Annotated in this window: 56 protein-coding genes, 1 tRNA gene and 1 pseudogene (2 of these 58 cut by a window edge); 23 read left to right on the top strand and 35 right to left on the bottom strand. The window is 36.2% G+C overall.

Annotated elements, in window-relative coordinates; translation table 11 throughout:
* Positions 1-161, bottom strand: the 5' portion of a protein-coding gene (locus SFA27_RS04495) for an LTA synthase family protein (protein ID WP_407296625.1). The gene continues 1,768 nt to the left of window position 1, outside the view; the window shows 161 of its 1,929 coding nt (coding positions 1-161); its start codon is at positions 159-161; the stop codon falls past the left edge of the window.
* Positions 162-250: 89 nt separating this feature from the next.
* On the opposite strand from SFA27_RS04495, the gene SFA27_RS04490 reads away from it, so the two are divergent.
* Genes SFA27_RS04490 through SFA27_RS04465 form a run of 6 tightly spaced genes read left to right on the top strand, consistent with a single transcriptional unit; the run spans position 251 to position 3,846 of the window.
* Positions 251-964, top strand: coding sequence for a phosphatidylcholine/phosphatidylserine synthase (locus SFA27_RS04490; RefSeq protein ID WP_047378882.1), 714 nt, complete (start codon positions 251-253; stop codon positions 962-964).
* A 41-nt stretch (positions 965-1,005) separates the two neighbouring features.
* Positions 1,006-1,770 carry a 3'-5' exonuclease gene (locus SFA27_RS04485; protein WP_047378883.1) on the top strand — a complete coding sequence of 255 codons (765 nt, stop codon included), beginning with the start codon at positions 1,006-1,008 and terminating at the stop codon, positions 1,768-1,770.
* 2 nt (positions 1,771-1,772) lie between these two features.
* Entirely contained in the window at positions 1,773-2,171 is a 399-nt protein-coding gene (locus SFA27_RS04480) for a DUF2007 domain-containing protein (RefSeq protein WP_407296622.1), read from the top strand.
* 4 nt (positions 2,172-2,175) lie between these two features.
* Positions 2,176-2,736, top strand: coding sequence for a hypothetical protein (locus tag SFA27_RS04475; RefSeq protein WP_185097862.1), 561 nt, complete (start codon positions 2,176-2,178; stop codon positions 2,734-2,736).
* Between the two features lie 7 nt (positions 2,737-2,743).
* Positions 2,744-3,349: a fumarylacetoacetate hydrolase family protein gene (locus SFA27_RS04470; RefSeq protein WP_047378888.1), complete on the top strand. Its 606-nt coding sequence runs from the start codon at positions 2,744-2,746 to the stop codon at positions 3,347-3,349.
* Between the two features lie 59 nt (positions 3,350-3,408).
* Positions 3,409-3,846 carry a universal stress protein gene (locus SFA27_RS04465; protein WP_149386936.1) on the top strand — a complete coding sequence of 146 codons (438 nt, stop codon included), beginning with the start codon at positions 3,409-3,411 and terminating at the stop codon, positions 3,844-3,846.
* Positions 3,847-3,929: 83 nt separating this feature from the next.
* On the opposite strand, the gene SFA27_RS04460 is transcribed toward SFA27_RS04465, so the two are convergent.
* The gene (locus SFA27_RS04460) at positions 3,930-4,163 is read right to left on the bottom strand and encodes a DUF6341 family protein (protein ID WP_047378891.1); all 234 of its coding nucleotides are present in this window, start codon (positions 4,161-4,163) and stop codon (positions 3,930-3,932) included.
* Between the two features lie 42 nt (positions 4,164-4,205).
* Between SFA27_RS04460 and SFA27_RS04455 the strand changes: the two genes are divergently transcribed.
* Positions 4,206-5,111 (top strand): DUF6427 family protein, encoded by a 906-nt coding sequence (locus tag SFA27_RS04455; protein WP_047386638.1) that lies wholly within the window; start codon positions 4,206-4,208, stop codon positions 5,109-5,111.
* 6 nt (positions 5,112-5,117) lie between these two features.
* On the top strand, positions 5,118-5,702 hold the full coding sequence (locus tag SFA27_RS04450; protein WP_047378893.1) for a DUF3109 family protein: 585 nt from the start codon (positions 5,118-5,120) through the stop codon (positions 5,700-5,702).
* A gap of 74 nt (positions 5,703-5,776) precedes the next feature.
* Here the strand turns inward: SFA27_RS04450 and SFA27_RS04445 are convergent, their stop codons facing one another.
* The 15 genes from SFA27_RS04445 to SFA27_RS04375 all read right to left on the bottom strand — a co-directional run bounded on the left by SFA27_RS04445 (position 5,777) and on the right by SFA27_RS04375 (position 23,312).
* A complete protein-coding gene (locus SFA27_RS04445; RefSeq protein ID WP_407296616.1) occupies positions 5,777-8,641 on the bottom strand; it encodes a M16 family metallopeptidase in 2,865 nt (954 codons plus the stop codon).
* Positions 8,642-8,794: 153 nt separating this feature from the next.
* Entirely contained in the window at positions 8,795-9,481 is a 687-nt protein-coding gene (locus SFA27_RS04440; protein WP_047378894.1) for a hypothetical protein, read from the bottom strand.
* A gap of 197 nt (positions 9,482-9,678) precedes the next feature.
* Positions 9,679-11,013, bottom strand: coding sequence for a trigger factor (locus SFA27_RS04435; protein WP_407296614.1), 1,335 nt, complete (start codon positions 11,011-11,013; stop codon positions 9,679-9,681).
* A gap of 138 nt (positions 11,014-11,151) precedes the next feature.
* On the bottom strand, positions 11,152-11,736 hold the full coding sequence (locus tag SFA27_RS04430) for a hypothetical protein (protein ID WP_047378896.1): 585 nt from the start codon (positions 11,734-11,736) through the stop codon (positions 11,152-11,154).
* A gap of 18 nt (positions 11,737-11,754) precedes the next feature.
* A complete protein-coding gene (locus SFA27_RS04425) occupies positions 11,755-14,148 on the bottom strand; it encodes a TonB-dependent receptor (RefSeq protein ID WP_407296611.1) in 2,394 nt (797 codons plus the stop codon).
* Positions 14,149-14,426: 278 nt separating this feature from the next.
* A complete protein-coding gene (locus tag SFA27_RS04420) occupies positions 14,427-14,783 on the bottom strand; it encodes a hypothetical protein (protein WP_047378898.1) in 357 nt (118 codons plus the stop codon).
* Between the two features lie 146 nt (positions 14,784-14,929).
* The gene (locus SFA27_RS04415) at positions 14,930-16,858 is read right to left on the bottom strand and encodes an ABC-F family ATP-binding cassette domain-containing protein (RefSeq protein WP_407296609.1); all 1,929 of its coding nucleotides are present in this window, start codon (positions 16,856-16,858) and stop codon (positions 14,930-14,932) included.
* A gap of 163 nt (positions 16,859-17,021) precedes the next feature.
* A complete protein-coding gene (locus SFA27_RS04410) occupies positions 17,022-17,243 on the bottom strand; it encodes a hypothetical protein (protein WP_407296607.1) in 222 nt (73 codons plus the stop codon).
* A gap of 42 nt (positions 17,244-17,285) precedes the next feature.
* Complete coding sequence (locus tag SFA27_RS04405; RefSeq protein ID WP_407296604.1) at positions 17,286-18,023, bottom strand: hypothetical protein; 738 nt, start codon at positions 18,021-18,023, stop codon at positions 17,286-17,288.
* A 253-nt stretch (positions 18,024-18,276) separates the two neighbouring features.
* Entirely contained in the window at positions 18,277-19,629 is a 1,353-nt protein-coding gene (locus SFA27_RS04400) for a T6SS phospholipase effector Tle1-like catalytic domain-containing protein (RefSeq protein ID WP_407296603.1), read from the bottom strand.
* A 150-nt stretch (positions 19,630-19,779) separates the two neighbouring features.
* The gene (locus tag SFA27_RS04395; protein ID WP_047378903.1) at positions 19,780-20,457 is read right to left on the bottom strand and encodes a response regulator; all 678 of its coding nucleotides are present in this window, start codon (positions 20,455-20,457) and stop codon (positions 19,780-19,782) included.
* Positions 20,426-21,097 (bottom strand): sensor histidine kinase, encoded by a 672-nt coding sequence (locus SFA27_RS04390; RefSeq protein WP_264517066.1) that lies wholly within the window; start codon positions 21,095-21,097, stop codon positions 20,426-20,428. Before SFA27_RS04390 ends, SFA27_RS04395 begins: the two co-directional genes overlap by 32 nt.
* Positions 21,098-21,207: 110 nt before the next feature.
* Positions 21,208-21,831 carry a hypothetical protein gene (locus tag SFA27_RS04385; protein ID WP_407296599.1) on the bottom strand — a complete coding sequence of 208 codons (624 nt, stop codon included), beginning with the start codon at positions 21,829-21,831 and terminating at the stop codon, positions 21,208-21,210.
* 17 nt (positions 21,832-21,848) lie between these two features.
* Positions 21,849-22,628, bottom strand: coding sequence for a hypothetical protein (locus tag SFA27_RS04380; protein WP_407296597.1), 780 nt, complete (start codon positions 22,626-22,628; stop codon positions 21,849-21,851).
* Between the two features lie 63 nt (positions 22,629-22,691).
* Positions 22,692-23,312 (bottom strand): DUF5715 family protein, encoded by a 621-nt coding sequence (locus tag SFA27_RS04375; RefSeq protein ID WP_047378906.1) that lies wholly within the window; start codon positions 23,310-23,312, stop codon positions 22,692-22,694.
* A 218-nt stretch (positions 23,313-23,530) separates the two neighbouring features.
* On the opposite strand from SFA27_RS04375, the gene aqpZ reads away from it, so the two are divergent.
* Positions 23,531-24,247 carry an aquaporin Z gene (gene aqpZ, locus SFA27_RS04370; protein ID WP_047379563.1) on the top strand — a complete coding sequence of 239 codons (717 nt, stop codon included), beginning with the start codon at positions 23,531-23,533 and terminating at the stop codon, positions 24,245-24,247.
* 292 nt (positions 24,248-24,539) lie between these two features.
* Here aqpZ and SFA27_RS04365 read toward each other — a convergent pair whose 3' ends face one another.
* The 11 genes from SFA27_RS04365 to aceB all read right to left on the bottom strand — a co-directional run bounded on the left by SFA27_RS04365 (position 24,540) and on the right by aceB (position 35,226).
* Complete coding sequence (locus SFA27_RS04365; RefSeq protein ID WP_407296594.1) at positions 24,540-25,085, bottom strand: hypothetical protein; 546 nt, start codon at positions 25,083-25,085, stop codon at positions 24,540-24,542.
* A 227-nt stretch (positions 25,086-25,312) separates the two neighbouring features.
* Positions 25,313-26,305, bottom strand: coding sequence for an acyl transferase (locus SFA27_RS04360; protein WP_407296591.1), 993 nt, complete (start codon positions 26,303-26,305; stop codon positions 25,313-25,315).
* 194 nt (positions 26,306-26,499) lie between these two features.
* Positions 26,500-27,270 carry a UDP-2,3-diacylglucosamine diphosphatase gene (locus SFA27_RS04355; protein WP_185097863.1) on the bottom strand — a complete coding sequence of 257 codons (771 nt, stop codon included), beginning with the start codon at positions 27,268-27,270 and terminating at the stop codon, positions 26,500-26,502.
* Between the two features lie 20 nt (positions 27,271-27,290).
* Entirely contained in the window at positions 27,291-27,737 is a 447-nt protein-coding gene (locus SFA27_RS04350; RefSeq protein WP_047378909.1) for a 6-carboxytetrahydropterin synthase, read from the bottom strand.
* 72 nt (positions 27,738-27,809) lie between these two features.
* Positions 27,810-29,252 (bottom strand): serine hydrolase, encoded by a 1,443-nt coding sequence (locus SFA27_RS04345; protein WP_407296587.1) that lies wholly within the window; start codon positions 29,250-29,252, stop codon positions 27,810-27,812.
* 74 nt (positions 29,253-29,326) lie between these two features.
* Positions 29,327-29,713 carry a hypothetical protein gene (locus SFA27_RS04340; RefSeq protein WP_407296584.1) on the bottom strand — a complete coding sequence of 129 codons (387 nt, stop codon included), beginning with the start codon at positions 29,711-29,713 and terminating at the stop codon, positions 29,327-29,329.
* Positions 29,714-29,737: 24 nt separating this feature from the next.
* Positions 29,738-30,910: a hypothetical protein gene (locus tag SFA27_RS04335; RefSeq protein WP_407296582.1), complete on the bottom strand. Its 1,173-nt coding sequence runs from the start codon at positions 30,908-30,910 to the stop codon at positions 29,738-29,740.
* Positions 30,911-30,997: 87 nt separating this feature from the next.
* Entirely contained in the window at positions 30,998-31,384 is a 387-nt protein-coding gene (locus tag SFA27_RS04330) for an acyl-ACP thioesterase domain-containing protein (protein ID WP_047378912.1), read from the bottom strand.
* A 115-nt stretch (positions 31,385-31,499) separates the two neighbouring features.
* Positions 31,500-32,072 carry an OmpH family outer membrane protein gene (locus tag SFA27_RS04325; protein ID WP_047378913.1) on the bottom strand — a complete coding sequence of 191 codons (573 nt, stop codon included), beginning with the start codon at positions 32,070-32,072 and terminating at the stop codon, positions 31,500-31,502.
* A 179-nt stretch (positions 32,073-32,251) separates the two neighbouring features.
* Positions 32,252-33,532 carry an isocitrate lyase gene (gene aceA / locus SFA27_RS04320; protein ID WP_255816595.1) on the bottom strand — a complete coding sequence of 427 codons (1,281 nt, stop codon included), beginning with the start codon at positions 33,530-33,532 and terminating at the stop codon, positions 32,252-32,254.
* A gap of 119 nt (positions 33,533-33,651) precedes the next feature.
* Positions 33,652-35,226: a malate synthase A gene (gene aceB / locus SFA27_RS04315; RefSeq protein WP_264517053.1), complete on the bottom strand. Its 1,575-nt coding sequence runs from the start codon at positions 35,224-35,226 to the stop codon at positions 33,652-33,654.
* A gap of 126 nt (positions 35,227-35,352) precedes the next feature.
* On the opposite strand from aceB, the gene SFA27_RS04310 reads away from it, so the two are divergent.
* The 3 genes from SFA27_RS04310 (at position 35,353) to SFA27_RS04300 (ending at position 38,532) form a co-directional block, all read left to right on the top strand.
* Positions 35,353-36,831: a helix-turn-helix domain-containing protein gene (locus tag SFA27_RS04310; RefSeq protein WP_264517052.1), complete on the top strand. Its 1,479-nt coding sequence runs from the start codon at positions 35,353-35,355 to the stop codon at positions 36,829-36,831.
* Positions 36,832-36,991: 160 nt separating this feature from the next.
* On the top strand, positions 36,992-37,645 hold the full coding sequence (locus SFA27_RS04305) for a ComF family protein (protein ID WP_407296577.1): 654 nt from the start codon (positions 36,992-36,994) through the stop codon (positions 37,643-37,645).
* Positions 37,646-37,845: 200 nt separating this feature from the next.
* Positions 37,846-38,532, top strand: a complete 687-nt coding sequence (locus SFA27_RS04300; protein ID WP_407296575.1) for an alpha/beta fold hydrolase — start codon at positions 37,846-37,848, stop codon at positions 38,530-38,532.
* 1 nt (position 38,533) lies between these two features.
* On the opposite strand, the gene upp is transcribed toward SFA27_RS04300, so the two are convergent.
* Together upp and der are read right to left on the bottom strand one after the other, a co-directional pair.
* Positions 38,534-39,184, bottom strand: a complete 651-nt coding sequence (gene upp, locus SFA27_RS04295) for a uracil phosphoribosyltransferase (protein ID WP_047378923.1) — start codon at positions 39,182-39,184, stop codon at positions 38,534-38,536.
* Between the two features lie 244 nt (positions 39,185-39,428).
* Entirely contained in the window at positions 39,429-40,739 is a 1,311-nt protein-coding gene (gene der / locus SFA27_RS04290) for a ribosome biogenesis GTPase Der (RefSeq protein WP_047378925.1), read from the bottom strand.
* A gap of 373 nt (positions 40,740-41,112) precedes the next feature.
* Here der and SFA27_RS04285 point away from each other — a divergent pair.
* Positions 41,113-41,183: transfer RNA gene (locus tag SFA27_RS04285), tRNA-Gln, on the top strand.
* Positions 41,184-41,335: 152 nt separating this feature from the next.
* Positions 41,336-41,587, top strand: coding sequence for a hypothetical protein (locus SFA27_RS04280; protein WP_047378927.1), 252 nt, complete (start codon positions 41,336-41,338; stop codon positions 41,585-41,587).
* 101 nt (positions 41,588-41,688) lie between these two features.
* Here the strand turns inward: SFA27_RS04280 and katG are convergent, their stop codons facing one another.
* Positions 41,689-43,968 (bottom strand): catalase/peroxidase HPI, encoded by a 2,280-nt coding sequence (gene katG / locus SFA27_RS04275; protein WP_407296572.1) that lies wholly within the window; start codon positions 43,966-43,968, stop codon positions 41,689-41,691.
* A gap of 453 nt (positions 43,969-44,421) precedes the next feature.
* Here katG and SFA27_RS04270 point away from each other — a divergent pair, with 453 nt between their 5' ends.
* Both SFA27_RS04270 and SFA27_RS04265 read left to right on the top strand, forming a co-directional pair.
* Positions 44,422-44,889: a heme-binding domain-containing protein gene (locus SFA27_RS04270; protein ID WP_407296570.1), complete on the top strand. Its 468-nt coding sequence runs from the start codon at positions 44,422-44,424 to the stop codon at positions 44,887-44,889.
* A 4-nt stretch (positions 44,890-44,893) separates the two neighbouring features.
* On the top strand, positions 44,894-45,304 hold the full coding sequence (locus SFA27_RS04265) for a thiol-disulfide oxidoreductase DCC family protein (RefSeq protein ID WP_047378933.1): 411 nt from the start codon (positions 44,894-44,896) through the stop codon (positions 45,302-45,304).
* Between the two features lie 338 nt (positions 45,305-45,642).
* Here the strand turns inward: SFA27_RS04265 and SFA27_RS04260 are convergent, their stop codons facing one another.
* Positions 45,643-47,082 (bottom strand): alpha-amylase, encoded by a 1,440-nt coding sequence (locus SFA27_RS04260; RefSeq protein WP_407296568.1) that lies wholly within the window; start codon positions 47,080-47,082, stop codon positions 45,643-45,645.
* 187 nt (positions 47,083-47,269) lie between these two features.
* Here SFA27_RS04260 and SFA27_RS04255 point away from each other — a divergent pair, with 187 nt between their 5' ends.
* The gene (locus tag SFA27_RS04255; RefSeq protein ID WP_407296566.1) at positions 47,270-47,941 is read left to right on the top strand and encodes a DUF4290 domain-containing protein; all 672 of its coding nucleotides are present in this window, start codon (positions 47,270-47,272) and stop codon (positions 47,939-47,941) included.
* Positions 47,941-49,248 (top strand): UDP-N-acetylglucosamine 1-carboxyvinyltransferase, encoded by a 1,308-nt coding sequence (gene murA, locus SFA27_RS04250; RefSeq protein WP_047378939.1) that lies wholly within the window; start codon positions 47,941-47,943, stop codon positions 49,246-49,248. Before SFA27_RS04255 ends, murA begins: the two co-directional genes overlap by 1 nt.
* A 222-nt stretch (positions 49,249-49,470) precedes the next feature.
* On the opposite strand, the gene SFA27_RS04245 is transcribed toward murA, so the two are convergent.
* Both SFA27_RS04245 and SFA27_RS04240 read right to left on the bottom strand, forming a co-directional pair.
* A complete protein-coding gene (locus tag SFA27_RS04245) occupies positions 49,471-49,782 on the bottom strand; it encodes an NIL domain-containing protein (protein ID WP_407296564.1) in 312 nt (103 codons plus the stop codon).
* Positions 49,783-49,940: 158 nt separating this feature from the next.
* Positions 49,941-50,615: a YiiX/YebB-like N1pC/P60 family cysteine hydrolase gene (locus SFA27_RS04240; RefSeq protein WP_407296562.1), complete on the bottom strand. Its 675-nt coding sequence runs from the start codon at positions 50,613-50,615 to the stop codon at positions 49,941-49,943.
* A 101-nt stretch (positions 50,616-50,716) separates the two neighbouring features.
* Here SFA27_RS04240 and SFA27_RS04235 point away from each other — a divergent pair, with 101 nt between their 5' ends.
* Together SFA27_RS04235 and SFA27_RS04230 are read left to right on the top strand one after the other, a co-directional pair.
* The gene (locus SFA27_RS04235) at positions 50,717-51,421 is read left to right on the top strand and encodes a response regulator transcription factor (RefSeq protein ID WP_407296559.1); all 705 of its coding nucleotides are present in this window, start codon (positions 50,717-50,719) and stop codon (positions 51,419-51,421) included.
* Positions 51,422-51,449: 28 nt separating this feature from the next.
* A complete protein-coding gene (locus SFA27_RS04230; protein ID WP_264517036.1) occupies positions 51,450-52,811 on the top strand; it encodes an ATP-binding protein in 1,362 nt (453 codons plus the stop codon).
* Positions 52,812-52,822: 11 nt separating this feature from the next.
* Here SFA27_RS04230 and SFA27_RS04225 read toward each other — a convergent pair whose 3' ends face one another.
* Positions 52,823-53,674 (bottom strand): EamA family transporter, encoded by an 852-nt coding sequence (locus tag SFA27_RS04225; protein ID WP_407296555.1) that lies wholly within the window; start codon positions 53,672-53,674, stop codon positions 52,823-52,825.
* A 409-nt stretch (positions 53,675-54,083) separates the two neighbouring features.
* Here SFA27_RS04225 and SFA27_RS04220 point away from each other — a divergent pair.
* From SFA27_RS04220 to SFA27_RS04210, 3 genes and pseudogenes are all read left to right on the top strand, one after another.
* Positions 54,084-54,464 (top strand): annotated as a pseudogene (locus SFA27_RS04220) (MgtC/SapB family protein); the annotation flags it as partial.
* Positions 54,465-54,570: 106 nt separating this feature from the next.
* Positions 54,571-55,671 (top strand): efflux RND transporter periplasmic adaptor subunit, encoded by a 1,101-nt coding sequence (locus SFA27_RS04215; protein ID WP_407296552.1) that lies wholly within the window; start codon positions 54,571-54,573, stop codon positions 55,669-55,671.
* Between the two features lie 98 nt (positions 55,672-55,769).
* On the top strand, positions 55,770-57,671 hold the 5' portion of the coding sequence (locus SFA27_RS04210; RefSeq protein WP_047378947.1) for a CusA/CzcA family heavy metal efflux RND transporter. It continues 1,194 nt past the right edge of the window; 1,902 of the gene's 3,096 nt are visible here — the first part of the coding sequence; it begins with the start codon at positions 55,770-55,772; the stop codon falls past the right edge of the window.

The raw sequence follows: 57,671 nt of genomic DNA, 5'->3' as shown, positions 1-57,671 counted from the left end.
AAGGCCAGCTTTATATATTCTGAGACAGAGTCAACTTTAATCAGGCCTTTATTAAAATACCAGAATAAAAGTCTGGCAATCTGATAAAAAACATAGGCTAAAAAAATCCTGTACACCAATGCCAGAACTTCCTGTTTTCTAAATCCTTTTAAAAATTTCATGGGGCAAATTTACATCAAAATCACTTTAATGCATTTTTTAGTGCAGATTATTTTGAGTTAGAATTTTTAAAAACTGTAATTTTGTGGTTATGAATTTTATAAAGAATAATCTGGCCAATGCCTTAACCCTGGCTAACTTATTTGCAGGCTGTATAGGAGCAATACATCTAATTTTAGGAGATTATCAGACTACAGCAGTCTGCCTTATTCTCTCTTCAATTTTCGATTTTTTCGATGGTTTTGTAGCCCGAGCTCTAAAATCAAATTCAAATCTGGGACTTCAGCTGGATTCTCTTGCGGATATGGTAAGCTTTGGGGTAATACCTGGCCTTACCATGTATAAAGCTCTTGAACCATTTGGTACAGAACTTCTTGGAATTCACTTTCCGTTTGAAATCAAGTATCTCGGACTGATCGTTACGGTATTTTCCTGCCTGAGGCTTGCCATCTTCAATCTTGATGAAGAGCAGCGTTATTATTTCAAAGGATTGAACACACCCACTAATACTGTTTTATTGTTTGGTCTCTATTATGCGTTTAAAGAAACCGGAACTTTTAGCTTTTTATTCGATAATGAACTATTGCTGATTCTTCTGACTCTTCTTACATCATGGCTTCTGATCAGCCCGATTAAGATGATGGCAATGAAATTCAAATCAAAACAGTTAAAAGACAACTATCCTAAAGTAGTATTGCTTGTAGGAGGAATTGCTATTCTTGCCCTATTTCAGGTAGTAGGAATCCCGATGCTTGTTATTTATTATATATTGGTGTCCCTCATTTTTCAGGGACAATTAAAATAATTTATTTAAATAAAACACATTTCAAATTATTAATCATCAACATGAATTTAAAACTCCATAAACCACTTTGTATTTTTGACCTGGAAACCACAGGAACCAACATAGGAAAAGACAGAATTGTTGAAATCTGTATTTTAAAAGTAAATCCTGATGCCTCCAGAGAAAGCAAAACATGGCGCGTCAACCCGGAAATGCTTATTCCTAAAGAAAGCAGTGAGATCCACGGGATTTATGATGAAGACGTTAAGGATGCTCCAACCTTCAGAGATATTGCTTCTAAAATTATGGAAATGATTACCGGAAGTGATTTGGGAGGATTTAATTCCAACAGATTTGATGTTCCGCTTTTGGCTGAAGAACTTTTAAGAGTAGGAATGGATTTTGATCTGAGTAAATTCAGACTGGTAGATGCACAGACTATCTTCCATAAGAAAGAACCAAGAAACTTAGGCGCTGCTTACCAGTTCTACTGTGGAAAAACATTGGAAAATGCCCATTCTGCAGAAGCTGATGTAATGGCAACATTTGAGGTTCTGGACGCTCAGGTTGGAAAATATGATGATATTCCGAATGAAATAGCCCCGCTAAGCGAGTTTACATTCCATAATAAGAATGCAGATCTTGCCGGATTTATCGGATACAATGAAAAAATGGAAGAGGTTTTCAACTTTGGAAAATATAAAGGCCAGGGTGTGAAAGCAGTTTTTCAAAAAGATTTAGGATATTTCGGATGGCTTCAGAATGCTGACTTCCCGTTATATACAAAGAAGGTTTTTACAAAAATTCAACTCTCAAGCAGATTTTAAAAATGTCAGAACTTGTTCGTTTTAAATTTTATGAAACTGCCCTTGAAGCTAACAGGGCCAAACAGATACTGGCTGAAAACGGGATCAACAGCTTCATTGCGAATGAGCAGCTCATCCAGTCGGATTGGCTTCTGTCGCAGGCTGTAGGCGGGATACAGCTTCAGGTATTTGAAGAAGATCTTGAGAAAGCCAAACAGATATTGCAGGATTATAAGGATAATGAACAATATTCGTTGGAAGTAGAACATACCATTGAAGATCCTGAGTTTGATTTTGTATGTCCAAAATGTGGTTCCAATCATATTTACAGGGATGACAGTGCTACCAGCTTCTTTGGAATTTCATTTCTGACGAGTCATAAATTTAAATGTTACTATTGCGGGAATGAATTCACGCATTAAAGCTATGATCAAAAAGATTGGAAAAATTTTACTCATCATTATTCTTGGTTTTCTTGTTTTCATAACCGGAAAATTCTTATTAGTATGGAAAAGTGTTGAAGTGGATCACAGTTTGAGTCAAAAACCTATTTTTAAAGCATTTAACAAACAAAAACAGGCAACTATCTGGAGCCAGGAGGGTGAAGATGCTAAAACCAATGATTTCAAAATAACATCAGATAGCACAAGCTTTGAGTTTTATAGTTGTTATATTAACAGAAATCCAACACTGAACATTACATTTTCTGTTGGAGATGGTTTTAGCGGTGGTGGTTATCAAATTGATATTTTACAGAACCGATATAAAGTTTCACCCTATTCATACACAGATAATATCAAGCCTTTTGATTTTCAGAATACGGGAGAATATTATAAAGTTTTGGACAGTAAACTTATTCTGAATCAAGAATCTTATCAAAAAGGAGACAGTATGTTCGGATATACCGAACTTAAAATTCAAGAAGGATACGGTCTTGGAAAACACATAGTAGAAGCAAAAGGATATTTTAAAGGTAAAGTAAATTAATTAAGTTATGAAAATAATCTGCATAGGAAGAAACTACAGTGAGCATGCAAAAGAATTAGGAAATGAAATTCCTGAGAATCCTGTTATTTTTATGAAACCGGATACAGCAGTTCTGAAAGGAAATGATTTTTATATCCCTGAATTTTCAAATGATATTCACTACGAACTTGAAGTCGTATTAAAAATTTCCAAGGGAGGGAAATATATCCAGAAAGAAACGGCAAACAAACATTATGAAGAAATAGGGCTGGGAATAGATTTTACAGCCAGAGACCTTCAGAGCGAGCTAAAATCAAAAGGCCTTCCATGGGAGCTTGCCAAAGGTTTCGATGGTTCTGCTGTGGTAAGCAACTTCTTTAAAAAAGAGAAATTCAGTCTTGAGAACCTTCAGTTTTCATTATTAAAGAACAAACAGAAGGTACAGGATGGCAATACAAAAGATATGATGTTCAATTTTGATGATATCATTGCTTTTGCTTCTCAGTATTTTACGTTAAGAGTGGGTGACCTTATCTTCACAGGAACTCCAAAAGGGGTTGGAAAGGTAGACGAGAATGATATTCTGGAAGCTTATCTTGAAGAGGAAAAAATCCTTGATATCCGAATATTATAAGTATTTAACATCAAAGTCTGACAAATTTTTCCTATCTTTAGGTAACAAAATTAGAGGTTATGATAAATATTGTATTACCCGTAGATTTTGGGGACAAGACAGACCAATTGGTAGACGGTGCCATAAAATTTGCAAAACAGCTTAACGGCAGAATTTACCTGATCCACGTAGCGCCATCAGATATCGGCTTTGCCATTGGCGATATGGGATTTCAATATTTTCCGGAAGTGGAAGCCAATGAAATCAGAGAAGAGCTGGTGCAGCTTAATAAAATTGAGCAGAGAATCATTGCTCATGATATCGATTGCGAGCACCTTTTAAAACAAGGACTTGCCAAAGATATCATTCTGGAACATGCAAAGGAAAAAAATGCAGATTATATTGTGATGGGATCACATGGCAGAAGCGGAATCTATGATGTATTCGTGGGAAGCTTAACTAAAGGGATTACTAAAAGTTCAAGTATTCCTGTTCTGGTACTTCCGATCCACGACTAAGCAAAAGAAATTTTAATCGTTAGTAATAAAAAAACCGATCAAAGCGTAATGTTTGATCGGTTTTTTACTATATAACCAATTAATTAACCTTCTTTTTTGTAGATATTCGGATCGTAGTAAGGGTGCTTACCTTCCGTTGGAGAATAATAGTCTTTGTCTTTGTCTCCACCTAATGTTACTACAAGAACATAGCACCAATAAGTAAATAATACACAGCAAACTGCAAATAGAATCCAGTTTAAAACATTACCGAAATTATCAAAGAAACCAAAACTCCATTTGAAAACTTTACTTAAGAATAGAAAGAAAGACGTCATTATTTTCCTTTTTTAAATTAACTTTGTACAAATTTATAAAAAATGTTTAAATTACTTTCAAAAGAAAGCAATATTTTTTCAATTCCTGTTTATATTGGTTTTCTTCTTTTAGTAGTCATAATATTTAACATACTGAATTTCAACACTTATGAAGCCATTGTTGCCGGAATAACTTTTCTGGGAATTGCTTTGGGATATTTTTGTTTTCACAGTATTGCCCTTAATTATCAGACACATCTTCCATTATTTCTATATACTTTTTTCATTTTCGGGCTGTATCCCGGAAATCTGGATATAGGAATTGCCGTTTCGCTGCTTACAAACTCCTTTCTTATTCTTCTTCTGACAAGTGCGGATGAAGACATCAGAAAGAAATCTTATGTATTGGTAGGATCTATTGTGGCATTGAACTTTATTTTCCTTCCTACCACGTGGCCGATGGCTGTTTTTGTGATCATCCACGTGATTGCGACCTCTGCTAAAATTACCTTGAACCTTTTCAGATTCCTGCTGGGAATTGTTCTGATTACCTTCAGTTATTTTTCTGTGATGTATTTTGTTCAGTTTACTTCCTGGAATATAGATTATTTCCCGTTTGGAAAGATGAAGCCTGTAACGGATTATACGGAGCTTCTGCCACTGATTCCCGTGGTTCTGATGCTTATTTATGCGGTATATGACCATTTTAAAAATTATAACAAGAAAAGCCCGATAAGCAGGTATAAATATACTTTCCTGCTGGTCTTTTCGATGGCACAGCTTGTTTCCATCATCCTGTACATGAATAAGAGCTATGAATATCTGCTGCTTCTGGCATTTCCTTCAAGTATTATTCTGAGCAGAATGATGAGATTTTTACCTAAATACTGGATGCGTGAAGCCAGTGTTTGGCTTATTATTATTAGCTTACTGACCTTTAAAGCAGGTACAGTTTTTGATTTATTTTAAAAAATTATGATTCAGATAGACGATAAATTGATTTCTGAGGAAATTTTTTCCGAAGAATTTGTTTGCAACCTTACGAAATGTAAAGGTGCATGTTGTGTGGAAGGAGATGTAGGGGCTCCGTTGGATAAAAACGAGCTTGAGATATTGGACAGTATTTTTGATAAAATAAAACCTTACCTTACTCAGGAAGGCATCAAAGCCCTTGAAGAGCAAGGAACATGGACTACTGATCCGCACGACGGAATGTATGTTACTCCTATGGTGGAGAACCGCGAATGTGCTTATGTAACGTTCGATGAAAAAGGGATTACCAAATGTGGTATTGAAAAAGCCTATGAAGATGGTGCTGTAGACTGGCAGAAGCCAATTTCCTGCCACCTGTATCCTATTCGTGTTACAGAATATTCAGCATTCACCGCTTTGAATTATCATGAATGGAATGTATGCAGCGATGCGTGCACGCTTGGAAAAGAACTTCAGGTTCCTGTCTATAAGTTTTTAAAGACACCATTGATCAGAAAATACGGCGAAGAATTCTACAATGTTCTGAGCGGGGCTGCTGACGAATGGAAAAAAGAATATGGTTCTTAACCAATAGGATTTGAATTAAATAACAAAAACCGCAGATTTCTCTGCGGTTTTCTTATTGTAAATAAATAAGTTAATTAGTTGGCAGCTCCTGCTTTTACAGTTACAGCTTCTACCTTTTTAGATTCTTCTTTTTTAGCCTTTTCCCAACCGTCTTCCGGCATCAAAGTGGCTACAATTCTACCTTTAGTAAGATATTTTTTAGCAACATCCTGAAGATCTTTTACGGTAAGCGCTTTTACTTTATCCTGATAATTCAGAATGTCATATTTATCACTTCCGTCTAACTGGTTTTTAGCAATGGCATTCATCCAGAACATATTGTCTTTCAGTTCTGTTTTGTTATCATTGTATTCTCCTTCTTTGTATTTATCCAGATCTTTCTGTTCAGGGCCATTATCAATCAGCTTCTGCAGCTCTGTGATTGCGCTCTTTGTCAGTTTTTCCACATTTTCCGGACCACAAGGGAAGTTAATCCCAAAGTTGTAAGTACCGTAAGGAATTTTGTTCATACCTCCTCTTGCACCTCCACCGTAGATACCACTTTCATCTTCTCTCAGTTTTTCAATAACTTTGATAGTAGCTACTTCTCCAAGAGCAGATAACGCTAAAGCTTCTTTTTCGTTATAAGGAGCTTCTCCACTATACGAGATAGACACCATACTCTTAGGATCTTTCCCTTTTTTGTACACTTTTGTATAATCTCCGGTGATTGTTCTGTATCCGGTATCTTTGAACATTGTAGCTTTTCCTGATGATGGTAAGCTTGCAATATACTGAAGGACTTCATTTTTAAACTTCGCTTCATCAATATTTCCTACGAAATAGAACTGGAAGTTTCCGGCATTGGCAAATTTATCTTTATAGATATCATATGCTTTTTTATAGTCTGTATTAGCCCAGTCTTTTTCCATTGGAAATAACCCGATGAATCTCGGATTCTTCTGATTCGTGAATTTTGCATGCTCATTAGAGAAATAAGCCTGAGGGTTAGACAACAGGTTACTAAGCATCGCAGACTGTTTTTCTTTATAGGCATTGAAGGAAGCCGGGTTGTAATTTAAGCTTGTAAAATAAGCATACATAAGCTCCATTGCTGTTCCTAAATCTTTCTGGTTTGTTCTTCCGGAAACCCCTTCAAAAAGAGAAGTTACCATAGGATTTACATTCACCTGCTTACCGGCAAGATAATTGGTAAGATCTGCTTTAGAGAATCCGCCTACTCCTGCTTCTGTTAATGCAGAGAAAGCAAACTGTGTCTTATTGTAATCTGCATCCGGAATAAGAGAGCTTCCTCCTAAGCTTCTTGCAGTAAATACAATTTCGTCATCTTTAAAGTCAGTTTTCTTGAAAGTCACTTTAGCGCCGTTGCTTAATGTCCAGGTTGTTGTTCCAAGCTTGGTATCAGTTTCTGTTTTAGCAATTTTCCCTTCAGATTTGAAAGGTTTCACTAAATTTTTGATGGCAGCCTTTTCTTCATAAGGTTTTAGATCAGCCATTTTTACAGCATCGAATGTATTTACAACCATTGCTTCTGTAGGCATGGTGATATTATCTTTTTTAGGACCTGTGATTACGATTACCCTGCTGTCATCTTTCACCATTTTCTTGATGATTTCGTTGGTCTGCGCAAGGGTAACAGATGGTAAGAAAGACTTGGTATCTTCATATTCCCATGCAATTCCTGGTATTGGTTCCTGCTCCAGGAAGTTTCTTACATACTCACCTACCAGCATATCACTTTCTGTCTTATCTTTATTGTTATAAGATCTTTCAAGGTTGGAAAGCACCTGAGATTTTGCTCTGTCAAGTTCAGACTGTGTAAATCCAAATCTTTTTGCCCTTTCAACTTCTTCCAATAAAACTTTCAACGCACTCAGCTGGTTTCCTTCTTTTACCATAGCAAATCCCTGGAATGCTTCCTTGCTTCTTGCATAGGTTCCTCCGTGGTATACTGATCCGAAAGTGAAAGGTGGATTTGTAGAGTTGATCAGTTCTCTCAGTCTGTTGTTCAGCATCGTTGTTGAAAGGTTTTCTACAAGACTCTGATTGTACTGTTCTACCGTTACATCCGGCTTGTAGGCATCAGCATCTTTCATGATAAACTGTACCATAGAATTGGTAGCATCGGGATCTGTTTCAATAGCCACCAAGGTTTCTTTATGATTCGGAAGGTCAAAAGATTTTCTTTCTCTTGGTTTTGAAGGTTTTTTATATTTACTGAAATTATCCTTAATCTTTTTTTCAATTTCATCCACGTTGATATCTCCTACAACAATAATGGCCATCAGATCCGGTCTGTACCAGTCCTGGTGGAATTTTCTGATAACATCCGGTTTGAAGTTCTCCAATACTTCTTTTTTACCAATCGGAAGTCTGTCTGCATATTGAGATTTGTATAAAAGCTTCGGCAGATATTTATCCATCATTCTTTTATCTGGTCCAAGCCCCAGCCTCAGTTCTTCCAATACAACTCCTCTCTCTTTATTGATCTGTTCATCAGAAAGTGTTGCGTTGAACGCCCAGTCTTCCATTACTTTCAGTCCGGCATCTAAGTTCCCAGGTTTATCCAATGGAACGGGAAGCATATAAACTGTTTCGTCAAAGCTTGTATAAGCGTTAAGGTGCTGGCCAAACTTTACACCGATAGACTGTAAAAAGTCTACTAATTTATTATCTGGAAAATTTTTGGTTCCGTTGAAGTTCATGTGCTCCATAAAGTGAGCCAGTCCTCTTTGATTTTCATCTTCAAGAATAGATCCGGCATTGATAGCCAGGCGGAAATCTACTTTTTTCTCCGGTAAAGTGTTTTTTTTGATGTAGTACTTCATTCCGTTGGAAAGGGTACCGATTCGTACAGAAGGATCCACAGGGATATTCTGTGCAAAAGCATTTGCTGACATCAAAAAGATGACCGCAAATGAAGATAAGACTTTTTTCATGGTATTTGATTTTATTTACAGCTTAAAACTACCAATTATTCACAATGTGAAGAAATTACAGAATTCATTTTATAGTTAAATTTGAGTTAAACTTATTCATATACCAAAAAAAACCGGGAAATACCCGGTTTTAATATCTTAAAAAGCAATTTTTTATTTAAAATCAGCATCCGTAACTCCGGAGTTGATCACAATTTTGCTGGTTTTAATTGTCATTTTCTGACCTCCACCTTCAGCATCTACTTCAGCAGGGAACTGTATTCCATCTACTGTCATATAGCTTTTAATTGTTGCATTTCCTTCTCCTGCATTGGTTTTATACAAAAGCCCGGTTCCTGCATCAAAATAAAATTTACCTTTATCTGAAGACAATACATTATAGTCTTTTCCGTCTAATTTTTCTGTGGATACATTAGGAAAATTAGAAGCATCAAAAGCTAAAGCATCAATTGGTTTTCCTTTTTTCAGCTCACCAATTTTGTCTGCAGGAATTTCTGTTTTATTTCCCATCTGATCAAAATATCCTTTCTCACCGTCAAAAAGCTGAATCATTTCTTTCCCCATCAGCGATTGTACAGATTTGAATTTATTTCCTAATTTCTTAGTCGTCATTTGAATTTCCATTCCCTGCACGGAAACCGTGTTATCAGTAATGGTAGATTTTACAGCTTCCAATTTATCTTTTCCTCCTAATGCTTTGAAATAATTGTCAACAACTTCTTTAGGGGTCAGTTTAGATTTTACAGCTTCTGTTTTAGTTACTACGGCTGCTTTTTTCTGAGCGGCTGCCGGTACTGAGAAAAGTACAGCACAGAAAAACGGTATGATGATCTTTTTCATATTATATAATAAGTTTAAAGGGTAAATATAGGAATATTGGCGGACATACGGATACGTAATGAGCAATGAGCGATTAGTAATGAATAATAATTGATGATAAAGGATAAATACGATGATTGATATCTTTAGGTATGAATACAACATAAAAAAAACCGTCAAAAAATTGACGGTTTTCAAATATTTATATCGGAGTATAATTATTTCTTAAGTTCTTCTAAAAATTCGTCGTGAGAAATTTTAGTTTCTTTTTTGCTTGCTTTTTCAAGAATTACATCTTTCAATTTAGCCATAGCTACTTCAGAAGAAATTTGTCTTACCTGCTCCTGGTCTTTCAACATTTCAACAGCATATTTCTGGATTTCTTCATCACCTAGGTGGTGGATTCCGTAGATTGCCAATTGGTTCTTAACTAACTGCTCAGCCTGAGCCAATACATCAGCATAGTCAAGGTTGATTTCGTTTTCAGTCATCAATTTACCTTCGATGATCTGGTATTTCAACTGGTTTTTCTCAGCTTCAAGAATTTCCTGAGCCTGAGCTTCAGACTGGATGTTCTGGTTAGAGAATAATAACCACTTCACAAGGAACGTTTCAGGAAGTTTTACTTCTTCTTTATCCGTTACCTGCTCTAATACTTTATTCACAAAGTGAACATCAGCATTTTGCTGGAAGTACTCATCTAATTCAGTTTTCACTTTATCTTTAAGCTCTTCTTCAGTTTTGATGTTTCCTTCTCCGTATACTTTGTCGAAAAGATCCTGGTTTAGCTCAGCTAAGTTTAATGAATAGAAGTCTTTTACTTTTACTTCTAATTCATTGTGGTGTAAGTGCTCAACTTCTTCTTTGCTGAATCCTAATTCTTTAGCTAATTCTTCGTCACTTGCAAGAGTTTCTTTCGTTACTTTTACAGAACCTTCCATTTTCAAACCTTTTACCAATTTGAAAGCCTCTTTGTTTTCAGCTGTAATGGTAAGGTTTTTTGGGTGGTGGTGGTGCTCTCCTTCAGCATCTTCTTCCACAACCTGAGAAACTTCTAAAGCAATGTAAGAATCTTTAGTGATTTTATCTTGAGGAACCTGCTCAGCGAAACGCTTCTGCATGTTTTCAATACTCTTGCTGATTTCTTTGTCAGACGCTTCTACTTTGTAGTGAGGCGCTTCATATTTAGCTAAATCTATAGTGAATTCAGGCTCATATCCTACTTCGAAAGCAACTTCTAATTGATCAGCATTGTAATCTAATTCGTTTACTGGCTGAGGAACAGGCTGACCAACTAATCTTAATTTGTTTTCATTAACATAGTTGTTTAAAGCATCAGAAACTTGTCTGTTGATTTCTTCGAATGCAATACCTGCTTCATATTGTTTTTTAACCATACTCAAAGGCACTTTCCCTTTTCTGAATCCAGGAACTTGCGCATTTTTAGCATAATTAATCAACTGCTTCTCTACTTTTTCTTTGTAGTCAGATTTTTCCAATGTTACTGTAAGCAATGCACTTACGTCATCATGGTTTTGTGCGGTAACCTTCATTATTGATTAAAATTTTAGGTTGCAAAAATATGAATTTTTTATGAAAATCACCCATTTAAAATCAACTTATAACGCCAAATATTGTTAAATAAAAAACCACCGGAGAATTCCGGTGGTTCAAACAAGATTAAAGGTATATTAATTAATAATATTATAATTGGCTTGTGCGTCTGTTTCACCTCCTGTATGGGATCCATAAACCACTCCATTTCCACTCACAGCAGAAGCTTCAGAAACCGTTACCGGCTCATGGAATAGAGTAAGAACCAACTGACTAGGTGCAGAAGCATTTTTTACGGCAGTGTTTACCACCCATTTTGTTTTCAATCCTACGCGGTTTCCGTCTCCTCTTGTGGAGTTGGCGTCATCTGTACGGGTTAATGTAATATCAGAGTTTGGAAAGTTGTACACTAAGAAATGCTCATCTTTTGCATCTTTAATTTCCTGAGTGGCATCTTCATCACCATTCTTGAAAATAACTTCTACGTTATACGTATGACCGTTGATAAGTTTAACATTAGGGTTTGTTGTACTATTTACCTGATAGTCATACACTACCGGAGTTCCTGTAGCAACATCTGTTACTCTTAAGAGAACATCTGAAAGTTCTTCCTGAGGAAGATCATCTGCTTCATCATCGCTTCTGTTGCACGATGTTAAGCTTAAAGAAACTGCGAAGAAAAGTCCTAAGATAAGAGTAGTATTTTTAAAAATATTTTTCATGTTTTTGATTTTAAGTAATTAAAATTGATATTTAAGAGTTAGAATAAAGTTTCTTCCCATTTCGTTGGAAAAGAAACGAAGTCTGTTCAGATAATCCCTGTAAGACTTGTTGAAGACATTTCGGACTGAGAAATCAATTCCGAAATTTTTAGACAGATTCACCCCTGTCTGAAGGTTCCAAAGCGAATATCCGCTTGGAGGTGTAGAGATATCTACATCTTCACTGTAAGCATTTCCATCAGAATCAAATAATCTGATAGGAACGTTATAAGTTGGAAATCTTGTCTGTTTCAGATAAGTATTGTTACTGACTGTGAAATAGAAGTTTTTCCATTCTTTTTTATTGAATTCCAATGAATTATTAAAATTCGGAGGCATCATAAGAATAAGGGGCACGTCATGAGTAGTATCCTGCCCATAAACATAGGAACCGCTTCCTTTATAGGTTAGATTATCTGTTATTTTAAGCTGAGCATCAATATCTAATCCATACATTTTTGCATTGATCTGCTGATAGCTATATACTACAAACGCCCCGCCCCACTGGGTATTCTGATATCCTGTAGGAATCTGATTAATGAAATTCTGGGTGTAAAAGAAATATGGGTTTACTGAAATATTCAATCCTTTTAAAACATTTGCTTTTACATCTGCAATTAGATTAAACTGATTTCCTGTTTCACTTTTCATTCTCATATCTCCTCTTTCAATAATGGCTGCAGAGTGGTGAAGTCCGTCAGCAAAAAGCTCTGCAATATTCGGAGATCTGGAAACTCTGGCATAATTAAATTTCAGATTAAAATATTCAGATGGGTGATAGACAATTCCACCATTTATTGAAACATTATTATACGTTAATGATGGATTGGTAAGAATTCTGTTTTGGTTTATTCTCACTACAAAATTTGAATAATCTGCTGCATAAGTCTTATTCCAATCGCTCAGATCATACCATTTTGTTACATCATAATGATCATAATCGTATCTGCCTCCCAGTTCAAGGTCCAGTTCCGGAGCAATTTTATATTTTAATACGGAATAAATTCCTGCATAATATCTGTCATAGTTCGGAACAAGACGTCTTGCCTCGGTCTGCGTATTGGAATAGTTGTTTTGATACCCTGCATTAATCCCTGTTTCAAGATTCCAGTTTCCTCTTTCTATCAGGTGATTTACATTCAGATCATTGGTGATCAGTTCAAGATCCAATGCCGGCTTTTTGCTCAGTGCTTCTGTACGTCTGATGTCATATTCTTTTCTATGATTGTACTGAAAACTGTAAGTAGCCGTGATCTTTCCAAAATTTTCAAACCTTTTATAAGCAGAAACTTTAGCAATATGATGTTCGATTTCCTGTTTAGGATTATCAATATCATAACTAAAATCTCTTTGATAGATTGGTTCCGGAGAGGTAAGAGCAGTACGCAGATCTTCAGAGTTCCCTACGTGAGAGCTTCTAAGAATCCCAACTGTGCTTTTGGTCAGATAATAATCAAATGAAAAGCCTTTTTCAAATGTCATTTTCTGTACTCCGAAATTAAATCCTGAACTCTCGAGTCCTGTATTCATCAAGCCATAATCCGGAGCTTCAAGATCTCCCAATTTTTTATAGCTTCCATTGGTTTTTATGGCCCAGCCATTCTCCCAGGTTTTTGCCAGCTTTACATTAAGATCGGCTCCTCTTCCGTTTGAAATTCCGGAAAGAGAAACATTTCCCATGATCGTATCTTTCTTTGGCAAAACCTGAGGTTGCAAAACAACTACTCCACCTACGGCTCCCGCTCCATATTTCAGGGCAGATGCTCCTTTAATCACGTCAATATGTTCAAAATTATTGACATCCACATTGGGTGCATGTTCTACTCCCCATTCCTGTTCGGCAAGCTTCACCCCATCATTAAGAATGGATACTCTACTTCCATAAAGCCCGTGGATAATAGGTTTGGCAATATTATTTCCCGTCTTAAGAACGTTAACACCGGAAATATTGGTTAGTAAATTACCTAAGTTTTCAGTGACATTTCTTGAAATCATTGCCTTGTCAATGGTTTTCACCACCATGCTTCCATTGTTCTTATGGCTTCCATGAACGGTCACTGTTTCGATGTCTTTGACATGATGTTCCAGCGTAATTACCAGCTGAACATCCTGATCAACTCCTATATTTTCAGTATAATCATTGCAATCAGGATGCTGTGCAATGAGTGTATACTTTCCTGCGGGAATTTTGTCAAAAGAAAATTTACCTTTCTTGTTTGTTTTAGCTGTAAAGTTTCCGATTTTAATCACCGCATTTTCCAGCAGTGTTTTATCGTGGAAATCCTGAACGGTTCCCTCTACAGTATAAGTTTTTTGTGCACTTGTAAATACTGATCCGCAAAAGATCAGCAGCAGGCAATATATCAATTTCATTGTAAATAGATTGATTGCGTACCCTTTTTTGATAGGTACAATTGTCGTTAAAATTTGTGGAAGGGTTAGCTTAATTGTACAATGTAAAAAGTATAATGCTTAATGAGAAGTTAGAGGTTAGAAATTAGAAGCTAGTAATTGAACATTATTCAAATATCAATTACAGATCATTAGTTGTTTCCCTAACAACTTTAAACCTTAAACTTAAACCTTTAAATTTTAAACACTAAACATTGAACTTTAAAGGATTAACCTTTAAACCCTATAGAATCTATGAATTATGAAATTGTGGGAGGCCCCCGAAGCTGAAAAGTGAATTTGGTCTGAGACCAGATTTTCTCCTGGATGGCGATGATTTGTTTTACCTCATGGCTGTAATGCTCAACAGTAAAACTGAACTCTTCAGGAGCTAATGTATGTCCGGTAACCAAAAAGTGGCAGGCCAGACAGTCGCCAGCTTTCTCTTTAGTAACAGCTTTCGTCACCGTATTCTCTGTTTTTTTAAGATTGAAAGCCTTAAAATAATCTACAGCATCGTGATGGTGAAAGCTCTGAGAAAGCAGCGCGAGGAAATATACTCCAAACAATAGCTTGGAGATAAAACTCTTTAGGTTTCTGCTTTCTTTAAAAATCATGGTTCAAAATTATGAAAATAATTTAACTGTTTCCTTAAACTTTTATTAAATTACTTATACTTATTGATAATAGGTAGAAATGAAAAGGATTATGTTACAAAAAAAATGCTTCACAATTTTTAATTGATGAAGCATTTCTATTTTATTTAATCAAGTTGGGTACCAAGATATTCCCACTCCTGCAAAGCAGTATCCAGGTCTTCCTTAGTTTTATTGTATTTTTCTAAGGTTTCATCTGAAGGATTTTCTTTGGCAAAAGAAGCTTCCATTTCCTCTATTTTTGTTTCAAGTTCGGAAATTCTCTCTTCTACTTTTTTGATTTTATTCTGAATATTTTTCTGTTCTTTACTAACGATATTCGAAGATTGACTGCTGCTTACAACAGGTTTTTCTTCCACTTTCTTAGGTTCTACCTTTACTTCCTGATGAAGTTTGGCTTTTTCTGCAGAAATCTCTCTGATCGTTTCCTTTTGTCTGTATTCAAGATATTCATTGATATCTCCAAGGAATTCTTTCATTTTCCCATCACGGAACTCATAGATCTTATCACAAAGTCCCTGAAGGAATTCCCTGTCGTGCGAAATTACAATTAAAGTTCCTTCAAAGTTCTGCAGCGCAAGCTTGATTATCTCCTTAGACTGGATGTCCAAGTGGTTGGTAGGCTCATCCATGATCAGGGTGTTGAAAGGACGAAGTAACAGTTTACAAAGTGCCAGACGGTTTCTCTCTCCTCCGGAAAGTACTTTTGTTTTCTTAGTAACAGCGTCTCCCTGGAAAAGGAAAGATCCTAATAAGTCTCTTACTCTTGGTCTTGTCTCTTCCGTTGCAGCATCTTCTGCTTCTTCCAGAACCGTTTTATTAGGTGTTAAAACCTCTTCCTGATTCTGAGCGAAGTATCCAATGTTTACATTATGTCCAAGATTCCAGGTTCCGGAATAATCTTTAATATCTCCTGCTAAAATTTTAGCCAACGTTGTTTTTCCCTGTCCGTTTTGTCCTAAAAGAGCAATTCTGTCTCCTCTCTGAACGATAAAGTCTACATCATCAAAAATCTGCTTTTTTCCGTAAGCTTTTCCTAAATGATCTGCTTCAAAGATGATCTTTCCCGGAACCATAGACTGTACGAAACGAATATTGAATTTTGAAACGTCTTCATTATCAACTTCGATACGTTCTATTTTATCTAATTTCTTAATAAGTGACTGCGCGAAAGATGCTTTTGTAGCACTTGCACGGAACTTATTAATGTTGTCTTCCATCTGTTTGATCTCCGCATCCTGATTCTTTTTAGCCTGAATCAGTTTTTCACGACGATCTTCTCTCATGACAAGATACTTAGAATAGTTAGCTTTATAATCGTCAACTTTTCTATTGTTGATATCAAAAGTACGGTTACAAACCGCAGTCATAAACTGTTTATCGTGACTTACAAGAACAATGGCTCCCGGATAGTCTTTCAGGAAGTTTTCAAGCCAGATGATGGATTCCATATCCAGGTGGTTGGTAGGCTCATCGAGAAGCATAATATCATTCTTCTGAAGAAGTAATTTTGCCAATTCGATTCTCATTCTCCATCCTCCGGAAAATTCATCAGTGATTTTTTGGAAATCATCGGCTTTAAATCCTAAACCAAACAACACTTTTTCCATGTCACCTTCAAGATTGTAGGCATCATGGTTCATTAAAAGGTCATTCAGTTCGGTCATTTTATTAATCAGATCTGTATAAGAATCACTTTCGTAATCTGTTCTTACGGTCATCTGGTGATTCACTTCTTCAAGCTCATTTTTCCAGGCATTGATCTGCTCAAACGCCTGCATGGTTTCAGCCCAAACCGTTCTTCCTTTTACAAAATCTAGGTCCTGCTTCAGGAAACCAATGGTAACACTTCCTTCCGTCACAACCTCTCCTTCGTAGAAATTAATTTCTCCGGACAGCATTTTCAATAAAGTGGATTTCCCTGCTCCATTTTTTCCTACGAGACCAACTTTATCATCTTTTTTGATGGTAAAATTGACATTTTGAAATAAATAATTTCCTGAATGATGTAATCCTAAACTTTGAACCGAAAGCATCTTAATTAATAATTAGTAATGAATAATGAATTTTCGGGTGCAAAAATACGGAAAAAGAAATGAATAGCCCAGAAATAAAAAAAGCTGGCTAAAACAGACAGCTTTTGATTTATAATACAATTGATTTATAAGATCGTTATCCCGGGATAAGTGGTGGTATTTTCTATCCTGCTTTTACCATTCCGATCATTTCAATAAGAATGTCTGAAGCCTCGTTATAGCTAACCGGTGCGATTCCATGGCGATACCCGATTTCATCCTGCAGCTCGTGCAAAGTATCAGATTGATTCACTGTTAAAGCTTTCTTCCCATTTCTAATACTGATCTCGTAATTACAAATATCTAAAAGTCTTTTGGCTTTATCCAGCCATTCTGAAACAGTCATATTGCTATTTTTTTAGTTAATTTAAAAATTTTCCGGAGGTTTTTATTTGATATTGAGAAGCTCTGCCAATGAGGTCCCCCGAGGTATAGATTTCACTGGTGCTTTTCCTGGTACATTTCTAATACCATAATTTCTGTGAATCATTTCCAACTCATATTGTACATTCTGATCACTGAACGCAAAGTTGCATCCAGACCCTGTTGTATACTTAGTAACAGATCCTGGAACAGCATCTGTCTGGGCAGCAAACAGAACTATATTTTCATTAGGTTCCATGATCACTTCTCCTTGCGGGGCACATGTAAATGCACAGAAAGGCTGGAATCTTCCTTCTACTTCTGCGGCTAATCCTATTGTAATATCTGACGTACCCGCCCCTCTTTCATTTTTTACAGTGATAGCTTCTGCCGGGGCTCCTGTAGTGGCAGAAAAAGAACCATCCTGGTGGAAAGTTACTGCTGTACCTAATGGAACTTCATCCGATATTGCATGCATTTGAATGGTTGTATTGCTATCAACAACTCCTTTATTGTAAACATATACTTTATATTTTGGTTCACAATAAATATCTTCACTCCCAAACATTTCATAATAATAAATTGAAAACCATGTTGGTACACCTGAGGAAATCTGATTGGGTCCCGATGCACCCTTATATCCTACCAGCTTATAATTATTTGCCTGCAGATCTCGTAGAATCTCTTGCTGATCACTTGAGGTAAAATCAAAATTAATTGTGAATAATGTGGTCCCCGATCTTTGAATGAGTGTCTTTTCCATTGTTTTAATCTTTGGTGTTCTTACTCTTTTGATATTAGGCTTTTCAGAAAACGCCTTTGTTCATATTATGATGTTGAAGCTTCTTGCAATAAACAATTCAAAATAACGGGAATTAAAATCCAAAAACTACAGTATAATATACCAAATATAAAATTCAGTACTTATACTCAATGGAATTCAATCTGTTATAACTAAAAGGGAACACCTGCAATGATGTCCCCTAACCTAAATTTAAAACTGAGAAGCGTTGGCACTAATTCTTAATTTCATTTAATGTGATGGCTGCCGGTGTTTTTAAAATGGAACGATCCCATACATCATTATTGGGAACACTGGTTCCGTAAAGAAAATCCGCAACAAAACTGTCTTCCGGCAGATGAAGTTCAACGGAAAGCCTTGTCCGGCTGGTCTCGTCCACAGAAGTACTGCTGGAAACATTTAATCCGTTATTAATCAATTCAATATTAATTTCCCGTTGGGATCTTTTCAGAAAGCTGTTGCTATATAGCCCGAAATTTGCTGAAATATGGGTGTAATCTGCAAATTTCCAAAAATCATAAATTGGCTTTTTACCCACAGAAAGATCTCTTATATATTCTTTTATTTTGATATAAAAACGACTGAGAAAAGGATGTTTATTATAATCTGTCCCAAAATAGGCATCATTATCTGTACTGAAAACGGATACTTTAGCATTGGTTTCTTCCAGCATCAGTTTTCCATAAACTTTTGAAAGATCATTATATACTTTGTCCCGACATACATATGCCTGTGAAAGGCCATTGGCGGTCTCAATTTCATATCCGGAAAGCAGAGCATCCCAGATTTTATTGCCTTCAGCATTGGTTTTTTCATTCCTGATATCTGAAACATAGTGATGCAGATCATCAATATGAATGAAGTCTGTAGAAATATACACAGACTGCGGCCCTTCAAGATACCCTCCTCCGATATCGGCATGATCACCCGGCACAAAGATTTCTTTCCAAACATAAGACCCATTTTCCAGTTTCTGATCCTCCATTATTTTTGAATTCTCAAAAAATCCGGTAAGCGGAAAGAAAAAACGGCTCTCATTGACTGCACAGATATGCAAAGCATTCTCTACCTGAGCAGGAATATTCAGATTATAAGTATTAAAAGGTTTAGATTCTACTGTATCAAAAGCTCCTAAGAATTTTATTCTGAAATTTCCCGGAGAATAATGAGTTAAAAGCTGATTGCAGAAAGTTCTTGCCAGCATTCCTCCCCTCCCGAATCCATAGATATAAAAATGGTATTCTTTTGTCTGATCATGAATAATCTGCTCTACAAAATTCCCTGCTTTCTGAAGTTTATCATCGGAAGAATATCCGTTACCATAGGGGGGATTTGCACATGTTGCCATAGCAAAACTATTATCTTCACTGCCCGTTACGGTTCCAATTCCTTCGATATATATTTTTTCATCTCCAATAAATAAACTGTATAATTTATAGATATTGGTGAAGGTACCATAATAACTTTCATTATTGTTCAGCGGTTTATCCGGTGAAAGAATATTGACCCCATTGTTTCCTGTACCGTCAAAGAAAATCCCGACGGAAATCACTCTACTACCATTCATGTTTTTACTTTAATTTTTTTATTACAGATCTTGTTTGTGTTTTTTCAAATAAATTCCCTAAAAGAGACATTCCAAAATAACAGAAGAAAAACAAGGTTAGGTAGAGTGAAAAGTACCAAATAAAAAAATCCGTATTTCTACGGAATCAGATTACATTTTTTCAAGGGAATAAATATTGTTAATAATAGCATAAATCACTATTCCCACAGTATTTTTGGCTCCTATCTTCTCCAGAATACGCTGCCTGTGGCTTTCTACGGTTCTGGGACTGATAAAGAGTTTTTCTCCTATTTCGTTATTGGTAAACTCCTGGCAGATCAGTTTTACCACGTCTTTTTCTCTTTCAGACAGTTCATCTTCTGTTTCAAAAAGAGAATTTTTCTTGGCAGAACCATTCATATAGGTAAACAGCATCTGATGGTCTTCCGCAGTAAAGAAAACTCCATTTTTATCAACCATCGTAATGGCATCAATAAATGTTTTTTTATTTGAATTTTTGGGAAGAAAAGCCGATACTCCGAGCTTGACCATATATCCTAAAATAGAAGTTTTATAATGGGATGAAAGGATAATAATTTTAAGATCGGGATATTTTTCCTTCAGAATTTCTACCAGTTCAAAACCGTTCATAGGTTTCATCTGAACATCTACAAGGGCAATATCAGGAAATTCATTTTCTGAAAGTTTTCCGAGGTCTTCTATAAAATCGGGGCCATTATCCGCGGTAAGGCATACCGATATATTTTTTTCATTGGACAGCAACATTTTTACCCCTTCGAGGATCAGCTGTTCATCATCAATCAGTGCTAGTTTGATTTGGGAACTCATGATATTTTGGAATTTTTATAATTAAACGACTTCCTTTATTTGAAAAAGTTTTTTTCCATTTGTGTGTTGCGTTCATTGATTTGATACGGGATTCTATATTTTTTATTCCCATTCCTTTTTTCACTTCTTCATATTCAAAACCCTGTCCGTTATCAGAAATAATAACAGCCGTATTTTCAGGATAATCTTTAATATAGATCCAAAGATCTTCTGCTTCAGAATGCTTGATTACATTGGTAGTAAATTCCTGAATAATCCTGTACAGCTGCACTTCTGCGAAAAGATCTTTCTTTTCATATCCCGGCATCACCTGCAGGGATATATTAATTTTATGGGAAAGGTTGGCTATTAATTCCTCAACGTATAAAACCAGCCCTACCGATTCCAGATTTACAGGGTACAATGAATGGGAAATACTTCTGGCTGCATCAATCAGAGAAGACATCTGGCCATAGATATTTTTTTTTATCAGCTCATCACCCTGGGTATCAAGGTTATTCAACCATAAAGAAAGAATATTGAGCCGGTTTCCGATGTCATCATGAATCATTACTGCAATTCTCTTTCTTTCTTCTTCCTGGGCTTTGATGTTTTCCAGTACTAATTTTTTCTGATGAAGAACTTCAGCCTCATGCTGCACGTTTTTCTCTTTAATAATTCTGGTTATAAAAGCTCTGTAGGCAAGCAGAATAAAAGATACTATAACTGTTATGGTAACAATTATAAGGATCAGCAGATTGATATTTAAAGTTACTTCTTTAATCTGGCAAATGTGTATAAAAATGAACAGTACAAAATACTCGAAAGAATATTATTGGCACTGAGAATAATATAATAATCGTTTTCCGACAGATCTGCAATCTGGTGCTGAATGATAAAAATAAATACCGAAACTGAATAATAGAAAAAGATACTGGCATCTACCAGAATAAAACGATTCTGTGCAGAGGTATTTTTAATCTCACGGATCAGGATAGCCCCGGAAAGGCAGATAATAACAATATTGGAAACTACTTTTGCAATATCTGCATTGGACGGATAATCAAACCCATATTTTGAAATCATAAAACTTCCAGCAAGCAAGCCTGTAAGACCCAGAGTATATTTCGGCCAATCCAGTTTTCTGATAAATAAACCTGTCAGCAAAAAAAATTCTCCTGCAATGTAAAAAGGATAAAGAAATGATGTATCATTAAGTCTGAAGATATAGGGCAGCGCCAGATTCAGCAGTTCAATAAAAAAAAGAAAAGCAATACAATGAAAATACTGCTTTTCTTTTTGGTTTAATATGCGGTATTTTACTGCTCCCAGCAGTATAACAGATAGAAGCAGTGCATAATTCAGGAATAAAATTGCCTTATAAAGTCCAGCCATTCCTCAGTTTATCGTTTTTAAAATCCACTTCCTACATCTACATCCGGAATACGGCAGATAGGAGGACATGGTTTTGCCCAGTCATAAGTATTGGAAACAGTCTCTGCTCCCAGTTCCGAATTTCTAAGATTTGCTCTGGAAGAAATAAAAATAAGAGTTACCAGCATTTTTCCATAGATATCATTGTATCTAAGGCCAAAAGAACAGGTAATACCCAACAAACCATCATCTTCAAGGCAAAGGTCTGCGGTAGGAACATAGAATTTTCTGAAAATTCCAATGCCTTCATTTTCTCTGCATTCTTTATAAAACCACTCCATTCCTTCGTTTCTCCAACGTTCAATAGCTGATACAGCTATATCCTGCTCAAGAATAGGTGCGTTGGAAACCGGGAATCCCATATTAGCATTCTTCTCTGTACTCTCAAGATTTTTAGAAAGAACGGCGTTTCTAATAACAGTATATTCCTGAACTTCCTGTAGTCTCAAGTCTTTATCAAGCTCTGTAAGGAAACTGTACGGATATTCTTTAACGTCTATTTTTACCCCTTCATTATTCATTGGATAAAAAATAAGGATCATACGATCTCTATAAACTCCTACTGCTGCACAAAAGTCTTTATAATCCTTAAAGCCCTTCATCCACTCAAGGTGCTCACTGGAAATATTAAAAACATAGTTGGTAGGAATCAGCTTTTGAATTTTGGAAAAGTCAGAGAAATACGCTTTCCATTCGTTTGATGCTGCTCTGCATTCTTCTACAGGGAGCATATAGTCTACAATGTTTAATGTTGACATAAGCATAGTTTTTAGTCCTATAAAAATATATAAACTAAACATGCTATGCAAGTAAGATTTTAATTAATAATTTTTCACAGTAATATGATAACAGCTCTGTTGTCTTTCTTTAATGTAATATATTCTACCGGCATTTTGATAGTGCTTTAAAACTTTCTCAAGTGCTATTTCCATTTTCGGATTGTACTTCAGAACGTTGTTGAATCTTACATAAGAAATGTCAAAAGAGTTACCATAATTGTGAGAACTAATCCCTAATGAGGCATTGGAATTTACTCTTCTCAACCTGCACTGGTCTTCAAGTGTTCTGGTAATGGATGAAACGGTGAAAGTGCCTCCTTTTGTATCTTTACTGAACTTTGAACCTATTTTCTCAAGGGTAGTTTTGGCCTTGGATACCATATAAGCCCTGCTGTAATCAAGTCTCTGGACCTGATATCCTTTACCTGATTTTTTTATTTTGTGGAATTTACCTTTGTTGATATACTTTTGCAGTGTTTTGGAATCTTTAAGCAGCTGTATTCCAAAACTCTTTGAGGCATCAAGATGGGGTTTGTAAAGCGGTGTAGGTTCAACCTTCAATACAGTAGTAAGATCATAGCAGGGAAAAGCCTTTTTTGCTGCCTGCGAATAATGTAAACTATAAATAAAGGGTACAAAGACCACACAAAGAAACTTTCTCATTCACCATCCTTTTAAATTACAAATGAAAGATAAAACATTTATGTTATATCTTTCAAAACCGACTATAATACTCTATAAATAAATCCCAAACAAACTTTACACCAAATTATCGATTTTATAATTTTTGTTCACACTTTTTTGAGTTTTTTTTTCAGTTTTAACTTTTTACTTTAAGATTTAAATTTTACATTTGAGATACATAAATAATAAACAACATGATAAAAAAACTTTTCGCTGAATTTTTCGGCACATTTTGGCTTGTTTTCGGAGGTTGTGGAAGCGCTGTTTTCGCAGCTGGTGTTCCTGACATTGGCATTGGACTTTTAGGAGTTGCTTTGGCATTTGGTCTTACTGTTCTTACGATGGCTTACGCTGTAGGCCATATCTCAGGAGGGCACTTTAATCCGGCAGTTTCTTTTGGACTTTTAGCAGGGGGAAGATTTCCTGCCAAAGACCTTATTCCTTACATCGTAGCCCAGTGTCTGGGAGCTATTGTAGCAGCAGGATGTCTGTATACAATCCTAAACGGTGCAGGAGCGGTAGAATTCTCAAAACCCGGAGATTTTGCCACGAACTTTTACGGAGAAGCCGTTTACAACGGAAAAGCTTTCAGCATGGGAGCCGCATTCCTGGCTGAGTTTTTATTAACTGCCTTTTTCCTTATTGTGATCATGGGAGCTACAGATAAATGGGCCAACGGTAAATTTGCCGGTCTTGCTATCGGTCTTGCTCTTACTTTGATTCACCTTATTTCTATTCCTATTACCAATACTTCAGTAAACCCTGCAAGATCACTTTCACAAGCTGTCTTCATGGGAGGAATTGCCATGTCACAGCTTTGGCTGTTCTGGGTAGCTCCTATTTTAGGAGGAGTTGTAGGAGGATTGATCTACAAATTCCTGCTTCAGAGAGACACTGCAGAAGTTGCGGATTAATTTTTAAAATAATATTCAATGATAAAATCCTGTCAGGCGGCAGGATTTTTTTATTTTCTGTTTTGAATAAATTATTCTAAATTTTTAAAACGCAAAGTTTTTATATGAAAATGTTTTTATTTAAAGTGAGCAAAGTGATAACGACTGCGTCGTTGATTGAGCGATATGATAGCCTCAACTTAATCAGAATCAATTTCATTGATTTCTTCTTTGCTTCCTTAAAATATTTAAAAGAGTAAACTAAACTTTGCGTTTAAATCATACTGATAAGCTTACCAGAAATCTTTTAGCATTATTTCAGCTTTTTGATATCAAAAGGATTCTTGAAAATAAGTTCTTCATGTTTTCCTTTGATCTCCATTTTGCGTTGAAGCAGATTGAACGCCATTTTTCTGATGAAAAGGTCTTTATCATTCAGTTTCCAGTAAGAATCTTCGTGAAGTTTTCTGGGTGGGCGGATCAGATAGAATTCAGTTTCCCAGGTATCTGCATTATGGTAAAATTCAATGATTCCGCAATGTTCGGGGATAAGAGCAGCATCTATCATTCCCATCGGAAGCAAAAAGCTAAAAGAATTACATATATAATCACCACAGGAAATTTTATCGTGTTTCAGAAATTTTTCTCCGGTATCTTTATTGAGATATGATTTTTTGAAATCATTTTTAAAATCACTTTTCGAAAACTTAATCTCTATTTCATGACTTTCCCCTTCTGAATCTATGATCAAAATATCTGCTTCCCAATCAGCCTGGAAATAATTGGTCAGTACAATTTCTTTTTCAAAATCGCAGTGGGAATGGATGTAGGCGTGGATAAGTTCTTCAATTTTGAGCATTGGTTATAACTGTAAAATGTACAATGTAAAAAGTATTAATGATAATGCGCTCTCCTAATAGTCAATATTATAAACGCAATGTTCACAAAATATTTATTTACTGCTGTTAAATGTTCGCAAAGGCGTTTCACTCAGCAAAAGTTGCGGGTTATCTTTTCTTTATTTATTACGATTAGAAAAAATTGACAAGCGTAGCAAATTGACTATTACTTTTTACATTCAGTCTTTTAGCTTACCAGCAGGCTGCATCCTCTGATATCGGAATGATCTATTCTTCCTAATACCTGAAATTTCTCTCCTATAATCTTCCCTAAATCCTGTGTTGCAATAAAGGAGCAGGAATGAGTATTGGCAAGATCGATGATATTAATAGCCCCGGTTCTTCCTTCTTTTTCATAGGCCAGAGGATCTTCAGCATTCCGAACCATGATTCTCATCCAATTCGGGCATTTATATTCATTATTTCCAAGAGAATATGCCTGTGAAAGCAGCTCTGTCATGGAGTATTCTGAGTAGATTTTATCTGTCTTAAAGCCGTCCTGTAAGATTTTCAGCAATTCATCTTTGGTCATTTCTTCTTTTCTGCCTTTCATTCCTCCGGTCTCAATCACTACTAAGTTGTCAAGAAAATTCAGAGATTCTCCGCTCCTTTCAGAATGACAGTAATCCAGGAAATCAAGAAGAGCAAAGGAAACTCCGAAAAGAATGACTTTTTTATCCTGAAGTGTATTCAATAACTCAAAAAGATCTGAATGGTTATAAAGGAAATATCCGTTTTCCGGTTTGGCAGATTTCTTCATCAGATAATCTACCATATAGATCAATGACGAATTCTGTTTTTCCAGATAACTTGGAAGTAAGCCCAGAAATATAAAATCTTCCGGTTTCCCGATAAACTGTTCAAAACTTTTATAAATACTTTCTTCGTAAAGTTCCGGATCTGCAATAAAATGCCTTGACAGATTCATCTGGGTTGTTCCTGAACTCTGAAAAAACAGATCTGTTTTTATATTTTTATCCAGAATCTGATGGTTTTTGAACATTTCGATAGGTAAAAACGGAATTTTCACCAAGCTATCTACCTCATCAGGATTAATATTCAGAAAGTCTATGAATTTCCTGTATATTTCAACATTTTCATATTGATAACGGAATGTTTTCAATGATGCATTCAGGAAATCCTGTTCAGTCTGTATATTGAATATATTTTTTAATTCCATAACTTTTTAAGCACCTTATCACTTCAGTACAAAGCAATTATAAAGATAAAATATTGATATTTAATAATTTTTTAATCTACAAATTCTATTTTGGTAAGCTTCTTGCTCATACCTGAATGGAATATGGATTAAAAACAAGAGTGGGTTTCCACCCGTTCGAAAGTTACCTCTTTTTAGGGGTAATTTTTTTTGCTCTATTTTTCAAAAGTCTTCAGTTCAAAATCTTTCTCAAAAACACCATAAGTAAAATAGGAAATCCAGTCTCCGAGGTTGACATATTTTGAATTCTGTTCCAGATCAAGTACCATTGGCAGGTGTCTGTGTCCATAGATGAAATAGTCTATCTTCTCAGACTTCAGCTTTTCTTTAGAGTAAATGATCAGGAACTCTTTATCTTCTCCCAGGAATGCTTTGTCTTCTTCTCCTGAGATCATTTTATTTTTCTGGGAAAGGTATAATGCAATTTTCATCGCAATATCGGGATGAAGCCATTTGAAGAACCATTGTGCCACCGGATTTGTGAATAATTTTTTCATTCTTTTATATCCTTTGTCACCAGGTCCCAGCCCGTCTCCATGAGCCAGCAAAAACTGCTTTCCTCCCATTTCAAAATATTGTTTCTGATAAAATACTGTACAGCCAATTTCCTCTTCCAGATAATCTTTCATCCACAGATCATGGTTTCCGACAAAGAAATAGATATGAATTCCTCTGTCTTTAAGTTCTGCAATTTTCCCAAGTACCCGGACGTATCCTTTGGGAATAACATGCTTCCATTCATGCCAGAAGTCAAAAAGATCACCCATTAAAAACAAAACCTGAGCATCTTCTTTGATCTCATCCATCCAGCGTATAAATTTTTCTTCACGCACTTTGCTCTCACTTGGAGTGGGTGCTCCAAAATGCTGATCTGAAGCGAAGTATACTTTTTTTCCAGGTTCTAAATTAATTATCGTTTTTAACACCTTCTGAGTTTTGGGGTAAATTATTGATTATCTTCTGCAAACCATTCTCCATAAGAGTTTTCTGTCTCATGAAGTTTAAGATAGGCTAAAGAAATTCCTTCAGGAAGTTTTGATTTGATTTTAGCAGCAATAGCGTACAACATGTTTTCACAGGTGGGCTGAAAGCTGCAATAGATTACTTTATGACCTTTCTGTTCCAGGTCATCCCCCAGCTCTTTGTGTGGAGACAGAGCATTTACAAGAACCGCATGGTCCCATACATCTACAATTTCGGAATTTACGATACTTTTGATATCTCCGAAATCTACCACCATTCCATTTTTAGGATTTTCAATATCATTGATCGGTTTTCCTTTCACTGTTACGAACAGCTTATAGGAATGTCCATGCATATTTTTACACTTCCCATCGTAATTGTAAAGCACGTGAGCTGTTTCAAATGTAAAAATTTTTGTAATACGTATCATACTGCAAAGATAGGATAAAACCGCTTAACACAGAAAAGACTGTTTCTATTACAGTGATATTAATATATACTTTTAGTCAATCTTAAAGGTTAAATTATTATCCTGTGAGCCATCAACATTGATAGCGTTGTAAGGTACAGAAAGCCAACCGTTTTTATTCATAACAAATTTGAACTGATGGGTTATTCCTTTTTCAAACTGAGATTTCGGCAATACCAGCTCAAAAGTATTGTTCTTTTTCAAATTCATACAATATACCTGATTATCAGGATTCCAATCATTAAATGAGCCTGTAACTGAAACACTTTTGATATATTCTATGTTTTGTTTGTCTGGAAACTGGTAAGAAAAAATAATATTGTCCTTCTCTGTCCGGTAGCCATATATTTCTTTTTTAAGATCAGGATGAACAAAAGGTTCAGACTTTGTATATTCTTCTGCCAAGGTGTAAGGATTCAGCATACGCTTATTCATAATACCAGCAATTTGATTGATCATCTGATACATCACCGCAAATTCTTTATATCCGTTGTACATTACTACAATAGCCATATTATTATCCGGGAAAATCCTGTAAGCACTTACATTTCCACCTGAAAAATTATAAGATCTAATATTATTAAAGGTATCCATATCCCAGCCATTAGTGAAGCTGATATCTTTATTTTTATATTCAAACGGTTTCCACATCAATTCTTGTGTAGCAGGTTTTAGAAAATCATTCTTACTCAAATGAATACTCCACTGTAAAAAAGCAGGCAATGCAATGGCCAGACCATTGGCTGAATGCGCTCTTCTTCCTTCCACAAATGTAGATTTATCGTATTGATGTGTATCTTTATTATAGATATATTTTACAATTCTGTTGGGAATTTTTTCAATAGAATTGGATGAAAATACCATCTGATTTTTAGAATCCGAAAACTGATTCTTCAGGATATAATCTTCAAATTTCTCTCCTGTTATTTTTTCAATGATCATCGCAATCAGCATGTAGTTTGTCTGATTGTACCTGTAATCACTTCCGGTTTCAAATTCCATTTTTTCTTTTGATAACCGCGCAATCACCTCGGCATTGGAAGCATCTGTTGCAATATCACTGAAACGGATCCAGTCTGGTAATCCTGAGGAATGAGATAAAAGATTTTTCACCCGAACATTTTGCCACTCTGCCGGCACATTATCAATATATTTTGATATCTTATCTTCCAAAGATACTTTTCCCTGCTCTACAAGCTGAAAGAGCCCAATATTTGACATCAGTTTCGTAGTAGAATAGATCCTGAACATGGAATTGCTATCTACTTTTTTATCACTCTCTAAAGTTTCCGTTCCATAGTATTTCTGGAAAGTTACTTTATTATTCTTGACGATTCCTACGGCCATCCCTGGTATCTCATTGATTTGAATAACCTTTTTTAGATAGCTATCAATTGCTTTTGACTGGTCTGCAGTCTGACTATAACCTGTGAAGAAAAAGCTTAAAAAAAGTATCGTTAAAACGGATGGTTTCATGGTAATGTTTGTTTGATATGTCTCTATTAAAAACAATTGTGGGTCTTATTATATTACATAGAAGAAAAAATCAGTTATTTTCCGGGAACTAATTTACCTGTTTCAAAACCTAGCTCATTCAAATAATCAAGTCCGTTTTGTATATCTATTGAATTGGAACCTGACCATCCTTTTTTTAATCCCAATACAATCAACTGTTTGATGTATTTGGGTTCATTAAGATTGACCTCATCTTCCGAGCTTGTAAATTTATTTACCAGCTTAACCCCTGATTTTAAAGGCTGTCCCATCATATAATCATCGGCAGTAACAAATTTGATGATTAAAGGTGTTTGTTTTTGCCCTCTTAAAAAAACTTTCACAGTCAGAGTATTGGTTTCCGTTTCAGAATGGAATTGATTTGTTACAGAATACACATACTCAATATTATTAATGATGATTTTTCTCAACTTATTTTTCATTGCCTCATTTTATTCAACCTATTTTTAGTTATATTTTATCCTTTTCTCAAATCTATTAATGACTTTGTACTCTTTATCTTTAATAACAATATCATAATTTCCTTTATTTAGGATTAAAAAACGATTGTCTTTAGAGGTATTGATTTCAATGATATCGGCAGGAATTCCTTTTTGCTCAAATTCACCTTTCCGGTAAGCCAAAACCATAATCGGATATGTTGAAATTTTAGATGCCGGAATTTTATAAAACTTCCGGTTTTCCTTCAGCATCCAGCCTGGTCTGCCTTTGATATATTTTGTAACAGGATGAATGACTTTAATATCTGTATACAGTTCTTTATCTTCGCCGTTATAGATCATTTCGTTATCATCTTTCAAAACAACCGGAACAGTATTGTTTACCAATCTCAAAAGTGGTTCATTATACTTCTGAGAACTTTTTTCTGAAAACTGAGTTTGGTCAATGGTAAACGGATTGATCCCTGTTAAGTCTGAAAGTCGTCCAGCCATTGTTTTTTCCCAGGATTTATGGATTCCTTCATAAGCATGCTGATATCCACAATAAATCAGATATTTCCCCTCTTTGTTTTGCTGCATAAAATCGGAGATATTTTTGGCTTCTCCAATTTCTCTTTCTTTATTGTTTCCTTCTGCTTCGTAGGGAAAAAGCTTAAATCCAATTTTCAGAGCATTGTAAATAAAGTTTCCGAATTCCGGTTCCTGAGAATAATATCCGCTGTTGAGCGTAACAAATTTCATGGTATTTAAAGAGTCTCCTTCGAGTGTTTCAACTCCCAAGTATCTGTAACCTCTGTCATATAAACCCTGAAGTAAGGAAGATGCAAATGTTCTGTGGCTGGCATTGTGATGTGCTTCATTAATGATAATGATTTTCTCATTGGCTGCTTTTTTCAGAATATACTCTTTTGCATTGACCGGAATTAATTTTGTGAATTTCAGACTATCCGCAGCGGTTAGCTTTTTCTCTCTTCCGAAAGTCTGGTCCCAACTTTCCAATGCTGGTTTATATTGCCCGCTTATGGAATAATATGTTGCCCCCATCTGACTTCTCCAGGATTGACTTTGAGCAGGATCTCCCACCTTCTTTTTAATATCATCAGAGAACAGGTAAGGGTTTTCCTGACTATGAGCTGCTATGCCCAACAATAGTAAAGCCAACGAATAAAAGAATTTCATGTTATGTAGTTTTTTATTGAATATTGTAGGTTAAAAATAAAAAATCAAAGTTCTATTCCATACTTTGATTTTAATTATTTTATCTGTCTAAAAAAATTTCTCGAGCCAGTCAATTCCCAGACGTTTGATCTTCTTGGTTTCCGGATCGAAGAGAATCCAGAGTGTACTTGAATCTACCACAAGTTCATCATTACAATAAAATTCGACTTTTCTTGGTTGTTTGGCCCCTTCAGGAGTCATAGGATAGGTTCTTACTGTGATTATATCATTCAGATAAACCTGTTTTTTATATTGAATATGGTGGTCCAGAAGCATCCAGACATCATTTACATATTCGGTTTGATGTTTCAGAAGGTCCCAGTGTTCTCCTGCCACTTCTTCCACCCAATGCACATATTGTACATTATTTACATGGTTGTTCTGATCAATATGTTCTTCGGTTACCTTTATCTGTTTTTCGTACATTAAATTCATGCTCCTGAAAGTTTACTCAAATTTATCATTTTAAAACAGAACTTCCATTTTCTAAAATAAAAAAAACGGAATCAGATATCTCTGATTCCGCTCAATATTCAGTATATTGAAATTATTATTTAGATTTCCCGGCAGGCTTAGCAGCAGTTGCTGTAGCTCCCAGTTTACTTTTTACAATTGCAGTAATATCCTCACTTCCGTCAGTATAAAGCAGGTTATTAGATTCCTGTGCTGCTGTATCAAATACATAGTTCAGGTTTTTTTCTTTAGCTACAGCAAAGATAGTATCTCTTACTTTCTTTTGTAGTGGAGAAAGCATTTCATTTTGTTTAGCAGAAATATCTTTAGCAGCCTGCGCTCTTGTTTCTTCTATTTTTTTACCTAAACTTTGTAATTCTGTTTGTGCTGCAATCAGTTCTTTAGTTACAGCTTCTTTATTAGCCTCACTTAAAGTTTTTTCTTTATCCTGTGCCGCTTTCAGTTTAGTCTGATAATCATTGATCAGCTTTTCAATTTCAGTCTGCTTTGTTTTAGTCAGATTATCAATAGTAGTTCCTATAGTTTTTACTTCAGATAAACTTGCAAAAATATCTTCTGTATTTACACTTCCAATCTTCTGTTGAGCATTGGCAGCATTTGCAGTAAGTGTTAATCCTAATGTAATAAAAAGTACTTTAATTAAATTCATTTTTTAATAATATTTTTTCGTACCCAAATATAATTCAAATTTTAATTACTTATCAAATGACATTTACTCCTTTGTTACTCTATGATTTGAACGAACTAAAAACAGGCTTACAGTGTTTTAAACAAAGAAAAACCTCCCTAATAAGGAAGGTTTAACATCAAAAATATGGAAAAAAATGACTAATGGAATTGTGCAGTTTCTGTAGAATCTTTCATAGCTACAGTGGCTGAAGAACCGTTTGTAACAACATTCTGTATTTCATCAAAATACCCTGTCCCTACAAAAGACTGATGCTTCACCGCTCTGAATCCCTTTTGCTGCAAGGCAAACTCACGCTCCTGCAGTTCTGAGTACCCAGCCATTCCTCTTTCTTTATAGGCTAAGGCCAATTCAAACATTGCCGTATTCAGGGCATGGAAACCAGCTAATGTAATAAACTGGAATTTGTACCCCATTTTTGCCAGCTCTTCACGGAAAGTAGACATTTCTTCTACACTCAGTCTTGCTGCCCAGTTGAATGAAGGGGAACAATTATAAGCAAGCATTTTCCCAGGAAATTTTGCATGAATTCCTTCTGCAAATCTCCTTGCCTGCTCCAGATCAGGATTTGAGGTTTCCATCCAGATCAGATCTGCATATGGTGCATAGGACAACCCTCTGTCGATTCCCTGTTCTACTCCGTTTCTTACTACATAAAATCCTTCAGTAGTTCTCTCTCCTGTTACGAATTTTTTATCTCTGTCATCAATATCAGAAGTCAGCAAATCTGCAGCATCCGCATCTGTTCTTGCAATAATAAGGCTCGGAACTCCCAATACATCGGCAGCCAGACGTGCAGCAATCAGTTTGTTGACCGCCTCCTGCGTTGGCACCAATACTTTCCCGCCTAAATGTCCACATTTTTTTGCGGATGAAAGCTGATCTTCAAAGTGTACGGCAGCTGCTCCTGCTTCAATCATCTGCTTCATCAGTTCAAAAGCATTCAGGTTACCTCCAAAGCCGGCTTCTGCGTCAGCAATGATAGGTACCAGATATTCTTTATCTCCGGTTCCACTCACAGATTGTACCTGATCTGCTCTCAATAAGGCATTATTAATTTTTTTTACCACGGAAGGCACTGAATTGGCAGGATACAGTGACTGATCCGGATACATTTCTCCTGATAAATTGGCATCTGCGGCCACCTGCCAACCTGAAAGATAAATAGCTTCCAGTCCGGCATCTACTTCCTGTACTGCCTGATTACCTGTAAGCGCTCCAAGTCCTGCCACATAATCCTGGTTATTTAATTTATTCCAGAATTTTTTGGACATTTCCGTAGCAATCGTATATTCTATGGTATAAGAACCACGGAGTTTCAAAACTTCCTCAGCAGTATATGGTCTTTTCACGCCATTCCAACGTGGGTTTGTCAGCCAGTCCTGTTCTATTGCCTGGATTTGTTCTTGTCTTGTTTTCATAATATTTGGATTTTGTTTGATTAGATTTAAAAGTAATTTTGTTGCTAGTTGCTGGTTCTATTGTTAATTCATGATCTGGTTTTTAACCAGCAACTATAAACCAGCAACCAACATTTTTCCTAAATAAAAGGATATGCTTTAAGGGTCAGGAATTCTTCAAAGTTTTCAGAGAAGATCAGTTCATTGAAAAGCTCTTTGGCAAGATTGAATTTTCCGTTTTTGAAACGGGCTTCTCCTACATACTTTTCAATATTGTCCATTTCTTCGCTTTCCCACTGTAAAATCATATTGCGCGTAAGTGTTCTGTCATCACTTAACACTGCTTCATTTTTCAGCCATTGCCAGATCTGTGTTCTTGATATCTCTGCAGTAGCTGCATCTTCCATAAGATTATAAATAGCAGCAGCACCAGTTCCCATCAGCCAGCTTTCAAGATAAAGAATTCCTACATTGATATTTTTTCTGACTCCTTTTTCGGTAATATCACCTTTGGGAATCTCCAGCAGATTACTTTCTGTAATGTGGTATTCAAATTTTTTATCGATCTGATTTCTGGAAGGCATATACTGATCAAAAATTTCTTTTGCCACTGAAACTAATGCAGGATGCGCTACCCAGGTTCCGTCGTGACCATTTTTTACTTCCCGTTCTTTATCATTTCTTACTTTTTCAAAAGCAATATTATTGGCTTCATCATTATCTTTTACAGGAATCTGAGCTGCCATTCCGCCGATAGCATGTACATTTCTTTTGTGACATATTTCAATGACTCTTTTGGAATAGGCACTCATAAAAGGGGAAGTCATAGTCACCTGATCTCTGTCCGGTACAATAAACTCCGGAAGGTTTCTGAATTTTTTGATATAGGAAAAAATATAATCCCATCTGCCACAGTTCAGACCTGCGCTGTGCTCTTTTAATTCAAATAAAATTTCATCAATCTGAAATGATGCAGTAATGGTTTCTATTAAAACTGTAGCTTTAATTGTTCCCTGCTGAATTCCCAGATAGTTTTGCGCAAAGACAAAAACCTCATTCCACCAGCGCGCTTCTTTATAGTGTTCCAGTTTCGGAAGGTAGAAATAAGGGCCGCTTTCCTTTTCTAAAAGCGACTTGGCATTTCTGAAAAAATACATTCCAAAATCAATCAATGAACCGGAAGCTTTCTCACCATTAATTTCAATATGCTTTTCCGGAAGATGAAGTCCGCGGGGACGAACCTGCAAAACTGCAGGCTTTTCAATTAGCGTATAGGCTTTTCCTGTTTCGTTTACAAAATCAATAGTACGATTAATAGCATCAGAAAGATTAATCTGCCCCTGAATACAGTTTTCCCATACCGGCGAGCTGCTGTCTTCAAAATCTGCCATAAACGTAGAAGCTCCGGAGTTCAAGGCATTGATAATCATCTTGCGGTCTACTGGTCCTGTAATCTCTACTCTTCTGTCTGACAAATCTTCCGGCAAAGGTGCACACACCCAATTTCCATTTCGGATTCCTTCTGTTTCTTTTAAAAATTCAGGAAGATTTCCCTGATCGAAATTTTGCTGTGTATTTTTTCTCTCTTTTAAAAGTTCCAGTCTTTTATGATTGAAATTCTGATGAAGTGCAATCAGAAAATCTGCTAAATCCGGTGTAAAAACTACTTCAAACTGCTTCTGTGCTTTTATTTCTAATTGAGTCTTGGTTTCCATAACATATTGATTTTGTGATTTGATATTACAAACATAAATAAAAATATTCACAAATAGCGAACGTTCGCTAAATTTATTTAAAAATTATTATGCGAATAATCGCATCTAATTATTTATATTTGAGTAATGAATTCAGAAAGCGACTTTATCAAAACAGTTTTCGGGCTAAAACTGAAACAACAGAGACAAAAGAAAAACTGGTCTCTGCAGGATCTTGCTGTAAAGACAGGATTATCAAAATCTTACCTTAACGAAATTGAAAACGGAAAAAAATATCCCAAACACGATAAGATTATTCAGCTTTCTGAAGCTCTAAGCTGCACTTTTGATGATCTGGTTTCTACCAAACTTGATAAAAGCCTAGCCCCTTTCAATGAAATTCTGCAGTCTGATTTTTTCAAAGAAGTTCCATTGGAGCTGTTCGGAATCAACAAAAACAACCTTATCAGTATCATCAGTGATGCTCCAAAAAAAGTAACAGCTTTCATCAATGCATTGATAGAAATTTCTCAGAATTATAATCTTGGAAAGGAAAGATTTTATTTTGCAGTATTAAGGTCATTTCAGGAATTGTATGATAATTATTTTCCGGAAATTGAAGAAAAAGTGAATTTGTTTATTCTGGAAAATCATGTACAGCCCGGCAAAAATTTGAAGTCTGAGATTCTGGAAAAAATTCTTACAGAAAAATTCAGCTACACCATTCAATCTGAAGATTTTGAAAAATATGGAACTCTAGACAATCTTCGTTCGCTTTATATTCCGGAGAGAAAACTATTACTGTTGAACCAAAAACTGGAAAAAGACCAGAAAACATTCATTCTGGCTAAAGAAATCGGCTTCAATGTACTGGAATTAAAAAATCGTCCCAACACGTATTCATGGCTTGATTTTGGAAGTTTTGAAGAAATTCTGAATAACTTTTATGCTTCTTATTTTGCAGGTGCCCTGTTAATTTCAAAAGAACCTGTCATTGAGAAGACATCAGAGTTTTTCCAGCATAATACATGGGAAGCTGTAAATTTTGAAAATCTTATCAACAGTTTTACCCGTTCCCCCGAAACATTTTACTACCGACTGACCAATATTCTTTCGGCTGAAATGGGAATTAAGGATTTGTTTTATCTGTGTCTGGTAAAAAAGAAAAATTCAGATAAAATTCAGATTTTAAAAGAACTTCATCTGAACCACCAGCAGGCACCTCACGCCAATGCAACCAACGAACATTACTGCAGAAGATGGATTGCTGTGAAAAATCTTGATCATTTGAAAGAAAATGAAACCCTTACCGATGCCCAAATATCCCATTATAAAGATCAGGGAATAAGCTATCTTGTGATTTCCACTTCACAAAAAAATCCTTTTTCAGATGGAAGCAACAGAAGTTACTGCCTTGGTATTTTATTGAATTCACAGACAATCAAAAAAATAAGTTTTATAAAATCTCCTTCTTTAAAAACTATCAATGTAGGAGTTACCTGCGAATCCTGCAGTATTGCTGATTGCGAAGTGAGACAGGCACCGCCGGTAAGACTGGAAAAGGAGCATTTTAATCTAAGCATGAAAAACGCTGTAGAGAAGATAAGGAAGAGGTTTGAGGAATAAAGGGTGAATGGTGAATCGTCAATACGCTTTGCTTGTCAATTTTTATACTGTTATAAATTGTTCTCTTATAGACTTCTTACAATTGACTATTCATTTGCGGAGCAAAATTCACCATTGACTTTATTAACTTTTATTTCCTATCTTAGTACAAAACACAGTCATGATATTAGATTTATTGTTTCCCAACCGTTGCATCCACTGCAACAGAATTATTGATCCTGAACTTTTGGTGTGTGATCTTTGTTTTAGCCAGATTTATTTCACCCATTATTCCTATTTTGAAAACAATCCGATCAAGGAAAAATGCAGCTTGCTTTTTCCTGTTGAAAACACTTTTGCTTTACTGCAATTTGAAGAAGAAAGTTTAAGCCGGCAGATCATCCATGAACTAAAATACAAAGGCCGGGAAAAAGCCGGAAAGATCCTTGCAGACTGGACAACAGAACGTCTGGATTTCGATCACGAAAAACCTGATTTACTGATAAGCGTACCACTTCACCCAAAGAAACTTAAGGAACGGGGATACAATCAGCTTCATTTATTCACTGAAACATTATCTTCATTTTATAACATCCCTTTTGACCATCAATTAATTAAACGAAATTACTATTCAAAAGCACAGGCTTTAAAAGATAAGAAACACAGATTGGAAGCCGTCAATACATTCTCTATCACAAAATCTGTTACAGGAAAACATATTCTTCTGATTGACGATGTTTTTACCACAGGAAATACAGTTTCATCAGTTGCATGGGAGATTTTAAACGCAGGAAACAATAAAGTGAGTGTTTTGGTGATGGCAATGGATGTCTGATATGGGATACGGGTTTCGAGATACGGGATGCGAGGGATTAAATTCGGGATGCATAGTACGAAATCATATTCAAAAATACTCTCAAAACTCTAAAGCCCTCAAACTCTAAATCACTCCCACACTCTTACCCTCTTACTCTCCTCCCCAATCTATTTTCATCCTTCGATTCTTTTTCTTAATTTTCCGGAAACTAAACAACTATGCCAAATCTGCTTTTATTACACGGAGCTTTAGGTCACAGCGACATTTTCACACCTTATTTGAACGCTCTTTCCCAGCATTTTACGATACACACTCCTTTATTTTCAGGACATGGAAATCAGGAACTTCCGGCAGAGGGTATTAGTATTGAAAAGTATACTCAGGAATTATCAGCATATTGTGAAGTGAATAATTTGAGAGATGTCTCAATTTTCGGGCACAGTATGGGAGGTTATGCAGCACTTTGTTACGCGATGAAAAGTCCTGAAAATGTAAATTCTATTATAACTTTGGGAACAAAGTTTGACTGGACTGAGGAACAGGCTTTAAAAGAAAGTAAAATGCTTAATCCTGATGTCATTCTTGAAAAAATTCCGCAGTATGCCCAACTCTTAGAATCACAGCACGGATCAAAATGGAAGCAGCTTCTTCCTGCTATTGATGATTTGATGATTCGTTTAGGCAAAAATCCTCCGTTGGAAAATAATCTTGCGATGATTAATATTCCTATTCAAATCATGGTGGGAGATAAAGATAATATGGTAACCATCGAAGAAAGCTCAAGGGTCTACAGAAGTCTTCCGAATGCAAAATTGGCCGTACTTCCAGATACAAAACATCCACTGGATAAAGTACGACCAGGTTTATTGTTGAACTTAATAAAAGATTTTTGGAATCTCTCTTAAATTATCTTTGAAGTTTTTCTCCGTAGCTAAGATCTCCGGCATCTCCTAAACCAGGAGTAATATAACCCTTTGATGTTAATTCTTCATCAATGGCTCCTACCCAGATGTGAGCTTCGGGATAGGCATTCTGAATGGTTTCAACACCTTGTTTTGAAGCAATTGCTGCAACAATATGAAGCTGGGTTGGATTTCCATTGGTTAACAGGTCTTTAATTGCTTCAATTAAAGAAGCTCCTGTTGCCAGCATCGGGTCTGCCACAATCAAAGGTCTGCCTTCGATGCTTGGGCATGTCAGATAATCCTGTTTGATTGAGAAATAATCGTTTGCATCATGTTTTCTGTAGGCTGCTACAAAACCGCAGTCGGCTCTGTCCAGATAGCTCAGAATTCCTTCAAACAATGGAACTCCTGCTCTTAAAATAGTGGTAATAACCGGTTGTACAGCAATTTCCCTGCTTTTTATTGTATCTAAAGGAGTTTGAATTTCAACTTCTCTGTACTCCAATCCTTTACTGATTTCAAAAGCGGCAATCTCTCCGATTCTTTCCATATTTCTTCTGAATCTCATTCGGTCATGCTGGATGTCAACGTTTCTAAGTTCGTTAATCCACTCATTGACAAGAGAAAAGTTTTGCGATAAAATAGTAAGCATGAAAATTTTATTTTTAATTTCAGTTAATTAATATTAATTCCTGCAAAATTACAACTAAAAAACGAATTGAAAGATTGGGCCTGGGGAGAAATAAAACATATTAATGAAAATAAACCTTTGCTATATATTACAACTATTTACCGATAAAAAGTCTGATTTTAGTGATTAGCGCAAGGTTTTTAATTTAAAATCAAAAAAAATCCGGCAAGCAAACTTACCGGATTTTCTATGAACATCGTTCTTATTATTTTTGTCTGAAATACACTTCAATCGGAACTCCGGTAAACCCGAATTCTTTTCTCAACTGGTTTTCAGTAAATCTTTTATAAGGTTCCTTTACGTACTGTGGAAGGTTACAGAAGAATACAAACTGTGGTGACGGCGTTGGAAGCTGCACACAATATTTAATCTTGATATACTTCCCTTTCAATGCTGGTGGTGGTGTATTTTCAAAGATTGGAAGCATTACTTCATTCAGTTTTGAAGTTTTGATCTTCTTCTTACGGTCTTCATAAACCTCCATTGCTACTTCTACAGCTTTTAAGATTCTCTGCTTCGTTAAAGCTGAAACAAATAAGATTGGAATATCCTGGAACTGACCGATTTTGTCTTTGATTGATTTTTCAAAATCACGCATTGTATTGGTCTGCTTGTCTTCGATCAAATCCCATTTATTAACAAGGATTACAATTCCTTTTCTGTTTTTCTGAGCCAATCCGAAGATATTCATATCCTGCGATTCCCACCCTTGTGTAGCATCCACCATGATAATTACTACGTCAGAATACTCGATAGAACGAATAGATCTCATTACAGAATAGAATTCAAGGTCTTCGCTTACCTTAGATTTTCTTCTCATCCCTGCAGTATCTACCAATACAAACTCGTGCCCGAATTTATTATATAGAGTCTGGATACTATCTCTTGTAGTTCCTGCAATATCAGTTACGATATTTCTTTCAACATCTAACAAAGCATTTGTCATTGTAGATTTCCCTACGTTTGGACGGCCTGCAATGGTGATTTTAGGTAATCCTTCAAAAGGATCTTTATATTCTGTTGTTGGAAAGTCTCTAACAATATCATCTAAGATTTCTCCTGTTCCTGAACCGGTAGCGGAAGAAAGAGTGTAATATTTATCAATACCTAACTGGTAGAATTCTGTTGCCGGAAGTTCTTCTTTGGCAGAATCTACCTTATTGATAACAATATAAATTGGTTTATTGGATCTTCTTAGTAATCTGTAAATTTCGTAATCTGTATCGGTAAGTCCTTCTTCCACATTCATCATAAAGATAATAGAAGTAGCTTCTTCTACGGCTAATTGTACCTGCTTACGGATTTCTTCTTCAAAGATATCATCTGTACCTACATCATAACCTCCGGTATCAATTACAGTAAAATCTACTCCATTCCAGTCAGATTTTCCGTAGTGACGGTCTCTGGTAACACCGGCTGTAGAATCAACAATAGCTTCTCTTCTTTCTAATAAACGATTAAAAAGCGTGGATTTTCCTACGTTGGGACGTCCAACGATTGCGACAATATTTGACATAAAAAATGTTTAATAATCCTTCTGCTTATGCTCAGGATATGTTATTAATGGGTTACTCCAACTTTTGGAGCCCAATTTTTTGCAAAGATAGGATTTTATTATTTAACGGGGCTTTAAGGATGAAAGCTGGAAGAAGGAGGCTGGAAGTCATTATCCATCGGATAAATTAGCACAAATCTTACTCTTCAAATTGAGCAGACAATATTCACCAACTTGCTGTTTATGGATAGGAGCAGATTTTTTTTAAATTTTTATTAAAAATAATTATTTGGATATCAATAAGTAAAGCGTTTTACACTCTTATTATGTTAATTAATCTTTAATTTTGATTTTCATATTTAAAATAAATTCTATAATTTCGCATCATCGAAACAGACCTATAGTGTAACGGTAGCACTCCGGTTTTTGGTACCGTCAGTCGGGGTTCGAATCCCTGTGGGTCTACAAACCATCCTTTTTTAAGGATGGTTTTTGTTTTTATATCTTCATGATAAATTCTTAAATTGTAAATTTAGCCCGGAGCAGGAATAGTGGCATAGCAGGCCGAAAATTATTTAATCCAACATTAATTAAAAATCCGACTAAAACTAAGTAAAATGACAGATTTAGAATTAAAAAACATCATGGAAATATGTAATAAAGCTACCCAATCTCCATGGACATCCTATATTGAGGGAAGAGACTTTAATTCCGGATCCAGTTTTATAATGACTGGAGAGGAAGAAAACAGAGATTATGATATAGAATTCATTTCAATAAAACCGGAGGATCAGGATTTCATTGCTATGGCAAGAAACGTGATCCCATTATTAGTAGATGAAATTATTACATTAAAAGGAGGCCAATAAAATAAACAAGCTTTCCATTACCCTTTCAAAATCACCGATAAGTATAACAAAACGGGCTGTCTTTGCAAAGACAGCCCGTTTTTATTTTCATTTTTTATTTATTAAACCAGATCAAACCTGTCCAGATTCATCACTTTCGTCCATGCTGCCACAAAATCTTTTACAAATTTACCCTGTGCATCTGCACTTCCGTATACCTCAGCTATTGCTCTCAATTCGGAATTGGAACCGAAAACAAGATCAGCTCGGGTTGCCGTCCATTTTGGCTGACCGGTTGAACGATCTGTTCCCATGTAAAGTTGTTTATCGTCTGACATTGCTTTCCATTGGGTTCCCATATCTAAAAGATTTACGAAGAAATCATTGGTAAGAACTCCCGGACGGCTGGTAAAGACACCGTGTTTTGAACCGTCAAAGTTTGTATCCAAAGCACGCATCCCTCCTATCAGCACTGTCAGTTCTGGTGCAGTAAGTGTTAATAACTGTGCTTTATCAATCAGTAAAGATTCTGTAGATACTGTAAATCTTCTTTTCAAATAATTACGGAATCCATCAGCAATAGGCTCAAGATATCCCATAGATTCTACATCGGTTTGTTCCTGAGAAGCGTCCATTCTTCCTGGGGCTAAAGGAACTTTCACATCCTGTCCGGCATTTCTTGCAGCAACTTCTACTGCAGCATTACCTGCCAGAACAATCAGATCCGCTATTGAGATTTTCTTACCTCCATTTTGAGAATCGTTGAATTCTTTCTGAATTCCTTCCAATACTCCTAATACTTTATTCAGCTGTGAAGGATTATTTACTTCCCAGTTTCTTTGAGGTTCCAGTCTTATTCTTGCTCCATTAGCTCCGCCACGTTTATCACTTCCTCTGAAAGTAGAAGCAGAAGCCCAGGCTGTAGATATAAGCTCTGAATTAGTTAATCCCGAATTTAAAACTTTTGATTTCAATGCTTCCACATCATTTTCGTCAACCAATTCATGATTCACTTCCGGAATAGGATCCTGCCAAATTAATTCTTCCTGTGGAACATCCGGTCCCAAATAACGGGCACGTGGTCCCATATCTCTGTGTGTCAGTTTAAACCAAGCTCTTGAAAAAGCATCTGCAAAGGCATCAGGATTTTCATAAAAATGTCTTGAAATTTTTTCGTAAACAGGATCCAGTCTCAATGAAAGGTCTGTTGTAAGCATTGTTGGTTTATGCTTTTTAGAAGAATCGAATGCATCAGGAATAATATCTGCTCCATCTTTCGCTACCCATTGGTGAGCTCCGGCAGGGCTTTTTGTCAATTCCCATTCATTTTCAAAAAGATTTTTAAAGAAATAATTGCTCCATTGAGTAGGAGTTTCTGTCCAGGTCACTTCCAGACCACTGGAAATAGCATCTCTGCCGCTTCCTGATTTATAGCTGCTCGCCCATCCTAATCCCTGTTGTTCAATTCCTGCTCCTTCAGGTTCTTTACCTACATGATCTGCAGGACCGGCTCCGTGGGTTTTACCAAAAGTATGTCCTCCGGCAATCAAAGCAACCGTTTCTTCATCGTTCATTGCCATACGGCCGAAAGTATCACGGATATCTTTAGCAGCAGCAATAGGATCTGGATTTCCATCCGGACCTTCAGGGTTTACATAAATAAGTCCCATCTGTACGGCTGCCAATGGATTTTCAAGATTTCTTGAATGAATATCTCCGTCTGCATTATCATCAGTAGGAAGAACTGCAGAATGTCCTTCTACAACTCCTTCTGAACCGTGAGCATAACGTAAATCACCTCCCAGCCATGTTTTTTCTGATCCCCAATACACATCGGAATCCGGTTCCCAGACATCTGCACGTCCTCCGGCAAATCCAAATGTTTTGAAGCCCATAGATTCAAGAGCAATATTTCCAGTAAGAATCAAAAGGTCTGCCCAAGAGATGTTTCTACCATATTTCTGCTTGATTGGCCACAACAATCTTCTTGCTTTATCAAGGCTTACGTTATCCGGCCAGCTGTTTAGTGGTGCAAAACGCTGTTGTCCAGCTCCTGCTCCACCTCTTCCGTCACCTACACGATACGTTCCGGCGCTGTGCCAGGCCATACGGATAAATAAAGGTCCGTAGTGACCAAAATCTGCCGGCCACCAGTCCTGGGAATCTGTCATTAATGCATGAAGATCTTTTTTTACTGCCTCCAAATCCAGGCTTTCAAATGCTTTGGCATAGTCAAAATCCTTGTCCATAGGATCTGAAAGGGAAGAATGCTGGCGCAGAAGATCTACTCTAAGCTGATCCGGCCACCAATCAGAATTCTGAGTTCCTCCTCCTGCTACACTCTTCTTCATTGTTCCGTTATGAAACGGGCATTTACTGATGTCATTCAAATCTTTTTCCATTGTCGTTTATTTTATTTTTTATGTTGATTAATACAGTTTCAATTTTCTGTTGTAAGAACATGACAAACCTACAACGTTTGACTGATAAATACAATCTATTAATTCTTATCCCAATGATAGTTAAAAACTATAAACATATATTTCTAACCACATTCGGGATAAGACAAAATTGTGGTATTAAGTTAATCATTTTTCAGATTAACTTAAATAAAAACAGCAGTATACGGTGCAATTTAGAATTACTCAACGTAAGAATTTGTAGGAAAAGGAAGAAGGAAGCTGGAAGTTTAATAGCATCATGAAAAATAAATTAACAATTCCTAAAAAAATCTGGAAAAACGCACTATTCAAAGAACTATTGAAAGTACCTCCAGTCTCTCTCCCAGCTTCCAACTTTATCTCACTAAAAATAAATTAACTACCTTTATCTTTACCAAACATGAAACGTCTGCTATGAAAAAAATAATTGTTATCCTTCTTGTTGCTTTTATTATCATTCAGTTTTTTCCCATAGACAAAACAAATCCGCCTCCTACACCCGGCATGGATTTTCTGAAAATTAAAAACACTCCGGAAAAAATTGCCCGCACTATAAGAACTTCATGCTACGACTGTCATTCCAATGAAACAGCATATCCGTGGTATACTAATATTTCCCCGGCTTCATGGTGGGTAAAAAATCATATTAATGAAGGCAGGAAACATCTTAATTTTTCTACCTTTGCAGTATATGAACCTAAAAGACAGCTTCATAAGCTGGAGGAATGTATAGAAATGGTTGAAAAAAAAGAAATGCCGCTTGAATCTTATTATTTAGGACATCAGGATGCCAAACTCTCGGATGAACAGCGTGCAGAGCTTACTCAATATTTCAAAAAAGTAAAAGAAGATACAGAAAGAAGAATCATGTTTAATAAATAAAGTCGTGGAAAACTGGGAGAATAAACATATTGTATTTTTTGACGGAGATTGCGGTGTCTGTAATTTCTGGGTGCAGTGGATTTTGGAGCGTGACAAGAAAGACCAGTTCATGTTTGCTTCTCTTCAATCTGATTTCGGACAACAATTTTTATCCGAAAGAGGCCTGGAAACTAATGTATTCAATACCATGTATCTATGGAAACCTGGGCGGTATTATCAGATTAAATCAAGGGCAGTACTGGAAATCGCTAACTTATTGGGAGGTGTTTATAAACTTTCTTTTATTGGAAAAATTATGCCTGCTTTTTTAAGTGATAAAGTATATGATATCATTTCCAGAAACAGGATGAAGCTGGCCAATCAGAAGTGTTATTTACCGGACCAGCATCAGAAGAAAAAGTTTATTCAGGTGTAGCTTTATCTTACAGAAAATTTCCTTTAGCTTATATAAAGAACTTCTTTAAACTTTATTTATTGAAACATTAAGATTGTTTAAGGTGTTGAGAGTATTAAGATAAGCTTCGCTTTAAGCTTAAAAATCAGAATGATTCATCCTAATTACACTTTATTTCTTAATAGTTTTTATTATATTCAAAAATATCATTCCGTAAGAGTTTCTCACAACGCGACATTAAAATGATCAGTTGTATAGATTCCTACGGAATGACAAGTTTAGTGGATAATAAACAAGCTTGAACGAGTGATAAAAACTAATTTTCACCCATTCATTACTTATTACTCATTATTCATTACTTATAAATTAAGCGACCATACAGAATAAGAATTCGGCGGGCATTGGATTTTCACCCATTTATCTCCTTGTGTTGTCGGATACCAACCCGAATGTCCGGTGAAATCTTTGATCTGCTGACTGCTCCAATTGGTTTCCACCCATCTTTCCTGCCAGCTTGATGATGTATTGATATAAACAACCAGTCCGGGATTTCCATTGTAGCCGTTACGTCTTGCAATATATTCATCATTATCAGTATAAAGAATAGAAGTTGTTCCTGTTGCTTTATTGTTATGAATCCAGATCAGGTTGTTCAACCTTTCTTTGTTCAGCCATTCTTCATAATCTCTGTAAAAAATGGTAGGATATCCTTCATGAGTTAAAATATAGGCATATGCAGGCATTTTATTGTTAATTATATCCGTGTCGTGATTGGCCACAAAAGTGACTGCTTTGTAAGGATTTCTTTTCCACATCATATCATCATTCAAAACGTTCAAATTACCATTATCAAAAGCTTCATCCATTTTATAATAGGCAGCAAAATCAAATACAGAACTGTTGGCATTATTTGCCCACCATTCCAATGTATTAACGTTGGAATCCCATAGTTCACCAACAGAAAATCCACCTACTTTAGAATTCCAGGTATTGACTACCCAAGGTCCGAAACCTTTAACGTAATCAAACCTCCATCCATCAAATTTCATCACATTTTTATAATATTTTGCCACAGAATCATCTCTTCCCCAAAGCCAGTCCTGAACATGAGGATTGGCGTGACACAGATCCGGAAATCCTCCAAAAGCGCCTTCATCATTATTTCCGTAGGAATTTTTATAAAAATCATTATAATTTCTCTGAAATTTCCCGGAAGCAACGCCTGAGAAATCAGTCCAGGTATTCGTTCCTGTGAATGGATTCGCTTCAGATTGTCCGCCACTATTATGATTAATCACAATATCTGCGTACACCTGCATACTTTCTGCATGCGCTTTTGTAATCAATGCTTCAAGTTCAGTTCTTGATCCAAAACGGGTTTCCACACTTCCATTCTGGTTAAAATTTCCAAAATCATAATAATCCGTAGGATCATATCCCATAGAGTAAGCCCCGTTCTGTGCTTTTGAGGCTGGAGGCAGCCATACGGCACCAATTCCGGCATTGGACCATGCTGTTAATTTATCTTTAACGGTATTCCACCAGTTGCCTCCTTCAGGAACATCCCAGTAAAAGCCCTGCATCAAAACTCCTCCACCTGGTCCTGATATAAACTTACCTTGTATAGACCCGGAATTATTTCCGGTACTGAACGGCCGGCCGTCATGCTGAGTTACGTTCACTGTTTTGTTATGAACCTCTTCCTGTCTGGAAGTCTCCGTAATCAATTCATCTCTGTTCTGACAAGAGCTAACCAGTGCTAAAGCCAATAGGGAAAGGAAAAAATATGTTTTTTTCATCGTAATAATTAATTATCAATCTATTAAACAAGATACAATTTTATTGAAAACAAATTCAAATGGACGGGAAATATTTTAATTTTCAACAATAAATCAAGAATAAATTCATTTAAAATTTTCATTAAAAAATCATAAATTTTTCAGATTCTCGAAACAATTTTTCTTTTAATCCATATATTTGCATACTATGGAATACAATACCCAAAAAACTCAGCTTCATATGCCGGAATACGGCAGAATTATACAACAGTTGGTTGAGCGTTGCAAAGAACTTCCTACCAAAGAGGAAAGGAATGAAATGGCTATGGCAATCATCGATTTTATGGGTCAGAGAAACCCACAACTTCGCGACGAGGAAAATTATAAACATAAACTTTGGGACCATCTTTTTATTCTTGCTAATCACGATCTGGATGTAGAATCTCCATATCCGTTCCCTACTCCGGAACAATTGGCAGAAAAACCTAAAAGAATGGAATATCCAAAACTTCAAGGTGACTTTAAGTTTTACGGAAAAAGTATTCTTCAATTGATAGAAAAAGCAATTGAACTGGAAACGGGTGATGAAAAAGAAGCCCTTATCGAAGTAATTGCCAACAATATGAAGAAATCTTATAATGTCTATAATAAAGAACATGTGACGGATGATGTTATTTTCCGCCACTTGAAAGAACTGTCTGAAAACAGGCTTGATCTTACCGGAATAGATTCTCTTGAAAAAAGTAAAATCTATTACACCAGTAATAACAACAACAGGAATAATAACAATAACAACAGGAATAGCAACAGTAATAAAAACAGCAACAGCAACCAGCCTAACAAGAGGAGGCACAATAACAATCATAAAAACAGAAAATAATGAGTGGAACATTTCAAATAAGAGGAGGAAAAAAACTGCAGGGCGAAATAACTCCACAAGGAGCCAAGAATGAGGCTCTACAAATTTTATGTGCGGTACTCCTTACGGACGAAGAGGTAAGAATCAAAAATATCCCTGATATTCATGATGTTAACAGACTGATTGAAATTCTTGGAGATTTTGGAGTAAAAATTACTAAAAACGGACAGGGAGATTATACTTTCAAGGCTGATCAGGTAAATTTTGATTACATAAAATCTAACGAGTTCAAAAAAGACGGAGCAAAATTACGTGGATCTATTATGCTTATGGGCCCAATGCTTGCCCGTTACGGAGAAGCTTATATGCCGACTCCGGGAGGTGACAAAATCGGAAGAAGAAGACTGGATACCCACTTCCAGGGGCTTGTTGAACTGGGTGCTGAATTCAATTATGATGAAGAGGAATATTTCTATTCTTTAAAAGCCAAAGAACTGAGAGGAAAATTCATTTTATTGGAAGAAGCTTCTGTAACCGGAACTGCCAACATTGTAATGGCAGCAGCTTTGGCAAAAGGAAAAACAAGAATCTACAACGCAGCCTGCGAACCTTATCTTCAGCAATTATGTAAAATGCTGAACAGAATGGGAGCCAATATTTCAGGAATCGGATCCAACCTTCTTACCATTGAAGGAGTAGATTATCTGAGAGGAACGGAGCATACCATGCTTCCGGATATGGTAGAAATCGGATCGTGGATTGGTCTTGCGGCAATGACAAAATCTGAAATCACCATCAAAAATGTAAACTGGAACCAACTTGGTGTAATCCCGAATACATTCAGAAAATTAGGAATCGAGCTAGAGCAAAGTGGTGATGACATCTACATTCCTGCTCAGGAACATTATAAAATTCAAAAATTTATTGACGGGTCTATCCTTACTATTTCGGATGCTCCATGGCCAGGATTTACGCCGGATTTATTATCTATTATTTTAGTGGTTGCTACTCAGGCAAAAGGAAGTATTCTGGTTCATCAGAAAATGTTTGAATCCAGATTATTCTTTGTGGATAAATTAATTGACATGGGCGCTCAGATCATTTTATGTGATCCGCACAGAGCTACGGTAATCGGATTGAACCAGGAGGCTCCGCTAAGAGGTACAACGATGGTTTCCCCGGATATCAGAGCCGGAAACGCTCTTCTTATTGCTGCACTTTCAGCAGAAGGAAAATCTATTATCCACAATATCGAACAAATTGACAGAGGATATGAGAATATCGATGGAAGGCTAAGAGCAATTGGTGCCGATATCGAAAGAATTTAAAATTATTTTATTTATAATATGAAAGCGTTCAGAATATTCTGAGCGCTTTTTTTGTTTTACCACCCCGTCAAAAATTCAAAGAATTTTTGCCACCCCTCCAGAGGAGGGGAATTTTGTCCCGGTTAACGATTAATCTTTTGTAATCCGTTTTTTAGGGTAAAGTAAAAAGTGCCCGATAAAAGAACCGGACACTTTAGGTAATTAAAACTATATGAATCTCACTTAAAAATACTTTCTGCAGATATACTCCACCGTCGTATTCATAAGTTTATTTTTATTCAGATAGATCTCAAGCTGCTGAAAATCTTCTGAACTTACATTAATATATAACTGTACTGAACCAAAACTATATCCGTTCACATACTCTACGTTAGCGGATAACACTCTATGACAGATGCCCAATTGATTGTAGATGGTATTCATTAAATGTTCAAATTTCATTTTGCCATTCAACTCTATTTCCAATAACAATTCTTTTTTAGGCAGGTTTATTTTATTTTGTAAAACCTGCAGGCCTGGATTAGATGTAATCATCGCTAAACATTTTTTTGGTTAAACTTCTCAGATCATATTGCACTCTGCATTTAAATCTGTGACAAAAATATAAAAAAATATTAGTCCACCAAATTAGTAGACTAATATTTTTTAAATTTTAACATAAAAAAAAGAAGCTTTAGCAGCTTCTTTCTCTTTTAAAGTTTATTTATTCTTTCCAGTTTCTCAGAACCGGCAAGTCCGTTGGGGTTGCAACCAGGCTCACCTTCAGGGACTTTGACACTTTTTTTGGTATAAAATTCTTCCCAAAACGTATTTGTTTTACCTGTTTTGGGATCAATAAATGTCATTGGCTCCAGTTTGAAAATATGATCATCCCGAAAAGCCCTTTCCACAAAATCTGAACAGTAATATGAATTTTCATCCAGAATATAATTGAAATTGTAAGGTTTTCCAAGCATAGAATTGGCTTTTTCAATAGCTCCGGAAATTGTTTTCTGATATTCCGGCTTCAGACGATATACAATGATTTCCTGTCCTTCTTCTTTCTGGTCTTTGATAAAGTCTTTTAAATCCTGCTTTTGAGAACCACCTTTGGGAGCGGCATGCAGGACAAACATATGGTGACCTTCTTTTTCCAGAATTCCTATATGATCAAATGAAGCTGTTTTTTGTTTTTGAGTGACATTATTGATCGCTCCGGAAAGCCCGGATTCTTTGGCAGTAACAAAAAGAAGATCTCCATTTTTGAGTTCTACATTACTTTGATAAACGTGACTACACTGAACCAGTAAAATCATTAAAAAGGATAAAATTCCTACAGCAATAATTTCTTTGATTCTTTTGCTAAAAAATATTTTAAATTCAGACATTCTATTCTACTTTCGGCATCAAAATTACAAAATAGAATTCATTACATTTGTGGGAATATTGATCTATTCTTCACACCAACCCAAACATTTCCAAGATTCTTATGCCACATATTTTATTAGTTGAAGACGATGACAGGCTTTCCAAACTGATTGCAAAAGGATTTCAGGAAGCTGAATTTGAGGTAACCGTGGCTTATGACGGAATCACAGGTCTGAAACTGGCTTTGCAGACCAATTTTGATCTGATCGTCACAGATATTGTCCTTCCTAAAAAAAATGGCCTTGAATTTTGTAATGAAATCAAAGCATTAAAACCTAATCTTCCTGTCATTATGCTGACTGCACTGGGAACCACTGATGATAAACTGGAAGGATTTGATGCCGGAGCTGATGATTATCTGACCAAACCTTTTGAAATGCGGGAACTGACAGCAAGGATCAAAGTACTTCTGAAACGTTTTTCACAACAGAGGCTGCAAAAAGTTTCTGTTCTTCAATATGAGGGAATTGAAATGAATCTGGAGCAGAAAACGGTGAGCAGGGATCATACTCCGATAAAACTGACTCCGAAAGAATTTAATCTTTTAAAATTCATGCTGGAAAATTCAGAAAGAGTCCTTTCCCGAAGTGAAATTGCAGAGAAAGTATGGGAAACCCACTTTGATACGGGAACCAATTTTATTGATGTATACATTAATTATCTCCGAAAAAAGATTGATAAAGATTTTGAGACCAAACTTATCCACACCAAAGCCGGTATGGGATTTATTCTGAAGAAAGACTACGAATCAGGCATTGTACAGTAATCATTAAGATGAACTAAAAAATATCCGGATGAAAATAAGAACCAGACTTACACTGCTTTTTACCTTAATTACTGCAATGCTTTTAAGTGCTTACAGCGTTTCGATTTATTATTCATCCAAAGAAGCCAGAGAAAAGTCTTTTTACAGCGAACTTCAGAACGAAGCGATTGCCAAAGCAGATTTGTTTTTCCGAAGTTCACTGCCGGAGCAGGAAATGCATAAGCTTTATAAAAACAATACCAGAACACTTAATGAAGTTCAGGTAGCCATTTATGATGCCAATAAACAACTGGTTTATCATGACGATGCCAAGGTAGATTATGTAAAGGAAACCCCGGAAATGCTTTCGCAGATATTCCAGGAAAAGAGAATCAATTTCTTTTTAAATGATTTGCAGGTGATCGGGATGGTCTATCATTATGAGGGAAAAACTTATGCGGTAACCGCCGCAGCCTATGATCAATATGGATATGAATATCTCACTCATCTTCTTACCATCAGCATTATTTCGTTCTTCAGTATTTTAATATTGATTTATCTTTCAGGAATATTTCTTTCCAAGAAGGCATTGAGTCCACTCAGTGAGATGGTCGCCCAGATTAAAAAAATTACAGCCGGGAAATTACAGTTGCGTCTGAAAACAACAAAGGAAAAAGATGAACTTAATGAACTTGCTCAAAATTTTAACGGAATGCTGGAAAGGCTGGAAAACTCTTTTGATTCACAAAAGCATTTTGTATCCAATATTTCACATGAATTGAGAACGCCTCTATCTGCCATTATTACTGAACTGGAACTGGCTTCTGAAAAAGATAAAACCAAAGCAGAATATCAGGAAACCATCCAATATGCACTGGAAGATGCACGAAATATGGTGAAACTTTCCAATAGTTTAATGGACCTCGCCAAAGCAAGTTATGATCCTAACGAGATCAGCTTTTCCGAACTTCGCCTTGATGAAATTCTTCTGGAATCTTATACTAAAATCGTAAAAGAGAATTCCGGATATAAAGTTTCATTAAACATAGACGATGCGGTAGAAGAGCACGAACTTATCATCCAGGGAAATGAATATCTTCTACAGGTGGCCTTTAATAATCTTATTGATAATGCCTGTAAATATTCGCCAGAACACATTTGTTCAATAGATGTCAGAACCAATTCCAAGATTCTTTTGATTAGTTTTGCCAATACAGGAAACATCATTCCTAAAGAAGATTTGGAACATATTTTCAAACCTTTTTACAGAAGCGAAACATCCAGACAGGAGAAAGGACACGGAATAGGGCTTTTCCTTACCGAGAAAATTATTCTCCTCCACCATGCAAAAATTACAGTGGTATCAGATCATAATGAGACTGTTTTTACTGTGATATTTGATATCATTTAATTTCTCCTTCTTTACTCATGAGAAAGAGATTTCTTATTGAAAACAGTAGTTCCTATACTCGCCGTAATCACACAGGCAATAGAAATCCACTGTAAGAAAGATAACTTTTCAGAAAGAAAAACCAATCCTGAAAGAGCAGCAAATGCAGGTTCCAGGCTCATCAGAATACTGAAAGTTTTTGCAGGAAGTCTTTTCAAAGCCATCATTTCCAGCGAAAATGGCAAAGCACTTGAAAGAATAGCTACTCCCAGCCCTTTTACAAAAATAGTGGGAGTAAGATTAAAAACCGCGCCATCCCATATTGTAAAGGGAATAATCACTATACTCGCAAATATCATCCCGGTAGTTACGGCATCTTTTCCATCCATTATTTTGGAAACTTTCCCACCCATTATGATATAAACAGCCCAGAACATTCCTGCAAGAAAGGCAAGCCCAAGTCCTACCAAATCCACATGATCATTCTGCCAAGGAACAATCAGCAGAATTCCCACACATGCCAATAATGCCCATGCAACATCCAATAGTTTACGGGACAATACCAATGCAAGAAATAAAGGTCCTGCAAACTCTACGGTAACCGCCAGCCCTAATGGAATTCTTTGAATTGCCATATAAAAAATAAGATTCATTGCTGCCAGACCTATTCCGTATATCGCACAATATTTCCATTTCTGTCTGTTAAACTCTAAAAATTTCGGACGATTAATCACCGTAAGCAAAACAGCTGAAAGTACAATTCTTAAAGTAACTGTACCAATAGCTCCAATGGCAGGAAAAAGCTGCTTGGCAATAGAAGCTCCTCCCTGTACACATATGATCGCTAACAATGTAGCGGGTATCGCTATGTTTAATTTTTTCATTTCTAAAATATATAATTCAAAAGAGTTTGGAAAGAAGTCTCCGGGATTAAACAAACTTTTATTTTACTAGGATAAATCGTGAAATTCATCATGTAAAACTGCCTGTCCCCAAATGTATTGAAATTTTATCTTTTACAATGGGTACAGTTTACACTTATTAATAGGGTCTAAAAAATAATTATTTCCGGTATTATCATCTTAAAAAAGCAGAAAAGTATTTTCTCTAATGATTTTCTAATAACATTCTAAAGCTTTTCTAACGGTAAAAAAAGGCAGGCATTTCTACTTTTGCACAGTAAAAAATAAAGCATATGGACTCAGATCCTTACAGTCATTATCAATCTTAAAAGCTTTAGTTGTACTCACTTTTCCCGTACAGCTGAAAAGCTTTATAAAAACAGGAAAAGTTATGAATACATTTGAATTTACCCTTCGTTTACTGACTGCCTTCTGTCTGGGAGCCGGTATAGGTTTTGAAAGACAGTGGCGTCAAAAAAATGCAGGTCTCAGAACCAATACTTTGGTTTGCATCGGTTCTGCAGCGTTTGTGTTGATTGCCATCAGAATAGGTGGTGATGCAGCCGGCAGAATCACCTCTTATATTGTCAGCGGAATCGGTTTCCTCGGCGGCGGCGTTATCATGAAAGACGGTCTTACCGTAAGAGGATTGAATACGGCAGCCACATTATGGTGTTCTGCAGCCATAGGTGCACTATCTGCTTTGGGATATCCTTTAGAAGCCCTCATCACAGTTCTTTTCATTGTCTCTACCAATATATTCCTGAGACCCTCTTTATCTTCTCAGAAAGAAGCAAGGAGCAAAAAACGGTTCAGTATCAAGAAAAACAACAACGAAAAAATAAAAATCAGCAATAGCACTCAATTGTATTAAGATCATGAAAAAGATAATCTTAAGTAGTATTATTCTCTTTGCAGTCTCCTGTAAAGACAATACACCTCAGCAAAACAAAGAACCGGAAATAATGATGAAAGGCGACCAGGTCACCGTTCCGGAAAACAATCCCATTTTCAAGAAAATTAAAACCCGGATTGTAACCAAGCAGGAACACAGTGATGGAGTAATTTCAGCAGGAACTATTCAGGCTATTCCTAATCATTATGCGGAAATTGCAAGCCCTTTTTCCGGAAGAATTACAAAATCATTTATTCAGCTTGGACAAAATATTTCTGCCGGAAGTCCTCTTTTTGAAATCCTTTCTTCAGATTATTTTTCGGTTCAAAAGGATTATACAGATGCCCTGAATGATGTACAGCTTGCCGACAAAAACTACAGACGCCAGCAGGATCTCGTAAGACATGGGGTTGGTATTCAAAAAGAACTGGATGAAGCGGAAACCGATTTTAAAAATAAAAAAACATCCCTCTCTAATGCTTCTTCTGCCTTGAAAGTCTATAACAGTAAAGGTGGAGGTATAGGAAGTCCTCTTATTGTAAGAGCTCCCATCAGTGGAGAGATCATTTCCAACAAAATTGTAAACGGCCAATACCTGAAAGGAGATGCTGATCCGGTAATGATTATCGCAGAATTATCCAAAGTATGGATTTCCGGTGACGTAAAAGAAAAAGACATCCGCTTTGTTCATCCCGGAGATCAGGTTTCTGTAAAAGTAAGTGCGTATCCGGACAGAAATATTACCGGAAAAGTATATCACATCAATGAAATTGTAGACGAAGATACCCGAAGTATTAAAGTCCTTATTGAATGTGATAATCCGGACAGAAAACTAAAACCGGGGATGTATGCTACCGTTAATTTTTCAACAACTCCTGAAAAAACTGTGATGATTCCCGTAACCGCTTTGATGCAGCAGAACAACTCTCAATATGTATGGGTAAAAACAGGCAAGAGTCAATATACAAAACGTTCTGTGACAACAGGAGAAACCGATCAGGAAAAAGTAAGAATCATTTCAGGCTTACAACCCGGAGAAACCATCATGACCGAAGGCGGAATTTATATGCTGGATGCAAAATAATGTACAATGTACATGGTAAAGAGATTGAAATACCTGGTATTATTTAACGACAATACTTTGTACATCCTGCTTTTTACTTTGTACACAAATCAAGAACTATGAAGAAATTACTAACAATCTCTATACAGAAGAGATGGCTTATGCTTGCCCTTTTCTTATTACTGGGATTCTTCGGATATTATTCCTGGACCAGATTATCCATAGAAGCTTATCCTGATATTGCTGATGTAACCTCGCAGGTGGTAACACAGGTTCCGGGACTGGCCGCTGAAGAAGTAGAACAGCAAATTACCATTCCTTTGGAGAGATCCCTGAACGGACTTCCGGGAATGCATGTGATGCGAAGCAAAAGTACCTTTGGACTTTCCATTATTACAATGGTTTTCGATGATGGGATAGACGATTACTGGGCAAGACAGCGAATTCAGGAAAGACTCACAGATGTGGAACTTCCTTACGGTGCACAACCAGGATTAGATCCTCTTACCTCTCCTATCGGCGAAGTCTATCGTTATATTATCGAAAGCAACAACCACAGTCTGCGGGAGCTTACGGATTTACAAAAATTTGTGATAATTCCACGAATCAAACAGGTTTCGGGAATTGCTGATGTTACCAATTTCGGAGGAATTACGACACAGTTTCAGATCGAACTGGATCCGCATAAGCTTGAACAATACGGATTATCTCTGTCAGAAGTTACCGAAACGATCTCCAAAAACAATGTGAGTGCCGGAGGAAGTATGCTTCCCCGCGGAAACCTTGCATATGTCATCCGCGGAATAGGTTTGGTAAAAGACTTAAATGATCTTGGAAAAATTGTAGTCAAAACCCAAAATGGTGTTCCTGTTTTTTTGAATGATGTCGGGACATTAAAATACGGGAACCTGGAAAGGAAAGGAATTCTGGGCTACACAGACAGAAAACGTAACTATTCTGAAAGCGTGGAAGGAATTGTACTTTTACTCAGAGGACAAAATCCTTCACAAGTACTGGAAGGAGTTCATGAAGCTATCGAAGAACTGAATAACGAAACGCTTCCTCCCGGAGTAAAAATCCATCCTTTTCTGGACAGAACAGACCTTGTAAAAACCACGCTAACTACAGTTTCTCATACCCTTACCGAAGGAATTGTATTGGTTATTATTGTACTGATTGTATTTCTTGGAAGCTGGCGGGGAGCATTACTGGTGGCTATTACCATTCCGCTTTCTTTATTATTTGCTTTTATATTGATGCATTTTACGAATATTCCGGCTAACCTTCTTTCACTGGGAGCCATTGATTTCGGAATCATTGTAGACGGAGCCATCGTCATGCTGGAAACCATTCTGAAGAAAAGAGAAGAAAATTCGGAAGAAGCATTGGAAGAAAAAACGATTACCCAAAGAGTAATTGAAGTAGCAAAGCCTATTTTCTTTTCAACCATTATCATTATTACCGCCTATCTGCCATTGTTTGCTTTTGAAAGAGTAGAGAAAAAATTATTTACCCCCATGGCTTTTACTGTAGGATACGCTCTATTGGGAGCACTCGCTGTAGCATTACTTCTGATCCCCGGATTGGCTTATGTGATCTATCGCAAACCACAAAAAATCTATCACAACAAATGGCTTGAAAAACTTAGTACAGCCTATGGAAATAGCATTGAAAAAATAATGAAAGCTCCCAAAAGAGTTATTATTCCTATTATGATTGTCTTAGTTTCTGCCGGAATTCTCTCCTATCATGTAGGAAAAGATTTTCTTCCCGAACTGGATGAAGGTTCAATATGGCTTCAGGTACAGCTGCCACCCGGAATTTCTTTAGCTAAATCAAAAGAAATGAGTGATACGCTGCGTGCCCGTACCTTGAAACATCCTGAAATTACTTATATGATGATCCAGGCAGGACGGAATGATGACGGTACAGATCCATGGACAGCTTCCCACTTTGAGGTCTCCATTGGAATAAAGCCTTACAGCGAATGGCCTGCAGGAAAAACAAAAGCAGACCTCATC

It is taken from the genome of Chryseobacterium sp. HR92 (assembly GCF_045689405.1).
GTDB lineage: Bacteria > Bacteroidota > Bacteroidia > Flavobacteriales > Weeksellaceae > Chryseobacterium > Chryseobacterium viscerum_A.
This window is presented reverse-complemented; position numbering and strand designations above follow the sequence as displayed.

Excerpts from the sequence above, each read along its gene's own strand:
- SFA27_RS04490 (WP_047378882.1), top strand. The coding sequence starts at position 251 with ATGAATTTTATAAAGAATAATCTGGCCAATGCCTTAACCCTGGCTAAC.
- SFA27_RS04485 (WP_047378883.1), top strand. The coding sequence starts at position 1,006 with ATGAATTTAAAACTCCATAAACCACTTTGTATTTTTGACCTGGAAACC.
- SFA27_RS04480 (WP_407296622.1), top strand. The coding sequence starts at position 1,773 with ATGTCAGAACTTGTTCGTTTTAAATTTTATGAAACTGCCCTTGAAGCT.
- SFA27_RS04475 (WP_185097862.1), top strand. The coding sequence starts at position 2,176 with ATGATCAAAAAGATTGGAAAAATTTTACTCATCATTATTCTTGGTTTT.
- SFA27_RS04470 (WP_047378888.1), top strand. The coding sequence starts at position 2,744 with ATGAAAATAATCTGCATAGGAAGAAACTACAGTGAGCATGCAAAAGAA.
- SFA27_RS04465 (WP_149386936.1), top strand. The coding sequence starts at position 3,409 with ATGATAAATATTGTATTACCCGTAGATTTTGGGGACAAGACAGACCAA.
- SFA27_RS04460 (WP_047378891.1), bottom strand. The coding sequence starts at position 4,163 with ATGACGTCTTTCTTTCTATTCTTAAGTAAAGTTTTCAAATGGAGTTTT.
- SFA27_RS04455 (WP_047386638.1), top strand. The coding sequence starts at position 4,206 with ATGTTTAAATTACTTTCAAAAGAAAGCAATATTTTTTCAATTCCTGTT.
- SFA27_RS04450 (WP_047378893.1), top strand. The coding sequence starts at position 5,118 with ATGATTCAGATAGACGATAAATTGATTTCTGAGGAAATTTTTTCCGAA.
- SFA27_RS04445 (WP_407296616.1), bottom strand. The coding sequence starts at position 8,641 with ATGAAAAAAGTCTTATCTTCATTTGCGGTCATCTTTTTGATGTCAGCA.
- SFA27_RS04440 (WP_047378894.1), bottom strand. The coding sequence starts at position 9,481 with ATGAAAAAGATCATCATACCGTTTTTCTGTGCTGTACTTTTCTCAGTA.
- SFA27_RS04435 (WP_407296614.1), bottom strand. The coding sequence starts at position 11,013 with ATGAAGGTTACCGCACAAAACCATGATGACGTAAGTGCATTGCTTACA.
- SFA27_RS04430 (WP_047378896.1), bottom strand. The coding sequence starts at position 11,736 with ATGAAAAATATTTTTAAAAATACTACTCTTATCTTAGGACTTTTCTTC.
- SFA27_RS04425 (WP_407296611.1), bottom strand. The coding sequence starts at position 14,148 with ATGAAATTGATATATTGCCTGCTGCTGATCTTTTGCGGATCAGTATTT.
- SFA27_RS04420 (WP_047378898.1), bottom strand. The coding sequence starts at position 14,783 with ATGATTTTTAAAGAAAGCAGAAACCTAAAGAGTTTTATCTCCAAGCTA.
- SFA27_RS04415 (WP_407296609.1), bottom strand. The coding sequence starts at position 16,858 with ATGCTTTCGGTTCAAAGTTTAGGATTACATCATTCAGGAAATTATTTA.
- SFA27_RS04410 (WP_407296607.1), bottom strand. The coding sequence starts at position 17,243 with ATGACTGTTTCAGAATGGCTGGATAAAGCCAAAAGACTTTTAGATATT.
- SFA27_RS04405 (WP_407296604.1), bottom strand. The coding sequence starts at position 18,023 with ATGGAAAAGACACTCATTCAAAGATCGGGGACCACATTATTCACAATT.
- SFA27_RS04400 (WP_407296603.1), bottom strand. The coding sequence starts at position 19,629 with ATGAATGGTAGTAGAGTGATTTCCGTCGGGATTTTCTTTGACGGTACA.
- SFA27_RS04395 (WP_047378903.1), bottom strand. The coding sequence starts at position 20,457 with ATGAGTTCCCAAATCAAACTAGCACTGATTGATGATGAACAGCTGATC.
- SFA27_RS04385 (WP_407296599.1), bottom strand. The coding sequence starts at position 21,831 with ATGGCTGGACTTTATAAGGCAATTTTATTCCTGAATTATGCACTGCTT.
- SFA27_RS04380 (WP_407296597.1), bottom strand. The coding sequence starts at position 22,628 with ATGTCAACATTAAACATTGTAGACTATATGCTCCCTGTAGAAGAATGC.
- SFA27_RS04375 (WP_047378906.1), bottom strand. The coding sequence starts at position 23,312 with ATGAGAAAGTTTCTTTGTGTGGTCTTTGTACCCTTTATTTATAGTTTA.
- SFA27_RS04365 (WP_407296594.1), bottom strand. The coding sequence starts at position 25,085 with ATGCTCAAAATTGAAGAACTTATCCACGCCTACATCCATTCCCACTGC.
- SFA27_RS04360 (WP_407296591.1), bottom strand. The coding sequence starts at position 26,305 with ATGGAATTAAAAAATATATTCAATATACAGACTGAACAGGATTTCCTG.
- SFA27_RS04350 (WP_047378909.1), bottom strand. The coding sequence starts at position 27,737 with ATGATACGTATTACAAAAATTTTTACATTTGAAACAGCTCACGTGCTT.
- SFA27_RS04345 (WP_407296587.1), bottom strand. The coding sequence starts at position 29,252 with ATGAAACCATCCGTTTTAACGATACTTTTTTTAAGCTTTTTCTTCACA.
- SFA27_RS04340 (WP_407296584.1), bottom strand. The coding sequence starts at position 29,713 with ATGAAAAATAAGTTGAGAAAAATCATCATTAATAATATTGAGTATGTG.
- SFA27_RS04335 (WP_407296582.1), bottom strand. The coding sequence starts at position 30,910 with ATGAAATTCTTTTATTCGTTGGCTTTACTATTGTTGGGCATAGCAGCT.
- SFA27_RS04330 (WP_047378912.1), bottom strand. The coding sequence starts at position 31,384 with ATGAATTTAATGTACGAAAAACAGATAAAGGTAACCGAAGAACATATT.
- SFA27_RS04325 (WP_047378913.1), bottom strand. The coding sequence starts at position 32,072 with ATGAATTTAATTAAAGTACTTTTTATTACATTAGGATTAACACTTACT.
- aceA (WP_255816595.1), bottom strand. The coding sequence starts at position 33,532 with ATGAAAACAAGACAAGAACAAATCCAGGCAATAGAACAGGACTGGCTG.
- aceB (WP_264517053.1), bottom strand. The coding sequence starts at position 35,226 with ATGGAAACCAAGACTCAATTAGAAATAAAAGCACAGAAGCAGTTTGAA.
- SFA27_RS04310 (WP_264517052.1), top strand. The coding sequence starts at position 35,353 with ATGAATTCAGAAAGCGACTTTATCAAAACAGTTTTCGGGCTAAAACTG.
- SFA27_RS04305 (WP_407296577.1), top strand. The coding sequence starts at position 36,992 with ATGATATTAGATTTATTGTTTCCCAACCGTTGCATCCACTGCAACAGA.
- SFA27_RS04300 (WP_407296575.1), top strand. The coding sequence starts at position 37,846 with ATGCCAAATCTGCTTTTATTACACGGAGCTTTAGGTCACAGCGACATT.
- upp (WP_047378923.1), bottom strand. The coding sequence starts at position 39,184 with ATGCTTACTATTTTATCGCAAAACTTTTCTCTTGTCAATGAGTGGATT.
- der (WP_047378925.1), bottom strand. The coding sequence starts at position 40,739 with ATGTCAAATATTGTCGCAATCGTTGGACGTCCCAACGTAGGAAAATCC.
- SFA27_RS04280 (WP_047378927.1), top strand. The coding sequence starts at position 41,336 with ATGACAGATTTAGAATTAAAAAACATCATGGAAATATGTAATAAAGCT.
- katG (WP_407296572.1), bottom strand. The coding sequence starts at position 43,968 with ATGGAAAAAGATTTGAATGACATCAGTAAATGCCCGTTTCATAACGGA.
- SFA27_RS04270 (WP_407296570.1), top strand. The coding sequence starts at position 44,422 with ATGAAAAAAATAATTGTTATCCTTCTTGTTGCTTTTATTATCATTCAG.
- SFA27_RS04260 (WP_407296568.1), bottom strand. The coding sequence starts at position 47,082 with ATGAAAAAAACATATTTTTTCCTTTCCCTATTGGCTTTAGCACTGGTT.
- SFA27_RS04255 (WP_407296566.1), top strand. The coding sequence starts at position 47,270 with ATGGAATACAATACCCAAAAAACTCAGCTTCATATGCCGGAATACGGC.
- murA (WP_047378939.1), top strand. The coding sequence starts at position 47,941 with ATGAGTGGAACATTTCAAATAAGAGGAGGAAAAAAACTGCAGGGCGAA.
- SFA27_RS04245 (WP_407296564.1), bottom strand. The coding sequence starts at position 49,782 with ATGATTACATCTAATCCAGGCCTGCAGGTTTTACAAAATAAAATAAAC.
- SFA27_RS04240 (WP_407296562.1), bottom strand. The coding sequence starts at position 50,615 with ATGTCTGAATTTAAAATATTTTTTAGCAAAAGAATCAAAGAAATTATT.
- SFA27_RS04235 (WP_407296559.1), top strand. The coding sequence starts at position 50,717 with ATGCCACATATTTTATTAGTTGAAGACGATGACAGGCTTTCCAAACTG.
- SFA27_RS04230 (WP_264517036.1), top strand. The coding sequence starts at position 51,450 with ATGAAAATAAGAACCAGACTTACACTGCTTTTTACCTTAATTACTGCA.
- SFA27_RS04225 (WP_407296555.1), bottom strand. The coding sequence starts at position 53,674 with ATGAAAAAATTAAACATAGCGATACCCGCTACATTGTTAGCGATCATA.
- SFA27_RS04215 (WP_407296552.1), top strand. The coding sequence starts at position 54,571 with ATGAAAAAGATAATCTTAAGTAGTATTATTCTCTTTGCAGTCTCCTGT.